This is a genomic window from Phytohalomonas tamaricis, assembly GCF_003012345.1.
In the GTDB taxonomy this organism is placed as follows: Bacteria; Pseudomonadota; Gammaproteobacteria; order Pseudomonadales; family Halomonadaceae; genus Phytohalomonas; species Phytohalomonas tamaricis.
In genome coordinates this window covers 802,393-860,063 of the sequence record NZ_PVRV01000020.1, presented here as the reverse complement: position 1 = coordinate 860,063, position 57,671 = coordinate 802,393, and the positions used below count along the sequence as shown (strand labels likewise).

Genomic DNA, 57,671 nt, shown 5'->3' with positions numbered 1-57,671 from the left:
CAGCGTCGGCGGCCAGGCTCTCGCGCTCCATCAGGCCAACGGCGCGCTCACGGGGAGTGCGGGCAATCTCGACCTGCAAATGGTGCGCGCGCGCTGCGCCTTCTACTGTGAGCTCTTTATGCTCCAGCGCCAAGGCCGGCGCGATGCTGGGAAGGCTGAAAATGACATAAGCAATCAGTTGGCGATATTTCGACACTATGCGGGTGCTCCTGTCGTTTAATAAAGACCGGGGTCAGTAAAGGACCGATAGCAACTCATCGCGGGCAATATTGCCGACGTAGTGGGCAATGTCGATCTCGGTGAGCAGAGCGGCTAGGGCCTGACGGTCGTAGCGAACGCCGATCAGGCGGCGTTCGATATCACTGATATCACCCACACCGAAAAAGTCGCCGTAAAGCTTGGCTTCGCTGATCACGCCGTGTTCGACCAGCAGGCGGGCATCGACGGTACCGGCAGCGAAACGTTTCTTTTGCTGTACGTTGAAGCGTGGCGAGCGGCCGTAGGTCCACTCCCAGTGACGATAGCGCTTTTCCAGCTCACGGATGCGCTGCCAATCGGCGGCATTGGGTGTGTAGACCGTCAGCGGCTGCTCGGCACCGATCGCCGCAAGAATACGCTGGCGGAAGGTATGGATGTCGATATCTTCATGCAGGTGCTCGCGAATGTTGGTCACCCGCGCGCGCACCGACTTGATGCCTTTCGACAGGTACTTCTCCGGATCAACATTGAGTGCACGGGCGACGTTATCGAGGTTAACGTCAAACATCAGCGTGCCGTGGGTATAGAGCCGGCCGCGGGTGACATACTGGGCGTTACCAGAGATCTTCTTGCCGTTGACGGTGATATCGTTGCGACCGTTCAGCTCGGCTTTGACGCCGAGCGCGCGCAGCGCATCGACGACGGGGCGGGTGAAGCGCGCATAATTATTGAAGCTGTCACCGTCATCGGCAGTAATCACACTGAAGCTCAGGTTGCCCTCATCATTGTAGACAGTGCCCCCGCCCGACAGTCGCCGCAGCACGTCGACGTTGTGGGCAGCGACGAAGTCGGCGTTGATCTCTTCGACAGTATTTTGATGCTTGCCGACGATCACGGTGGGGTGCATGCGATAAAGCATCAAATAGGTGTGCGCCGGGTCCATCTCGCGCAGTACATACTCCTCCATGGCGAAATTGACCGCTTGGTCGAGATTGTCGCCGTTGTCGATGTAGATCAAGGCTGTGCTCCTGTCGTTGGTCGAATAGGGCTCGGCTGGGAGAACACCTGTGCGTGATAATTCACTATATAAAATAATCTTCAACGGCAGCGATAGTTACGTTTAGGCCGTTGCTTTTAGGTAATTACTTTTATGAGCAAGGATGCGTGACATGGAACAGCAGTGGTCGGGTGCGCATGGCCGGCAGGCGGTGCGCTGGGTATTTCTGGGCAGCGGTGTGGCCACGGCGTGCTGGGCGCCGATGGTACCTTATGCGAAAACAAGGCTGGCACTGGGTGATGCCACGCTAGGATTGATTCTTCTGGCGCTGGGCGGCGGCGGCATGGTGCTGATGCCGCTGAGTGGCATGCTGGTACGACGCTGGGGCAGCCGCCCGGTAATGATGCTATCCGGCGCGACGCTATGTATCACCCTGCCGACCTTGGCGCTGGCACCATCAGCCATGACGCTGGCGTTAGCGTTGTTCGCGTTCGGTGCGCTGATTGGCATGCTTGATGTATCGATGAATGCTCAAGCCGTGGCGGTCGAGGCGCGTAGTCCCAAGCCAGTGATGTCATCATTTCATGGTTTCTTCAGTCTCGGTGGGCTGCTGGGCGCGGGACTGATGAGTGCACTGCTGTGGGTGGACGTGCCGTTGTGGTTGTGCGCCTTGATGGTCGGTTGCGGTGTGACGCTGCTGGTGCTTGGCCAGTGGCGTCGGTTGTTGCCCTCGGCAGCGGACAAGGGGCGCGGAGATGCGCACTTCGCACTGCCGCGTGGCGTTGTAATCATACTGGGCATTCTCTGTTTTATCGCCTTTCTCGCTGAAGGAGCGATCCTCGACTGGAGTGCGGTGTTTCTGCGTTTTTCGCGTGATGTCAGCGTCTCGCTGGCCGGACTTGGGTTTGCGCTATTTTCACTGACAATGACGGTTGGTCGGCTGTCGGGCGACTGGCTGACGTCGCAGCTGGGGCCGGTCAGGCTACTGCGCTGGGGTGCACTGCTTGCGGCGGCCGGCTATGTTCTGGCGCTTGCGACGCCGTGGGCGGCGCTGAGCCTGATCGGCTTCATGCTGGTAGGTCTGGGGCTGGCCAATCTCGTACCGATATTGTTCAGTGCCGCCGGAAGGCTACCCGACATGGCGCCAAGCATGGCGATTGCAGCAGTCAGTACGCTGGGTTACGCCGGACTGCTGGCTGGCCCCGCCGGTATCGGCGGTGTGGCTGAGCTGACCTCACTTGCCACGGCGCTTGCCCTGATTGCCGTGGCGCTGGTGATTGTGGCGCTCAGTGCTGCAGTCGTAAGACGTTGACGTCAGGCGCCAAGAGGGGTGATGGGCAGCGTCTCGCGCCGCTTTAACGTACGTTCGACCACGTCACAGCCGGGGCAATAGTGGCCCGCGATGGCGTCAAGTGCGCGCTTGAGCGTCAGCTCGGCAATGCGCTGATGCTGCTGGGGCAGGGAATTGATTCTGAGCGGTAGGAAGTCGAGCAGGCGATTATCACCGAAGGTGGCGATGCGCAGTGAGAGAGGCAGGCCGCCGGGCTGTTCAAGTAACACGTCGAGTACGCCTTCAAGCAGGGTATAGGACGAGGTGATCAGCGCATCCGGCAGTCCCTGTTCGGTAATGAAGGCTCGCATTAATGCAGCGCCGCTGGCGCGGTCGTAATGGCGACCGCTACGTTCGTAAATCTGTGCAGTGTGCCCCTGCATGGCACGTTGAAAGCCGGCGCGACGCGAGACGCTGATCGAAAGATCCGGCACGGCATCGAACCAGGCAATGCTGCGCGTTGCGTTGTCGAGCACTGACTGTGTCAATAATTTCCCGGCGTGTTCATTGTCGCTGATCACGCAGGCGAGACGCGACGGGTCGAGGGTGCGATCGACCGCGACCACTGGCATGCCCTCATCCATCAATCTGGTATAGAAATCCTCTTCCGGGGCGAGGCTTGAAGCTACGATCAACGCGTCACAGCGACGCGCCTTGAGCGTCAGGGCGAGCTCTTTCTCGGTGGCCGGATCATCCCCGGAGCCGGCGATCAAGAGCTGGTAGCCGGACTCGCGTGCATTATGCTCAAGTAACTTGGCCAGCAACGCATAGCTTGCGTTTTCCAGGTCGGGCAGGATAAAGCCCAGCGTGCGACTCGCCCCGCGGCGTAACGCTGCGGCATGCGTATCGACACGGTAATTATGCTGTTCGACAATCGCCATGACCCGCGCAACGGTCTCCTGCTTGATGCGATATTCCTTGGCTCTGCCATTGATTACATAGCTCGCGGTCGTCCGCGAAACACCGGCGAGTCGTGCAATTTCGGCAAGGGTCATCGGCTTTGTACCGTCAAGTGATGGACGACCAGATAGGGCATCTACGCCAAAGGTCGATAATGATTCATGTTGATTTGCTCGCTGAAACGTTTCAGCATGGCATGATCTACAATAGTGAAACGATTCAGCTATCGTCAATCCTGTAAAGGTTCAAAGTTATTATGCTCACGCTTACGCACGATGCCGTTCTGCTCGGGCAAGATGCCCGTGACTGGCGCGATGCGCTCGACCAAGCCGGGCGAGCACTCGTCGAGGCGGGTCTTGCCGATGAGGGCTACCGCTCGGCACTGTTCGATCGCGAGTCACAGTCTTCAACCTTCCTTGGCAACGGGATTGCCATTCCCCATGGCACGCCGAAAAGTCGCGAACACGTACGCGCAACAGGCGTGCGTGTGCTGCAGTTTCCGCAAGGGGTCGAGTGGCATGATGGCAATCGTGTCACGCTGATCATCACCATTGCGGCCCAGAGCGATGAGCATCTCGATATTCTGCGCCAGCTAACCCATGTGCTTGATCGCGAAGGGGTTACGGAAAAGCTGGCACGTGCAGAAAGCCCCGATGAGGTCATCGCGTTATTGTCGAAAGCGCCGGTCGAGGCGCGGCTCGATGCTGATACGATTGTCACGGGTGTACCGGCTCGAGATCGTTTTGAGCTGATAACCGCAGCCGCCGCGCGTCTACGTCATGCCGGCTGTGTGGGGCCTGACTTCATGGCCGATATTCTGGTGCAGGCACCGGTATCGCTCGGCCAGAAATTGTGGCTGGTACGCTCCTCCGTGGGCGTCAATCAGCCTGCCATGGCGCTGGCCACTGGCAACAAGCCGATCGAGGAAACCGCCGGTGTGTTCTGCCTGGCTGAAGCCGGTGATGAACATGTGCCGCTGCTTGAGCGCCTCGTGGCCCTGCTCGATGAAGGCAAGGGCGAGGAACTGGCGCGCACCAGCGCCGAGCATATTCTGGCACGGCTGTCGGGCGAGTCCGCCCATGCCGAAACCGTCAAGGTCAGGGTACGTAACGCCCACGGCCTGCATGCCCGTCCCGCTAAACAGCTTGTCCAGGTCGCTAGAAATCAGGCCGTGCCGGTCAAGGTGCGCCTAGCTGAAGGTGGCGGCGAAGCCGTATCGGCGGCAAGTTTGACCAAGGTGATTGGCCTTGGCGCACGCCGTGGTCAAATGCTGATTTTCTCTGCTGAGGGTGAGGGGGCTCGTGACGCTGTCGATGCGATGGCGGAAGCCCTGCGCGGTGGTCTGGGCGAGGCGGTGACGCCGCTGGCCGACACCAGTGAGGCGCGTCCGTCACGCAACAAGACCACACCACGCCCGCCGGTGGCTGCGCCCGCCGCCGATACCGCTCTGACCGCTGTGCCGGCATCTCCGGGCATGGCGATTGCGCCGGTATTTGTGATGCGCTTGCCCGAGTACCGCTATGAAGAGCAGGCCGAGGATGCCAGCCGTGAGCGTGAACGTCTGGATCAGGCGGTTGAAGAGGCGCACCGGCAGCTTGAAGCCCTCATCGAGTCAGCCGCGGGAGGTGAGGTGGCTGAAATCCTCTCGATGCATGAAGAGATGTTGCAGGACCCTGAGTTGCGTGAGGCGGCTTTCGAGGCGATCAGCGAGGGAAAGAGTGCCGAGGCCGGCTGGTGGCGAGCCATTGATACCTCTGCCCGCGCACAGGAAGCATTGGCCGATCGCCTGCTGGCCGAGCGCGCTGCTGACTTGCGTGACGTCGGCCGCCGCGTGCTGGGTATTCTGTGCGGCGTGGAGATGCCCGAGCCGCCGGAACATCCCTATATTCTGGTGATGGAGGACGTCGGTCCGTCAGACGTTGCGCGTCTTGATACCGCCAAAGTCAAGGGGCTGCTGACTGCCAAGGGCGGTGCGACCTCTCATAGTGCGATTCTGGCCCGGGCGCTGGGTATCCCCGCCGTGGTCGGTGCCGGTGAATCGGTACTGGCACTCAAGAGCGGCAACGAGATGATTCTTGACGGCGAGCGTGGCCGGATCGTCTCCGAGCCGACCCAGGAGCGCCGTGCCCGTACAGAGCTTGCGATCAAAGAGCGTCAGATTCTCGAACGCGAAGCCTTCAACGTGCGTAACGAGCTGGCAATAACGCAGGACGGCCATCGTGTTGAAGTATGTGCCAACCTGGGCAATACCGCTCACGCCAAGGATGCTGTGGAACGTGGCGCTGAGGGCGTAGGCCTTTTGCGTACCGAATTCATCTTCATGGCGCATCCCCAGGCCCCGGATCTCGACACGCAGGTCGAAGAGTACCGCCGGGCCTTCGACGCGCTGGGCCATGAGCGCCCCTTGGTAGCGCGTACGCTGGACGTGGGCGGTGACAAGCCGCTCGACTACTGGCCCGTGCCGCAGGAAGACAACCCGTTTCTGGGTTTGCGCGGTATCCGCCTGGCGCTGACCCGTCCTGACGTGCTTGAAACGCAGTTGCGCGCGCTGCTGATTGCTGCCGAGAACCGGCCGCTGCGGATCATGTTCCCGATGGTCAAGGACGTTGAGGAGTTCTTTGCCGCCCGGCAGATCTTCGAGCGTGTTCAGAATGAAGTAAATGCGCCCGATGTGCAGCTCGGCGTAATGATCGAAATTCCTTCCTGTGCGTTGTTGGCGCCCAGTCTGGCCAAGCATGTCGATTTCTTCTCGATCGGCACCAACGACCTGACCCAGTACACGCTGGCGATCGATCGCGGCCATTCGCAGCTTTCCGCACAGGCCGATGGCCTGCATCCCGCCGTGTTGCGACTGATTAAAATGACCGTCGAAGCCGCTCATGCCGAAGGGCGTTGGGTCGGCGTTTGCGGGGAATTGGCGTCCGATGCGCAGGCAGTGCCGGTATTGGTTGGGCTCGGTGTGGATGAACTGTCGGTGGCGGCGCGTCAGGTGCCGATGGTCAAAGCGCGGGTGCGTGGTCTTGATATGGCAAAGGCGAGGATCATCGCCGAGACGGCGCTTTCACAGGCCACTGCGGCTGATGTGCGCAACGCGCTGGAGGCGTATTAATGGGGCGTGTACTGGCGATATCGCTTAATCCGGCACTCGATCTGACCATTCGTCTCGGCGCGCTGCGCCTGGGTGAAGTCAACCGCAGCGAGAGCACCGAAATGGACGCGGCCGGCAAGGGCAACAATGTTGCCCGCGTGCTGGCCGGATTGGGGCATGAGGTAACGGTAAGCGGCTTTCTAGGTGAGGCCAATCAAGGAGCGTTCGAGCGCGCCTTTCATGATTGGGGAGTTACCGACGCCTTCGTGCGCGTGGCAGGCGAGACTCGTGTCAATGCCAAACTGGCCGAGTCCGATGGCCGAGTCACTGATGTCAACGGCCCTGGCGCGGTGATTAATGCTTCCGCCTTCGCCGTGTTCGAGCAGCGTCTGGATGAGTGTCTTGCAACGTGCGATGTGGTAGTGATCTCCGGTTCGCTGCCACCGGGCGTAACGCCTGCGCAACTCGCCGCGCTGGTCACGCGTATTCGCGATGCCGGCGTGCCGGTGTGGCTCGATACCAGCGGCGCAGCACTCAAGGCAGGGCTAGCGGCCAAGCCAGCGGCGGCCAAACCCAATGAAACCGAGCTTGCCGAATGGGCGGGTGAGGTGCTTGAAGACAATGCAGCGCTCATCACCGCAGCACGACGGCTTAATGCATCCGGTATTGATGATGTTCTGCTTTCGGTAGGGGCTGAAGGTGTAATCTGGGTAAGCGGCACCCTGCTGCTACAGGCCACGCCACCCAAGGTCGAGGTGGTCAGCACTGTCGGGGCCGGCGATACGCTGCTGGCCGCGGCGTTGCATGGCCGGATCGAAGGCTGGACGCATGAGCGTACGCTACGTTTTGCCACCGCGCTGTCCGCTGAATGCGTGCGTCATGTCGGTGTAGGTAATCCTGCTGCGCCCGACTTCGCCGAACTTGAACAGCACATCGTTTTGCACTCATTAGATTCCGGCCATTCCGGACCACAAGCAGGGGAGATGCCTGCATGAAAGTGATTATCTTCACGGCCTGCCCCAGTGGCATGGCGACGTCGTTTCTCGCTGCCCGCCGCCTCGAACATGCTGCAAAGCGGCGCGGTTGGCAGACCGAGGTGGAAATTCAAGGTGGGATCGGTAATCAACAGGCGCTAAGTGGTGAGCAGATTGCAAGCGCTGATCTTGTGGTGGTGGCGACCAGTACCGCTGTCGATTTGGCACGTTTCGAAGGTAAGCGCCTCTACCGTGACCGCCTTGAACAGGCCTTGCCTAGCCCCGACGATTTTCTGGATCGTGCCGAACGCAAGGCCGAGCTCTGGAGCGCAGAGCATAGCGCTGAACAGACCACGGTTGCGCCGGAAGCCGCTGCGGTAGCTCCCAGTGCCACAGCGGAGAAGAAAGGCCAGCAGCGCATCGTTGCAGTAACGGCGTGTCCGACCGGCGTTGCGCATACTTTCATGGCCGCCGAGGCGTTGACCGAAGCAGGCCGTGCCCTGGGTCACCAGATCAAGGTCGAAACCCAGGGGTCGGTCGGTGCGCAGAATCAGCTTGATGGTGACGATATCGAGGCGGCGGATGTGGTCATTCTGGCCTGTGATATCGAAGTCGATGATTCGCGCTTTGCTGGCAAGCGTATCTTTCGTACCTCGACCGGGGCGGCGCTGAAGAAATCGAAGCAGACCATCGGTGATGCGTTGGAAAACGCCGAGGTCGAAAGCCAGGCAGGGGCCGGTGCGGCCAAGGGCAGTGAGCGCAAGAAAAGCGTCAAGGAGAAGGGTGTCTACAAGCACCTGCTAACCGGCGTATCGTTTATGCTGCCGATGGTGGTGGCAGGCGGGCTGTGTATCGCACTGTCGTTTGTGTTCGGTATCGATGCCTTCGAACAGGAGGGCACGCTGGCTGCGGCGCTGATGCAGATCGGTGGCGGCAGCGCCTTCAAGTTGATGGTGCCCGTACTGGCGGGCTATATCGCCTATTCGATCGCCGACCGGCCGGGGATTGCGCCGGGCATGATCGGTGGCTGGATCGCCAGCACGATTGGTGCCGGTTTTATCGGCGGTATTGCCGCCGGTTTCCTGGCGGGCTATTCGGCTCAGGCAGTAATGCGCTATATCAAGCTGCCTGCCAGCGTTGAGTCGCTCAAGCCGATTTTGATTATCCCACTGCTTGCCAGCCTGTTCACTGGGCTGGTGATGATCTATGTAGTCGGCACGCCTGTGGCCGCCGCGCTGAATGGGTTGACCGATTTTCTCAATAACATGGGTTCGACCAACGCCATTCTGCTCGGGCTTCTGCTTGGTGCGATGATGTGTGTCGACCTGGGTGGGCCGATCAACAAGGCGTCCTACACGTTCGGCGTTGGGCTACTCTCGACCGAGACCTATGCGCCGATGGCAGCCATCATGGCGGCCGGTATGGTGCCGCCGATCGCGATGGGCATCGCCAGTTTCATTGCACGCTCCAAATTTGCCGAGGCCGAGAGAGAAGCTGGAAAGGCCTCGTTTGTACTTGGATTGTGCTTTATCAGTGAGGGCGCGATTCCCTTTGCTGCCAAGGACCCGCTGCGCGTCATCCCTGTCAGCATGATTGGCGGCGCGATTACCGGGGCGCTGTCGATGTTCTTCGGTATCAAGCTGATGGCTCCTCATGGTGGATTGTTCGTGCTGTTGATTCCCAACGCGGTCAACCATGCGCTGCTCTATCTGCTCGCCATTGCGGTGGGGTCGTTGGTGACAGGCGTATCCTATGCGCTGCTTAAACCGGGACAGGCTGAGGTGGCCACGGAACCGACAAGTTAGCGCTTGTTGTACTGAAAATATGATCGCCCCGCCGGGTAGCCGGTGGGGCGATTTGCGTTGTGGGTATGGCGTGGTGCGTATGAGCGCTATGGTTCAGGCCCAGGTACCCAGCGCCTGAATCCAAGTGGCGCAAAAGCCGAGGCCCAGCTCAGCTTGCCCTGAGCACGCGGATAAATCATTGGTCAGATGCCCTAGCATATCGTCATGCTAGTCGCCCTTCCTACGTTCATCAGGAGTGCTCCATGACGCGACCCAATATTCTGATTCTGATGGCCGATCAGGTGAACGGGACCCTGTTCGAGGATGGCCCTGCTGACTTTCTGCATATGCCCAACCTGAAAGCGCTGGCTGAACGCTCGGTGCGTTTTAAAAACGCCTATACGCCGAGTTACCTCTGCGCGCCGGGCCGTGCGGCCTTCATGTCCGGCCAGCTGCCTTCTCGTACCGGTGTTTACGACAACGCTGCCGAATTCCCCTCCAGCGTGCCCACTTGGGCACACCACCTGCGCCGTGCCGGCTACCAGACCTGCCTCTCCGGCAAGATGCACTTTGTCGGCCCTGATCAGCTCCACGGCTTCGAGAAGCGCCTGACTACTGATGTCTACCCACCCGACTTCGGCTGGACACCGGACTACCGCAAGCCTGGTGAGCGCATCGACTGGTGGTATCACAATCTGGGCTCGGTGACCGGCGCGGGAGTGGCCGAAATCTCCAATCAGATGGAGTACGACGACGAGGTTGCCTTTCATGCCGAGCAGAAGCTGTTCGATCTTTCGCGTGGTCACGACGAACGCCCTTGGGCCATGTGCGTAAGCTTCACCCATCCGCATGACCCCTACGTGGCACGGCGCAAGTACTGGGATATCTACAACGATTGTGAGCATCTCGAGCCGAAGTTGCCTGAGGTGCCTTTTGCCGAGCAGGACCCGCATTCCCAGCGCCTTTATGAGGCCAACGACTATACCAAGTTCGATATTCAGCCCGAGAACGTGCGCCGCGCGCGCCAGGGCTATTTCGCCAACCTTTCCTACGTGGATGACAAGGTGGGTGGCATTCTCGACGTGCTCAAACGCACCCGCATGCTCGATAACACCATCATCCTGTTCGTCTCCGACCACGGCGACATGCTGGGCGAGCGCGGGCTGTGGTTCAAGATGAGCCCGTTTGAAGGTTCCTCGCGCGTGCCGCTGATGATCAGCGCGCCGGGGCTCGAACCCAAGCGCATAGACACGCCGGTGTCGTCGATCGACGTCAACCCGACGCTTGCCGACCTGGTCGGTATCGATCTCAGTGCTATCGCGTCATGGACCGACGGCGAGTCGCTGGTGCCGCTGATGAACGGTGAAGCGCGTAATACGCCGGTGTACATGGAATACGCCGCCGAAGGGACCTATACGCCGCTGATGACAATTCGCGAGGATAAGTGGAAGTTCAACCACTGCGAGATCGATCCGCCGCAGCTTTTCGATCTGGAAAGCGACCCGGACGAACAGCACAACCTGGCCCAAAATCCTGAGTACCAGACGGTGCTGGCCGAGTTTACCCGCAAGGTGACGGAGCGCTGGGACATGGCGAAGTTTGACGCCGATGTGCGTGAAAGCCAGGCGCGACGCCTGATTGTCTATGAAGCGTTGCGCAACGGTCACTATTTCCCGTGGGACCACCAGCCGTTGCAGGTCGCCTCAGAGCGCTACATGCGCAACCACATGGATCTTAACGTACTGGAAGACGCGCAGCGCTTTCCGCGCGGTGAATAAAGTTACGTCACAAGGTCAGCCCGCACACGACGGTGTGCGGGTTTTTTGTGTCGCAAATTCAGGCAAGCGCATGGCGGAGGTGGCATAAAAAAAGCGGCCCGTAGGCCGCTTGAGGGGGGTGTCGCTTGGTATCAGGCGCGCGGTTGTTCAAAACTGTCAGGCATAGTGGTGTTGCCCGGTGCCTCGCGGCTGACGTGAAGGAATTGCAGATGACGCTCGTACTGGTCGAGGATATCCTCGATTACCTGTTCCTTGCTGTAGCCGAGCAGATCATAGCCCTGGCTGCCTTCGAGCAAGTAAACCTCCAGACGATAGTAATGCGACTGCGACTTCTGGGCGCGAATCGCAAATGACGGCGTTGCGAAACGGCGCGGCCAGATCTGATAGGTGAAGTTCTGCTCATCGCCAAGGGCGACATTCAACTCCAGATGCCCATCGCCGGGCTCACCCTCGACAACCGTAACTTGAACGCCCTGTTGGGTAAGCTCCTGACAAACTTCTTGCATCGCTGGCTTGCCGACCTGTTCCAGGAAGCGTTGCGTCTGTTTTTGTCCAGGGAAACTCATCGCACGGGAAAGGCGCTGATGCCAGCTGCGCTGCCCACGTTCTCCGCCGGTACGGCTTGAAAGGCGACCCGCCATGCTGGCGCGGTGGCTGTCTTCCTTGAAGCCTTCTACACGTAATGCCTTGTAAAGACCGATCATCATGAAAAACAGCACGATCGAGAAAGGCAGCGCGGTAATAATCATCACGCTCTGTAATACTGACAGGCCACCGGCCAGTAGCAATGCAAGCGTCAGCACTCCGATCACGGCAGACCACAGGATACGCATCCAGATAGGCGCATCGTGATTGACGTCGCTCAGGATAGAGGTGAAGTTCGAAAGTACCAGTGCACCTGAGTCACCTGAGGTAACGAAGAACACGATCGCTAGAATACTGACCACGATAGTGGTGACATAAGGCCACGGGAAGTTTTCCAGGAACAGATAGATCGCCGACGCAGGCGTATTCATCGCGCTCTGGCCAAATTCGGCGGCACCGTGCATGACCAGATCAATGGCGCTGTTACCCATGATCGACATCCATGCCATCATGAAGACCAAGGGCAGGAACAGCGTGCCGGCAACGAATTCACGGATGGTGCGGCCACGTGAGATACGGGCCAGGAACAGACCGACGAACGGGCCCCAGGCGATCCACCAGGCCCAGAAGAAAAGCGTCCAGCCATTGAGCCAATCGGTAGGTTGATCGAAGGCATAGGTATTCATCGAAAGATCGATGAAGCTGCTGAAATAGTCGCCGACATTCATGACCAACGCGTTGAGCAGGAATATTGTTTTGCCGGTGAACAGCACAAACAGCAGCAACACGACCGCCAGCAGCATGTTGAATTCCGACAGGCGGCGAATACCTTTCTCAACGCCGGTGACTGCCGAAATGGTTGCAAAAACGACGATCATTATTACCAATAGCGTCTGCGTGATCGCGCCTTCAGCAATGCCAAACATGAAGTTCAGCCCATAGTTCAGCTGAATGACGCCAATCCCCAGGCTGGTGGCGATGCCGAATACCGTGCCCAGCACGGCGGCAATATCGACGGCATGACCGATCGGGCCATGAATCTTCTTGCCGAAGATAGGGTAGAGCGCGCTGCGAATGGTCAGCGGCAAATTATGACGGTAGCTGAAGAAGGCCAGTGACATACCGATCAGTGTATAGACGCCCCAGCCGGAAAATCCCCAGTGAAGAAAGGTCAGCTCCAGCGCATGGCGAGCGGCTGCCACGGTTTCAGGTGTGCCGTCAGGCGGGGCGAGATAATGGGTGAGCGGTTCGGCAATACAGAAGAAGATAATGTCGATGCCGATGCCCGCTGAAAACAGCATGGCCGCCCAGGAAAAGATATTGAAATCCGGTGTGGAGTGGTCAGGACCGAGTTTGATCTTGCCAAAACGTGAGAGGCCGATCACAACCACGAAGACAAGATAGATGACGACTGCCAGGAAGTAATACCAGCCGAAGCTGTTTGATATCCATGCCAGTACAGTGTTGATAACAGCGCTGGACTGTTCGGTGAAAAGCATGGTCCATAACGAGAAAGCAACGATACCTATGGCTGAACCATAGAAGACGACCGGATTGAGCCGGTCCTTCTGAACAGCCTCGTTTTCTGGTGGAGTCATGTGGCGGTTTCTCTTGACGTGAAGGTAATCGAAAAGTGAAACGTTCTTACGGCACTGGAGACTCAGGTCCACACACACTCGATGCTGCAACCGGGTCGTGAATGATCCTGAAAATGGGTCTTGAAACGGGTCATCAACAGATAGTTAAGAACGTAATCGCTTTTTGTTTGATAGCTCACCGATTGATAATTTTTTATACAGCGGCCATCACAAATAAAAAGCTGCTCGGTTTTTACGTCAGTTCTAGAAACTGAAGTTATTGATTGAGCGTTCAATAAAAATACATTCTTTATGATAAAGCTTCAACTCAAAAGCTTGAGAACCGCCAGTTAAGGAGAGTTGCCGCTATGCTGAAAGAGATACATTGCTTAAGGAGAGCGCTATGCACACGACCCTGTTTGATGGTCAACTAACGGTCATGGTAGGTGACATTACCCAACTTGAGGCTGACGTTATCGTCAATGCGGCAAACAGTTCGCTGCTTGGAGGCGGTGGCGTCGATGGCGCTATTCATCGCGCCGCAGGCAGCAAGCTTTTGCAGGCCTGCCAGGCGGTGCGAGAACATGACTGGCCCGAGGGTTTACCGACCGGCGAAGTCGCCCTGACGCCCGGTTTCGATTTGCCTGCGCGCTACATCATTCATACGGTGGGGCCGGTTTATTCTGCTTCGCAGGACCGTTCAACAGAACTAGCGGCCTGTTACCGCAATGCATTGGCACTGGCGGACATCAAGAATATGCGCAGTATCGCCTTCCCGGCCATATCAACCGGAATCTATGGCTACCCTCGCGAAGCGGCGAACAGGATTATCTTAAAGGTAATGGAGGAAGAGTTGCCGAGGCGTCCAGAATTGACCGTGATCCTGTGTTTCTTCAATGAAACCGACGCTGACCTGTTTTTCGATATTGCAAAGGGGAAACGATGAACGGCGCCTGAGCGGCGCCGTTCGTTCTAGTCAATCAATCTTGTTCATTCGTCGCCGGGAAGCGGCGGCTCGTCATTGTCGTCAGGGCCATCACCCATCGGGCCATGGTCACCCATTGGCGCGTGCTTGCCCATTGGGCCATGTCCTGGCATAGGGCCATGATCGCCCATGCGGCCGGGGCCATGCGGTGCGGGACGAAAGGCATCAAGAGCTGCGAGTTGCGTCGGGGTCAGAATCTTTTCAAGTGCTTTGCGATGCTGCTCGAAAGCTGCCTTGAATTCATCGCGATGCTTGTCTTTTGCCTGCTTGTCCTGAGGCTTGGACGCGTCGCTCTGCGGACCGCGTAACTCATGTAATTGCTGGAAGAATGCCTTGTTGGCGTTATCGAGCGCCTGCTGCTTGCTCTGATCGAGATGCCAACTGGCTATCAGAGCTTTCATGCCATCGACGGGAGGACGACCCATCGGCCCGCGCAGCTCAACATGGCGCATCTTCTCGAGCACATTAAGTTGCTGAGGATCGAGGATCTTGGCCATACGCGCCTGCTGATCCTGCTTGATCTTGTCGAAGGCGGCGCGCTTATCTTCACGACTGTCGAATTTCTGCGATTTGAGCTTGTCGAGATCGTTACGCATGGACTCGCGGGCGTCGTGCAGCGCCTTTTGTTGGTCATCGCTGAGATGCCAGCTCGCGAACAATGCGCGCATCAGCTCGCCCTTGGCGCGCATTGGCTGGTGCATCCGGTCATAGGCTTCCAGGACTTTAACCTGCTCGTCGTTCAGCACCTTGGCGAGCGCCTTATGATGCTCATCAACCAGCTTTTTCATTGCCTTGTGATCAGCATCAGATGTAGCGGTCTTGCTTTCCTGCAGTTCATGCATGTTCTGATGGAACTGCTGATTGGCAGCCTTGATCTGGGCACGCTGCTGATCATTCAACGACCAGCTTGAATAGATGGCATCCAGGCTCTTCTTGGGTGCCTTGGGCGCAGCGTCCTGCCCGGCAAAAGCTGCAGGGGACAGGGCGGTGGAAATGGCGGCGATCAATAAAAGCTTTTTCATCACGATGTCTCCTTTGGGAACGCTTGCAGTATCACCGGCGTTTGTGCACGAAAGATGCACATAACAAGGAGGCATTCGTCATGTTCGCTTGCAGACGATGGGCTGGCTACTCACTGGGCTCATACTTGTATCCCACACCGTAAACGGAATGGATAATGTCGCGTTCTGGACAGGCTTCGGCGATCTTGCGGCGCAGCTTCTTGACGTGACTATCGACGGTGCGCTCGGAAACGATGCGGTGGTCACGGTACATCTGATCCATCAGCTGTTCGCGCGAAAAAATACGTCTCGGGGCCTGCATCATTACGCGTAGCAGTTGGAATTCCACCGCGGTAAGCCCCAGGTCCTTACCGTTGGCCAGCGCACGCCAGCCGTCATCATCGAGGACTAACCACTCAACATCATCTTCGGTGGGAGTGCCATTTTCGCTGGTGCTGGTGTCTTCGGGCTGCGCACGTCGCAGGACGGCTTTGACGCGTGCGACCACTTCACGTGGGCTGAATGGCTTGCAGATGTAATCATCCGCACCAATTTCTAGCCCTAGTAGTCGGTCGACTTCTTCGACGCGGGCGGTCAGCATGATGATAGGCAAGCGTGGAAAGCGTGCGCGAATTTCACGGCACAATGTCAGACCATCCTTGCCAGGCAGCATGACGTCAAGCAGCACCAGCTGTGGCTCGTGCGACTCAAGCCAGGGCATGACGCTATCGCCGTGGTCGAGGTGATGACTGCCAAATGCATGAGCGTGAAGGTAATCGGCGACAAGTTGGGCAATCTTGGATTCATCTTCAACGATCAGTATGGTCTCTGCCACTACAGGGTTCCTTTTCCTTTGCTATCTGGCCGAGTATGGATGAGCTGCCTAACAGGAGTTTCATACTCCGCACATGTCCAGGTTTTACGTCTTTTGTATCGCATTTTTCAATCCAAAGGGAAGCTGAGCGTCCAGCGCAATCCTCCCAGTGGTGACACGCTGGCCTCCATTTGCCCGCCGTGGAGGTGGACAAGTGCCTGCGCAATGGACAATCCAAGACCACTGCCGCCACGACGGCGGTTGCGTGAGGCATCGAGGCGAAAGAGCCGCTCGGTCAGGCGGGGTAGTGCATCATCAGGCACGCCGGGAGAAGAATCCTCCCAGACAATTTCTGCTCGCCGGCCAACGCGCGCAAGCGATACATGCAGCTTACCGGGCGCATCGGTGTAGGCCATTGAATTACCAAGAAGGTTATGCCATAGCTGCCGTAACCGGTGTGGCGCTCCCTGAATGGTAATTCCTGAAGCAATTTTGCTGTCAAGGGCGATGCCCTTGCCCTCGATCCAGTGACGCGATTCGCTGAGCTGGTGCGTCAGGTGAGCACTGAGATCTACGGTTTCGAATGGTGCTTCCAATGTATGCGCATCGGACTGGGCTAATAGACGCAGATCCTCGACCAGACGATTGAGCTGTTCAACTTCCTGTGACAGCGAAGCAAGATTTCCTGCATTCATTGGCCTCACGCCATCTTGCATCGCCTCTATTTCACCCCGCAAGACGGCCAAAGGCGTACGTAGCTCATGGGCAATATCGGCAACCCACTGTTGTCGTGCGCGTCGGTTCTGCTCAAGATTGAAGGCGAGAGCATTGATGTCAGCCGAAAGCTGGGACAATTCATCGCGCCCACTGGGTGACAGTCGCACCGAGTAGTCACCACCGGCCAGCGCCTGGGTGGCAAGCGCCATGGCGCGCGTTCGCCTGCCCAGCCACAGCGCCAGACCTCCTGCCAGGATAAGTGATGCGAACAGCATCGATCCGAGGATGATGGTCAGACTTCGCAATTGACGCTGAAGGAAAAGCCGGTCGAGTTTAGTGATGACACCTTCGGGCGCACGATAGCCCAATGAGCCGATCTGAATGCCATCAAGCGTGATTGGGGCGTAACGTAATTTGGCCGGTTCGAGTCGGCTGTCGATAATACGGTCGCCGTGCGCATCTATTAAGACAAACTGGCGTGGATCAGCTAGCTCGGGAGGCAGCGGAGGTGGTATTACTCCTTCCGGAGGCTCAAAGTTGCCACCGCGTGGCACTAGAGCAAAGCGCAGAAGTTGGCGCCAGGCATCAGGATCGTGACGCAGCCACTCCCAATTGCCATGGCGAGCATAGCTTTCAGCGATTGACTGAGTCAGCGTGGTAATGCGTTGCTGCTGGCTATGCCTGAGATAATCGAGAAACCCTTCATCAAGGCTGCGGGAAATCGACAGATAGATCAGGCCGCTTATGAGCGTATTGACAAGGAAAATGGCAAAAAACAGCTTGATGCTTATACGGCTGAACATGATGGTAGCTGGGCCGGCTGAAGGCGCATCGTGCGCAGGATGGAACATGACGTTATTGATGCATGATCATATGCCTCAATGATGGAACAAATATGCAAAAGCACGTCATCTTATGGCGGTGTCATCGTCTAGTCACTAATAGAACAATTATCGAGCGCTTTGATCAACGCTGCTGCTGAACCAGAGCGACATAGATGCGCACCTGTTCCCGCCCAGAAGCTTTTCCACTGTACGCCAGCAGCCTTGCGTAGCGGCGCGGTAAGACGGTGCTGCTCGGGATAAGGCGCAATGGCCTGTGGGGCCCGCTCATCCATCCAGGCATTTTTGATACCACGAGCAATGCGTCCGGAAACAGCGCGGGTCGTGCCGGTCGCCTTATGATCGCGGCAAAGGACGACTTCCATCAGCGCATCGCGCCAGGATGCGCTGGTGCCGGCTTCGTCAGCGAGCAGAAAAAGCGTGCCGAACTGGCCAGCGCTCGCTCCGGCGTGTTGGGCACGGGAAAGATCTGCCGCAGTCATCAGGCCGCCTGCGGCGATCAGCGGTGTTCTGGCTATCCTGGCGCAACAGCTTTTTATCAATGTCATCAGCGGTTGAGCGTCACCCTCCGGCGCCTGGCTACCCCGATGTCCCCCAGCTTCCTCCCCTTGTAGAACGATCGCATCAACGCCGTCCTCTTCCAATGCCAGCGCTTCGCTAAGTGATGTCGCCGTGCCGACCAGAGCAATGCCACGCGCCCGGCAGGCATTAATGTAACGAGCGTCGAGCCGACCGAAGGTGAATGAGAAGACCGCTGGATGTGCGTCGAGCATCGCCTCGAACTGGCTCTCGAAGGTTGGCAGCTCGGCAAACGCCTCCGGCATCGACACGTGGGCGGATTGATAACAGCGTTCAAGGGCAGCTCTGGCGCGTTTGATCACATCGTCATCAGCAATGGTGCTGGCGGGAACGAACAGATTGACGGCGAAGGGACAAGAGGTGAGCGCACGGATAGCGCTGCACTGTGTAGTGATGGCCTCGGCGCTCAGGTAGCCCGCGCCTAGGCTGGCGAGCGCGCCAGCGTTGGCACAAGCCGCGACCAGCTCAGGCGTAGTAATGCCCCCTGCCATGGGCGCTTGTACGATGGGACGGGGAAATTCCAGATTGGCAAAAGCGAAAGAAGACGTCATGACTAACTCCATTTCGAGGTGGAATCATTAGTCTATGACGTCTTCTTTTTCGTGCGTAAGCTGTTTACCACAGCTGTACTGATTGGAGCGTTTAAATGAACATTCCGATCAGCATGGCCATCAATACACCCACCACACCAATGATGGTTTCCATCACTGTCCAGCTTTTCAGCGTTTGCGCCTCGGTCAAACCGAAGTAGCGGTTAACCAGCCAGAAGCCCGAATCGTTGACGTGGCTTAACACGGTGGCACCGGAGGCGATCGAGATCACGAGCAGGCCGAGAATCGGGCCGTCAAGATTCAGTGCCGTGATTACCGGCGCCATCAGACCTGCTGCGGTAATCATCGCAACCGTGGCCGAACCCTGAATGATGCGCACGCCTGTGGCTATAAGGAAGGCGAGCAGGATCGGCGGCAGCGCGCTGTCAGCCATCATTTCACCGATGACTGCGCCCACGCCGGAGTCGATCAGCATCTGCTTGAATACACCACCGGCGCCGGTGACGAGGATGATGATGCCAGCAGGTTCAAGGGATTTGGTGGCCACGCTCATGACCTGCTCACGTGTCAAGCCGCGCTTGGTACCGAGCAGGGTAAAGGCCAGTAGTGTCGTGATCAGCAGGGCAACGATCGGATTGCCAAGGAAACCGAGAATCTGATAGATGGCATTGTCATCTTCAAGCAGCACGCCGCTGACGGTATTAAGCAGAATCAGGATCAGCGGCAGCAGGATGATGCTGGCAATCAGCTTGAAGCTGGGCAAGTCATCGTAATTCTTGGGTTCCTTCGCCGCCGTATCTTCCATGTAATCAGGGACAGTGGCGTGAATGCGCTTGGAAATGTAACTGCCGAATACGGGGCCGGCCAAAATCATCGCCGGCAGGCCGCACAGCACGCCGAACAGAATGACGTAGCCAAGATCAGCGTTGATCAGATTGGCAACCGCGATAGGGCCCGGTGTCGGCGGTATGAACGAATGGGTAACCGCAAGGCCTGCGAGAAGCGGGATGCCATAGTAGAGCAGGGAGCGGCCGGTACGGCGGCCAAGCGCATAGATCAGCGGGGCGAGGATGATGAAGCCGACATCAAGGAAAACCGGGATAGCGATCATGAAACCAGCAATCGCCATCGACCATTGCGCCCGGCCTTCACCGAACTTGTCGATCAGCGTGTTGGCAAGGCGATCAACGCCACCGGAGACCTCGAGCATTTTCCCGAACATCGCGCCAAGGCCAACCACGGTCGCGACAAAGCCGAGCGTACCGCCCATGCCGCTCTGGACACTATCAACGATATCGGTCAGCGGCATACCGGTGGCTACACCTACCAGAATACTGACCAGCAGCAAGGCGACAAAGGCATGCAGGCGTAAGCGCATGACCAAAAACAGCAGCAAGACGATGCCACCCAACGCGGCGGCGATGAGCAAAGTGGCGTGAGACATGACGAATCCCGTCGTTTTCGTGGCTGAGAAAACCCTCGATCAAGTGCTGCGAAATGATCGCTGGATCAACGTCATGACACAGGACTTGGACAAAGGTCGTAGTTGTCTGTGCAGGCCCTTCCGGGTCTGTCAGAATGCGATGTTATCGGTAACATGAAGATGGGAACAAGGGGCTTTAGACTATGGTAGAGCGTAAGGTAGTGGGGCAACATGGGGCGCCACTGAACTCGGCACGCCGGATTCTGGTCATGGGCGTGTCGGGGTGCGGTAAGTCGACCATTGGCGAGGCGGTAGCAGAACGCATCGGCTGTGCCTACATCGATGGCGACCATTATCATCCGCAGGCTAATATCGACAAGATGTCACGCGGCGAACCCTTGAATGATGACGATCGAGCGGGCTGGCTGGAAAAATTAAGCGAGCTTTTTCAGACGCACCGCGAAAATGATGACACCGTTATCATCGGTTGTTCAGGGCTCAAGCGTTCGTATCGCGATCTTTTACGCAAGGGCGATCCGGAGCTGGTCATTTTATTTCTTGATGGTAGCTACGATCTCATCCTTGAACGGATGCAGGCGCGTCATCATTTCTTCTCGCCGCAAATGTTGAAAAGCCAGTTTGCAACGCTTGAGCGGCCAGGAAGTGACGAAGCAGAGCGGATCGATATCGATGCCGAGTGCGACGTTGTGGTCGATGCCTGCGTAGCGGCTGTTGTACACCGTGACCAGCAGCTAAGTGCTCATCGCTGATCTTTGCGGCTGGCAGATGGTAGCTAAGCGCCGCTCAGCTGCTTCCACGTATGGCGATCTCGTAGCCGGTATCGATACGTGTCTCTTCAGGCGTTTCATCGAGTAAGCGCAGCTTCAGCAGACGTGCCGCCTCAAGGCCGATGCGTCTGCGTGGTGTGACCACGGTAGACAGGGTGGGGAAGGTAGCGTCAGTGATATCGAGGCCATTGTATCCGGCCAGTGCGAGCTGCTCGGGCACGCGGATACCGCGCCGCTGACACTCGAATAGCGCGCCGGCCGCGAGATCATCATTGCAGAAGAAGATAGCGTCGAGTTCGGGCCAGCGCGCCATCAAATCCGCGAGAATATCAGCGCCGAGACGGTAGCTTGAAGGGCGTGTTGTGGTGAGACAGGCGCTATCGTCCATTCTGGCCTCGATCATGGCGCGCCGCCAGCCCGCCAGGCGATTCTGAGCGCGATGGTCCATGCGTGCCCCGCCAAACCCGATCCGTTGGTACCCTGCCTTGATCAGGGCGTGAGTCATGTCGAATCCGGCCTGTTCATGACTGAACCCGACGGCCATGTCGATAGGCTTGGCGGGCAGCTCCATGATTTCCACTACGGGAAGCTGACTGCGTATCAGCAGTTCGCGGGCGCGGTCGGTATGGCGTGAGCCGGAGATGATAAAGCCATCGACGCCATACGATAAGTACGTACTGATCAGGCGCTCTTCCTCGAACGCCGAATAGCTCGAATGCCCGAGCAGAACCTGATAGCCGGTATCGTCAAACACGTCAGCAACGCCGCGCAGCACTTCGGAGAACACCAGGTTGGATAGCGATGGCACGAGTAGCGCAATGGAGTGGCTTCGGGCACTGGCCAGGGCGCCTGCCTGACGATTGGGAATGTAGCCGAGCCGTTCGATCGCTTGCTCGACCCGCTCCTTAAGCTCCGGTGATACGCGATGGGGTTCGCGTAACACGCGTGACACGGTGATCTTGCTGATCCCGACGTACTTGGCAACATCTTGCAGAGTGACACGTCCTGATGAACGACGGGCGCGTCGGACCATAATCTATCCCCAGTTTTTCATGATAGCGGTAACAAACTCACGCCAGTTTATCATGGTCGGGTTCTGCGCTGCGCTTGGACAAAAGGCTCGTCTCCGGACCTGCATTCATTCCCTGTGGGCAGGGAATGAACACAGAACCGGAGCGAGGATCAGGGCGAGAAGATCAGAGGAACATGGCGATCAGCAGGCACATCAATAGCCCGACGATACCGATGATGGTTTCCATTACGGTCCAGCTTTTCAATGTCTGTGCTTCGGTCAGTCCAAAATAGCGGCTGACCAGCCAGAAGCCGGAATCATTGACATGACTTAATGCCGTGGCACCGGAGGCAATGGCAATGACCATCAAGGCCAGGATCGGGCCTTCCAGCCCCATTGTCTCAACCAGAGGCGCCATCAACCCGGCGGCGGTGATCATTGCCACAGTCAGCGAGCCTTGAATGACACGCACGCCAAGTGCAATCAAGAAGGCGAGTACCAGGGGTGGAAGTGCGCTGCTGGCCATCATGTCACCCATGACATCGCCAACACCTGAATCGATCAGGGTCTGCTTGAAGGCGCCACCGGCACCGGTGACGAGGATGATCAGGCCGACCGGTTCGAGCGATTTTGTAGCTACCTTCATCACATCGTCACGCGACAGGCCGCGTTTAGTGCCCAGCGCCGCGAACGAAAGCAGCGTGGCGATCAGCAGTGCGACAATCGGGTCACCGACGAAAGACAGCACCTGAGCAACAAGGTTGCCTTCATCTAAGACCATACCGCTGGCGGTATTAAGCAGAATCAGCACCAACGGCAGTATCAGAATCGAAAAGATCATCTTGAAACTGGGCAGGTCAGCATAGTCGTCACGTACGGCAGGCAGCTCGATATAGTCGGGAATACCGGTCTGAATGCGCTTGGAAATGAAACTGCCGAATATCGGCCCGGCAACGATCATGGCTGGAATACCGGCTATGGCGCCAAACAAAATTACAGAGCCGATGTTGGCGCCGAGCAGGTCGGCTACGGCAATGGGGCCGGGCGTAGGCGGAATGAAACCATGCGTGACGCCAAGCCCCGCCACCAGTGGAATGCCATAGAACAGCAGCGGCTTGCCGGTACGCCGTGTCAGGGCATAGATAAGTGGCACGAGGATGACGAAAGCAACATCGAGAAAGACCGGGATGGCAATCAGGAAACCGGCGATACTGAGCGCCCATTGGGCACGGCCCTCGCCGAAGGTGCGCATCAGCGTGCTGGCCAGCCGGTCAACGCCACCTGATACTTCCAGCATGGCACCGAACATTGCCCCGAGGCCCACCACCGTGGCAACGAATCCGAGCGTGCCGCCCATGCCGGCCTGAATCGTATCGACGATATCGCCAAGCGGCATGCCGGTGATCAGGCCAACGACGATACTGACCAGCAGGAGGGCGACAAAGGCGTGCATACGCCAGCGAATGACGAGCATCAGTAGAACGACAATGCTGAGCGCGGCGCTGACGAGCAACCACGTATCATGTGACATGAGCTTTCTCCTGTGAACTGGCGATCAAGAATTTGTTATTAAAATTCCGGGGTCTCAGGGCGTTAACGAGGCGGATCAGGCCGGATAACCGATGCGCGTCGCGGAAAAAAGCGCCCTTCGCAAAGAGCGCTCATGTGGGTGTATCGATAATGCGGTTTAACCTGGAAGGTGGCGGCTCAGGTCACAGCGCATCGCGGCTGTTTTCGCCATCGATCAGTCGCATCAGACCGAAAGGATTGGCGTTCTTGAGCGGCTCGGGCAGGAAGGCGTCCGGGTAGTTCTGGTAGCACACCGGGCGCAGATAACGCTCAATCGCCAGCGTACCGACCGAGGTGCCGCGCGAATCACTGGTGGCAGGGTAGGGGCCACCGTGAACCATGGCGTCGCAGACTTCCACCCCGGTGGGGTAGCCGTTAAGCAGGACGCGACCGGCGCGCTCTTCAAGAATGGGCAACAGGCCCTGGTGGGTCGTGAGATCGCTCTCTTCCGCAATCAGCGTGGCGGTAAGTTGACCGTTGAGCGAACGTGCTGCCTGCTGTAATTCCTCAGGCGAGTCGACTTCAGTCACTACGGTGCATGGACCAAAAACCTCTTCAAACAGAGGGGACTGATGCTCGAACAGCACGTGCTTTTCGGCCTTGAACAATCGCGCAGCGCCTTGATACTGGCCTTCCGACTCGCCAGTCGCCAATTCTTCGACGCCGTCGAGCGCGTTGAGGCGTTCGACACCACGCTTGTAATTTTCCACCAGGCCGGGGTTGAGCATGACCTGACCCGGCTTGGCCTTTAACTCGTCACCGAGCTTGGCCGTAAAGCGGCTCATCGCCTCGCTCTTGAGGCCGATAATAATGCCTGGATTGGTACAGAACTGGCCGCAGCCGAGGACCACGGAACTGGCCATGTCGACAGCGATTTGTTCACCGCGCTGCTCCAGTGCCTGAGGCAAGACCAGCATCGGGTTGACGCTCGACATCTCGGCAAAGACCGGGATGGGCTCATCACGCTGGCTGGCCAATTCGAACAGGGCCCTGCCGCCTTTCTGTGAGCCGGTAAACCCGACAGCTTTTATCGCTGGTTCCTGCACCAGCTGGGCACCGACGCGGTCACCGTAGACCATGCTGAACACGCCCTTGGGCATGCCGCATTTTTCTACCGCGCGGGTAATGGCATTAGCGACATGCTCGGAGGTCACCATATGACCCGGATGCGCCTTGACTACGACCGGACAGCCGGCAGCCAGTGCCGAAGCGGTGTCGCCACCGCCGACCGAGAACGCAAACGGAAAGTTGCTGGCGCCGAATACGGCGACGGGGCCGAGCGCGACCTTGTACTGGCGAATATCCGGCTTGGGTGGGGTGCGGTCGGCATCGGCACGATCGATGCGCACGCCGAGGTAATCGCCACGACGCAGTACCTTGGCGAACAGGCGCATCTGGTTGCTGGTTCTTGTGCGTTCACCGTTCAGGCGACCTTCGGGCAGGCCCGTCTCGCGAATAACCTCCTTGATAACGTCTTCGCCCAATGTATCGATCTCATCGGCAATCGTCTCAAGGAATGTGGCGCGTACTTCTGGTGAGGTGGTGCGGTAGGCAGCGAAGGCCTCGGCGGCGCTTTCTGCCGCGGTGGTGATTTCTTCCGGCGTTGCTTCGATGAATTTCAGATCAATGACCTGGCCGTCGGCTGCCCCGATGCTCTGTAGCGTCGTGCTGCCCTTGGCGCTGCGTACGCCGGCAATAAAGTTTTGTCCTGTGATCTCGCTCATGTGATCCTCCATGGGATGAGTAATTGTGGCGGTACAAGTAATAACCGTAAGAGACGCCTGATGGCGTTACGAGTGGCGCTCCTGCAGATAGTGATAGAGGGCGCGCGTGCCAAATGTCCAAGGCGCAATGGCATCGCTGCGGTCTACACGATTGATTAACGCGCCAAGACGAGGCGTGGCGATGGTGACGCGGTCGCCAACATGGTGGGTAAAGCCTTGGCCCTGGTCGTCACGGTCATCGATAGGGGAGAACATCGTGCCCAGAAAAAGCATGAAGCCGTCGGGATACTGGTGATGCTCCCCAAAGGTCTGGCCGACAAGGTCGAGCGGGTCACGACTGATTTCCCGCATGTCGCTCGCCCCCTCAAGCAGGAAGCCGTCGTCTTCACCCTCGATGCTCAGGCGCACCTGTGCCTGGCGCATGTCATCAAGCGTGAAATGTTCATCGAACAGACGAATGAAGGGGCCTATAGCGCACGAGCCGTTATTGTCCTTGGCTTTGCCCAGCAGTAACGCGCTGCGTCCTTCGATGTCACGCAAATTGACGTCATTACCGAGTGTGGCACCGCGTACATGCCCGTCGGAACCTACGGCCAGGACAATTTCAGGTTCGGGATTGTTCCACTGCGAGGCGGGATGCAGACCGACATCGGCGCCGAAACCGACCGAGGCCATCGGCTGTGTCTTGGTGAATACTTCGGCGTCCGGCCCGATGCCAACTTCCATGTATTGTGACCAGCCGCCGCGTTTGGTCAGGGCATGCTTGAGCGCGTCAGCTTCCGCTGAGCCGGGCTTGATCCTGGAAAGGTCGGTGCCGATCACCTCCTGCAGTGAGACGCGTATTTCACGTGCTTTGGCAGCGCTGCCACCGGCCTGCTCCTCGATCACCCGTTCGAGCAGGCTGACGGCAAAGGTAACGCCGCAGGCCTTGATCGCCTGCAGGTCGCAAGGTGCGAGCAGGTGTTCGCTATCCGAGGAGGTATCGAGTGAGCGTGTCAGCCATGTCGATACGTCACCCACCATTTCGCCTGAGGCAGAACGCGCTATCTCGACGGCATCGTGACGGTCGAGCAGGTCGGCCATGGTGCTTACGTGAGCCGTAATGTCATAAAGCTTGCCGTCACGTACGGCGACGATGCAGGGGCCACCAGTCGGAGCGCCGCGCCACACGCGGCCGACCAGTATGGCGCGGTCGGCGTCTTCAGGCAGGCAGGTTGTGATATCGATTGAACGCATTATGGGGAGTCCTCTCCTAAAGATGTCCGCCTGTGCCATGGGCATCGGCATCGTAGTACCGATAGTGCGTAATATTGTTCGGATATTGAGTATGCTGCGCTAAATGTCTTACTTATTTATTATATGTACAACATATACATTGGTGGCATAAGCAGGCATATCGATTGCTGCGCAAAAAGGGATGCGGAACGAGTAGCAGAAGAAGGACAGAGAAAGCTGAAAAAAAGCCCTACCGCTTCAGCGGTGCTGAGAGGCGGTAGGGCTGAAAACCATAAAAAGATTACTGAATAAACGTTACTCTTCGATGAACGGCTCCACATCAAGGCGTCGGCCGAGCATGAACGCATCGGCAACATGTTGAAGTGGACGAACGTCCACGTCGCTGCTCTGTGCCTTGATCAGTGTGGCAAAGTGAGCATAAAGGCCTGGGTACTCGGCCTCGTCCTGTGTCAGCTCGACGTGACCATCAATCGCCATCACGCTGCCTCCCTTTGACAGGGTGAGTCGTCCTTCATCGGTATCGATGTGGATGTCCCATGTCTGCGGGCCGGTCTGGCGCCAATCGAACTCGGCACGAATAGGGGTCTGGGATGCATCGATAAAAGACAGATTGGCCGCAATCGGCGCGGCGCGGTTCTGCGGAAAAGAAAGCTCGGCCTCGGTGAGAAAGAACGGCTGTGGCAGGATCGCGGTAATGATGGATAGCGCATTAATGCCTGGATCGAACACGCCGAGCCCACCGGGCTGCCATATCCATTCCTGGCCGGGATGCCAGGTGCGTACATCTTCTTTCCACTGCACGTTGACGGCGCGAACTGCCTTGTCGGCGAGCCAGCGTCGTGCCGGTTCGACTGCGGGGGCATGGCGAGAATGCCATGTGGCAAACAGTGTGCGCCCGGCGCGTTCAGCCTGTGCCGCAAGGTCGTCAACTTCACTCAGTGTAGCGCCAGGCGGTTTCTCAAGCATGACGTGCTTGCCCTGAGCAAGCGCACTGCGCGCTTGGCCATGGCGCACCTGTGGCGGCGTACACAGGGACACCGCATCAAGCTCGGGCATTGACTCGAGCATTTCATCGAGTGTCTTGAAGTTGGCTACATTCTCGAGTGAGGCGTTGCGGCTGGCAACGGCAACCAGTTCATAATCATCGTTGGCCCGTAATGCGGGAAGGTGTTGGTCGCGGGCAATCTTGCCAAAGCCGACGATACCGATCCTGATCTTGCTCATGTCTTATTTCCTTTTGTGGTCGATCTTGCCAGGACGGTTCATAGCATACGCGATGTATCACCATAACGAGGCTCTCTGAGCCCGGGCGTATCGACACGCATCGAAAACAGCGATCCTGACAGCGGCGCAAGGGTAAGGGAATATTCATCCATCCCCTGCCTGGCGCTCGTGACGTAGAGCGTGCGCAGATCCTTATCACCGAAGGCGATCATGGTCGGGTTGGGGACTGGCAGGGGATAGTGGGCCGCGAGCCGGCCCTCGGGAGTGAAACGAGCCACCGCACCGCCGGCGTAGAGTGCGCACCAGTAATATCCTTCGCTATCGACGGCGCCACCATCGGGAAAGCCTGCAATATCAACATCACTGATATCAAGCCACTGCTCGGCAGGGCCGAGCTCGCCACTTGTGATGTCCAAAGCATGCCGTTCAATGATGCGCCGGGGGGAGTCGGCATGATAGAGATAATGGCCATCGGGGCTGAAAGCGAGCCCGTTGGAGATGGTGATCTCATGTTTGATTACAGCGAGCTGGCCTGACTGATACCGATAAAGCGCAGCCGTGGGGCTCGTTTCGGCCTCGTCCAGCGTCCCTATCCAGAGACGTCCAGCCGGGTCGCAGCGACCATCATTGAAGCGGTTGGTCGAGGCGTCTTCGGGGTTGCTGGCCAGGCAGTCAAGCTTGCGGCCTTTCTGATCCAGGCGCCAGATCCCCGAGCGCAGCCCGGCGACAAAACCACCTTCTTCATGCAGTGCAATGCAGCCTATCGCCTCATCCAGCGTGACAATACTGTGAGCGTTACGTGCGCTATCAAGACGGTGAAGCTGGGCGGCATGAATATCGACCCAATAAAGCACTTGATGTTCTGCGTCCCAGACCGGGCACTCACCAAGTGTCATTTGCAGCGGAAGATGCACCTTGAACATGGCTGGCGTCTCTGACTATAGCGTCACGTGTTATTAAGATGAGCGAAGGCGTAGTGCGCGCTGACAAGAACGTTGTTAGTGGTTATGGCGCGCTTCGCCGCGATTCTCAATGATGCGAATGTATTGTGTGGCGGGCTCCATGCAGGCGCCTTGACCATGCTGACCGACGGTGCGGCGATGCATTTCCTCCCACGGGCTCTGGTTGATCAGACTGGGTGGCGTCCAAGCCGCGCGGCGACGTTCGAACTCGGCATCGTCAATCAGCACATCGACGCGATACTCGTTGAGGTCGATGCGCACCCGGTCGCCATTGTTGAGCAGGGCTAAATTGCCGCCGACCGCAGCTTCAGGCGAGACATTGAGAATCGATGGGCTGGCCGAGGTGCCGCTCTGGCGGCCATCGCCCAGGGTTGGCAGGACATTGATGCCTTTCTTGAGCAGCGCCGCTGGAGGAAGCATGTTGACCACCTCGGCGCCGCCGGGGTAGCCGACCGGCCCGCAGTTGCGGATCACCAGCAAAGAGTGTTCATCGACGCCAAGCTCAGGGTCGTCGATACGCTCGTGATAGTCTTCCGGCCCCTCAAAGACGACAGCATTACATTCGAAGACGTTGGGATGTTCCGGATCCTCAAGGAAGCGGTGACGAAATTCGGGGTCGATCACGCTGATCTTCATCACCGCGCTATCGAACAGGTTGCCTTTCAATACCACGTAGCCGGCGGCTTCACGCAGCGGCTCAGTGTAGCGCCGGATCACCTCACGGTCGGGTTCGGGCCCGCTGGCCAAGTCCTCGGCCAGCGTATGGCCAGTAACGGTGCGCACCTCGCCGTGGATCACGCCGGCATCAAGCAGCTCCTTCATCACCGCCGGTACGCCACCGGCGCGGTGGAAGGCTTCGCCCAGGTAGCGGCCCGCCGGCTGGCAGTCGACCAGCATTGGAATATCCTTGCCGAGTTGGTGCCAGTCGTCGAGATCATGTTCGACCCCCATATGGCGGGCGATGGCGATCATATGAATCGGACAGTTCGATGACCCTCCCAGCGCGGCCGCAGCCACCACTGCGTTCTTGAAAGCTTCATGCGTCATGATGTCGGAAGGGCGTAGGTTCTCATGCACCATATCCACGATGCGCTTGCCGGTGGCGTAGGACATCCAGCCGCGTTCGCGGTATGGCGCAGGGATCGCTGCACAGCCGGGCAACGACATGCCAAGCGCCTCGGCCAGTGAGTTCATCGACAGCGCTGTACCCATCGTATTGCAGTGACCGATCGAGGGCGATGAAGAGGCGACCATCTGCATGAACTGGGAGTAATCAATCTGCCCGGCGGCATGCTGCTTACGCGCTTCCCAGATCACCGTGCCCGAGCCCGATAGCTTGCCTTGCCACCAGCCATCCAGCATCGGCCCACCGGAGAGCACAATCGAGGGGATGTTGACCGTGGCCGCAGCCATCAGGCAGGCAGGCGTTGTCTTGTCGCAGCCGGTCAGCAATACCACGCCATCGAGCGGATAGCCGTGCAGTATCTCGACCAGTCCCATGTAGGCAAGGTTGCGATCGAGGGCGGCGGTGGGGCGGCGGCCTTGTTCGGCCAGCGGATGAACGGGGAATTCCAGCGGAAGCCCCCCAGCATCACGAATGCCCGCCTTGACGCGCTGCGCCAGCTCAATGTGATGGCGGTTGCAGGGCACCAGATCGCTGCCGGTCTGGGCAATGCCGATAATCGGTTTGCCTGACTGCAGTTCTTCCAGCGTGATGCCGCTGTTCATGTAGCGCTCCACGTACATCGCCGTCATGCCCGGATTATCCGGATTATCGAACCAGTTGCGCGAACGCAGGCGCGGTTGGCTATTGGGGCGGTCCGTCATGGTTATGTCCTCGCTCAATACGAGTGCAGAGCGCTAAATGCTCCACAGTGCTGAATGAGGCCAATGTTATACATAGTGCTTTAATGTTCAACATATGCTTTGGTGGCATGAACGTTCAGCGCCGCGCCGTGGCGCCTGCCATGAAAACGGTGTGAAGGCCGTCAGCATCAGCGGGATTGAGGAAAGATCACTCTAGGATGAGGTAGTAGTCGTTCGGCACACGATACGATGCCAAGGCGGGCTTAATAAGATGGTTCGACAAACTGCGCCTGGATCAGCCCGGCATGTGGATCAAGGCCGAGTGCCAGCGCCGTGCCTTCAAGTACAGCCTGGGCGGCATGAAACGCCTTCTGAGGCTGGCGCATGCGGATGGCTTCCATCAGGGTGCGATGACGTTCAAGGCTCTGCTCCGGGTCGGTTGCGGTAATGTTGGACTCGGCAATCAGCAAATGAATCGAGGGGCGCAGTACATGGGAAAGCTGGGCCCAGACAATATTGTGTGTGGCCTTGAAGATCGCGACGTGGAACGCGACGTCGAAATCGGTATGAATGTGACGCTCTTCAGATGACTCCGAGTGGCGGAGATTCTGCCCCATGCCGTGAAACGCTTCTTCTATGGCGACAAGGTCGTGTGCAGTGGCCTTGCTTGCTGCCGTCATGGCGACAAAGGGCTCGACGGTCAGTCGAAATGCGAGCACCTCGCGCTGAATTTCCTGATTCGGTGCGGCAAAGCGTGTCATCCACTCGGTGACCACCGGGTCGAGGATATTCCATTCCGAGTATTCACGTACCTTTGAGCCGTAACCTGAGATGCGCTCAATAATGCCGCCATCGACCAGCTGGCTGAGATGACGCCGTACCACGCTGCGGCTAAGTGAAAAACGCTCGCAGATTTCGAGTTCCTTGGGAATGAAGTCACCGGGCTGATACAGACCGGAGAAGATATCCTTGATCAGGATCTCGGCAACGTTGGCCTTCTTGTCATCTGAGCGAGCATTCATAGGTACTGTTTTTCTCTGGCAAGCCTTTGGCAAATGGCGAACACCCGGTGTTGACGAGGTGTTATCGGCGAGAGTGGGTAGTCTAGCACGAGTCAAAAACCCGCTTTAGCCCATCGATAGCATCAGCAACATCAAGGGCGGCGATAGTAATGACAACAAAAAACCGCTGGCCAGTGCCATCGGTACGCAGGTAATGCCTCCGGCGCGCTGAATGACGGGGAGAGTAACGTCCATGGCCGTGGCGCCGCAGTAACCTACGGCAACGCCCGGCATGCGGCGGATCACTATCGGGATCAACAGCACGGCAAAAAGTTCGCGGGCCAGATCATTGATAAAGGCTACGGAACCGAGCAACGGGCCGAGTTGGTCGCCGATCACGATGCCTGAAAGCGAGTACCAGCCGAAACCGGAGGCCAGTGCCATAGCGTCGGTAATACGCCAACCGAATAGCGGAGCGACACTCACTCCAGCCAGCAATGAACTCAATGCGACAACGACCGCAATGCTCAAGCCACTGCGATTGAGCAGTACCTGACGAAGCGACATGCCGGAAAGCCTTAGCTGAATGCCAATCAGGCCAAGTAACACATAGAGTGCAATTTCGACGCCCTTGGCTGCATAGGTAGTCAGTGTCGGCAGGAACAGGCCCAATGCGAGACCGCACGCCACGATCGCTGCCAAACGAATCGAGCCCGCCAACGCCTTGATAGTATCGCTGGCCGAAGCTGGTGGGAGGGGCGCTCGTTCCGCCCCGCGGTGTACATTCAAGCGCCAGGCCAAGAGCCACAGGGCGATCAGATTGAACAGGGCAAGCGCACAGAACAGAGCGCCAGCTTGTGCGCCAATGCGCATGAACTGCCCCGCTAAATCATCAATGCCTGCCAGATCAAGCCCCATCAGAAAGACGATGATATACACCGCCGCGTTAACGCTATGGTCGATGGCAGTACGCAGTGGCGTAAGGCGTGCACTCGCGGCGTAGCCAACGATTAATGGCAGTAGTAACAGCAATAGATCCAGCAGCATCGGGATGTAACCCCTGACCCATGGAAAGGGGCGTAAGCTTACGTGAGCTATCGAAGCGGCAAAAGCCCGATACGCTACCCGGCAGTAAATGCTGCCATTTCCATATGGCTATCAAGTTCGCCGTTTTTGAAGTAGTTGACCTTGATCAAGAGCCCCGGATAACGCGGCGATACATAGAAGTGAAAACAGCGCTTAGGCTTCTTCTCGTCCCAGAGTTCGACATGAAGAGTTTGCCATTGCCCCGCAGGCACCGTGATCTGCTCCCGGCCTCGAATGCGATAGCGCATGGTATGCGGCTTTTTCTTGTGGTCGAGATAGCGAAGTTCGCAGGGAGGATTGGCTGTGCCTGTGCACGAAACGGTATCAATGGTACGTCCCAGCGCAACCAGTGCCGTCTGGCGGTCAGGCAGGGCAGCCATGGCGTTAGCGTCCAGATGGTAATCATCACCGAAACCGAACAGACGGTAGCGGCTGTAGTAATCGATGGGCTGCAAGTGTTCATCCCTGACGCGAAAGCGACCATACTCGCGCCCGGTTGCGATCTTGATCGAGGCGAACATGGTGCTTTTCCACACGCCATCCTGCACTTCCAGAGTATGTTCCACCACAGCCTGGGGCCAGTCGCCAGCCTTGAGGTGATAGCTCGCCTGGAAGGGAACAAGATCGTTGGCCCAGGCGCTACTGCTCAGTAACAAAGCTATCAGTGAGATGGTCAGACGACGCATGGCGTTCACTCCTTGAAACGAATCCTGAAAATAGATGAAGCAGTGTTTCCTGTGGCATCGGGTGCCGCTGAAAGTGCCTCGGAAGATAGAGCTCGCCTGCTACGCTGTAATGACTCGCTTTAGCGGTTTAAGTAGCGTTATAAGTGCAATCATGGCGGCCTATTCACGTCACGGCCCTTTACAAGGAGTATGGTTATGGCTCGTATCTTGTTACTCGCCGGTGATTTCGTCGAGGATTATGAAGTCATGGTGCCTTTCCAGGCCCTGCAGGCCATGGGACACACGGTAGATGCGGTATGCCCGGACAAGAGTGAAGGAGAGACCATCAAAACCGCGATCCACGATTTTGATGGTGCGCAGACCTATTCGGAAAAACCCGGCCATCTGTTCGTACTCAACGCCACCTTCGATGAGATTGATGTTGACGACTACGATGCGCTGGTGGTGCCCGGTGGCCGCGCACCGGAGTATCTGCGCTTGAACAAGGAAGTGCTGAAGATCGTGCGGCACTTCTTCGAGGGCAACAAGCCGATGGGGGTGATCTGTCACGGTGTGCAAATTCTGGCGGCGGCAGTCTCACTGAAAGGACGGCGTATTTCTGCCTATCCTGCCTGTGCCCCGGAAGTGCGCCTCGCTGGCGGCGAGTTCGTCGAACTTGAAGTTGATGCAGCGATTACCTGCGGCAAGCTGGCTACCGCGCCGGCCTGGCCTGCCCATCCCGAATGGCTGCGTCAATTCGCAGCGCTGCTCGATTGAGCGAATAGTGTTAACTCTTCCCGTGCTACCCAAAGGCTATTAGCTGTCGATAAAACGCCACCTCCGGGTGGCGTTTTATCATCTATCCGGTACCCCTTTACGTTTATAGCCAGCCTTTGTACTTGAAGTACAGATACGGCGAGATGCCCGAGAGTACCATCAGGCCAAGCGCAAAGGGATAGCCGAATGACCAGTTCAGCTCGGGCATGATATCGAAGTTCATGCCATAGATGCTGGCGATCATGGTGGGCGGCAGGAACACCACGGCGGCGATCGAGAAGGTCTTGATAATCTGGTTCTGCTCGATATTGATAAACCCCTGGGTGGAGTCCATCAGGAAGTTGATCTTGTCGAACAAAAAGGCAGTGTGTGACATCAGGGTGTCAACATCACGCATCACTTCACGAGCAACTTCCTGCAGCTCGCCGCGATCGCGCAGATTACGCTGCAAAAAGGCAACCGAGCGCTGAGTGTCCGTCAGGCACAGGCGAATCTTGCCTGTACTGTCTTCCAGTTTGGCGAGCTGATCGATGGCATCTTCAAGATCAGCATCGTTGTCCTCCAATACGAGGTGACTGACGTTTTCCAGATGGCGGTGCATGTCTTCGACGCTGTCCGCGAGGTTTTCGACTTTCTGATCGAAAATGGTCAGCATCAGTTCCTGCACCGAGCTTGCTTCTATCTGCCCGCGGCGTGCGCGCATGCGCAGCAAGCGAAAGTCTGCCAAGTCACCTTCACGGAAGGTGATCAGTCGTCCGGGTTGAAGGATAAAGGCTACGGTTGTCGTACCGTGCCGGCCTTCACTTTGCGTCAGAAAAAGCGAGTGGACATGAATGCCATCGGCATCGACAAAATAGCGCGCCGATGATTCGATCTCCTCGACATCATGTGTCGCCGGCAACTCATCGGCCAGAAAGCTGTTGAGCGCTTCTCGCTCATCTTCGGTGGGCTCGTGGGCATCGATCCAGGCCGCTTTGGTCAGGCGTGTATTAAGCGAGGTGTCAGTCTCGGAGACTTCCTGAATGGCGTTGCGAGCAAGATTGAAGGTCCGAATCATGACGATATTTCCTTGATCAGTAGCAGGGCACTGGCACGGCTGACAAGTGGGCCGGTACCTCTTTTAATTGAGACATCGGCCGAGTTCTGTTAGGGACTCGTAGTCTCTTGTTCATGAGAAATGATGTCCTGCAGTAGGCCAACCCCATCCATTGCGCTGGCAAACATGCCGGTATGTAGGCTTACGTCATCATACTGGTGTGACAGGCATGGCATAAAACTACATTTTTTCTCATCGACTCAACGTTATCCTAGGCTAAAAGCGCAGGAGAGGCATTTTCGCCGCGAGCAGCGGTAGGGTCGGCCGGTCACCGGGTCAGAAGTGAAACGGGCGAAGATGATCCCTCCCCCGTGATCAACGTGGATATATGCCGGTTTAATAGCCCGCTTCAACCTGCACGGCCTCGATAGCGTCTCCACGCTCAAGGCGCAGGATGTTGCCAGCGATTTGATCGGCGGCCTGCTCGACAGGGGTTGGCGCGGCAATATGCGGAGTAATGCGAATTCTCGGATGCGTCCACAATGGGCTGTCCTGTGGCAGCGGCTCCTCAGGAAAAACGTCGAGCAGAGCACCACGCAGTTGGCCGCTCTCGATTGCTGTCAGCAGAGCGTCAATATCCAGCGTGCTGCCACGCCCTGGATTGATCAACGCTGCACCGCGCGGCAGCCGGTCAAGTTTCTGCGCATCGAGCAGGCCTTGGGTGGCGGAGGTACCCGGCAGCAGGTTGATCAGGATGCGGGCATGGCTTAGTACGTCATCGAGCCCATCATCTCCATGATGACATCTGACATTGTCGAGGACTTTCGGCGAGCGGCTCCAGCCATGAACGGGATAGCCCTGAGCCGCCAGATGGCCTGCAACATGACGGCCAATCGCACCGAGACCCAGTACACCAACGGGCCAGGCGCTTTTGGCTTCGAGTAGTTGCTCCTGCCATGAAGAGTGCTGTTCTTGTGCCAGATAGGTATCGAAGTTGCGGTGGAAGTGCAGTACGCCGTAATGAACGTAATCGGCCATGGTATCGGCCATGCCGGCGTCACGCAGCTTGAGAATGGGCACGCCGCGTGGCAGCGCAGGATTGGCAAGCAGAGCGTCGACGCCCGCCCCCAGATTCAGTATCGCCTTGAGGCGGTGATCCTGAGCATTGAAAAGCGAGGCGGGCGGCTTCCAGACCACCAGATAATCGGCCGGCTGTTCGCCGTCATCATCACTTGTCAGCAGCGTCGCATTGGGCAGGCGTGTTTTAAGCGCCTCACGCCAATGGTGGTTGTCAGGTCCATGAATCAAAACGCGCATTGCTCCCTCCGCCTGGTGTTGTTTGCCTCACTCTATACCAAGCGTCAGGGCGGAGCATCCGTGAATCTGACGCTATGTGGCCGCGAGCTAGGCGGGCTCTGGTAGCGAGAGCAGCAGGCGTTGCTCCGGTGGCTCGGCAAGGGGTGGGCAATTTTCAAGCTCTCGGGCCAGCGCTTTGAAATCGAGGATTGCCAAGCTGCGCCGCCGTGACGTCGCGCCTACCAGATAGAGATGCTTGGCGCGCTTGAAAAGACTATCACCATCCTGATTAAGCGGATTCCAGCGCATGGGCGGGTTATCCCACGAGGTTTCGATAAACTCCATGGCATCAATGCTTTCGACAATGAAGCCGAACGTGGCCTGACAACTTTGCACCAATAGCACTTTATGGTTTGAAGTGAAACTGCGTGCTGGATGATCCTGCAGCATGCCTAGGTCAATAAGCGAGACAATGCGGCCACGATGGTCGGTCATGCCGACCAGCATATCGCCCGATTCTCCAATGCGGATGAAATCGGTCGGCATGGAAATGATCTCGACAATGTCATCGAGCGCCGCATAGAGCTTGCTGCACGAATGAAAGACAAGATAGGCGCGACGCTTGTAAGACTTGCATACCAGCGCTTTTGATGTCGCTGGTGTCATGTGTTGCGCTGACTCTGCATTGTGCGCCTTGGTCAGCGAGCGTACTTCTTCTCTGTTTAGCAGCGCGTCATGATCAAGCAGCAAATATTCCTTCTGGGAGGTGTCATTGAGAATGCCGTGGAACATTTCGGGCCGCTTTAGGCCGACGCCCGACATGGGCATGGTATTGCCCTCATGACGTTGAATAATGCCAATCACACCATCGATTAACAGACCAATACGGCTGTGAGGTGATTCCAGCAGAAGCAGCTGCGTTTTGCCGTCGGCCTTTTCATCACCGTGTCGGCTCAGGCCGAGCAGAGCGCGTAGATTCAGGGCAGGCACCATCGAGCCACGGTACGTAAAGAAGCCGTAATACAACTGGTTGCTAAGCGGCGCAGCTTCGATAGTCGGTTGCTCTACGATATGCAGTACGCTGGCGGCTGGAAAGCAGCAATATAAGCCATCGCAACTAAACAGCAGGTAATGCTTCAGTTGGCCGCGCATGGCGCTTTTCGGCAGATGGGTGGCGTGCTTCTGTTTGCCAATTTTTTCCGACGGGTAGGCGACAAGAACGTCAGGCCGGCTGAAGAGCGCCGGTACATTGAGTATATAGACGGGACGTTCATTTTCGTCGCTCAGAAACATGCCGCGCAGTAAGGAATGGTGGGGCGCCGAGTTGGCGCCCAGCCGTTCTACTTTGCATTCATCGACACTGAGCACATGAGAAATCTCATCGACGGCCAGGCCGATGCGTCCACCGTCTCGAACGACAATCGCGATGCGCTTGGGCGCAGCGACCGGCTCGTGATGACTAAGCGACAGTAATCGGTGTAAATCGATCACAGGGACAATAGCGCCACGCAGCGAAAAATTGCCAAGCATGCCTTCCGGTGCAAGGGGCTGAGGCGTCAGCGTCGCGGGAAAATCAACGACTTCACGCAGCGATGCAATCGGCAGGGCAACTTCGATGCCGCCCAGTTGCAGCACACCATAGGTTTGCTTGCTACTCATGACACGCTCATGACCTGGGTAGCGCTAGCACCGTGCGACTTGGAGGATGACCCAAGCCCGCTCATGTCGGTAACTTCAGTCAAATCATGAATCAGGTCGCTGACGTGTGCGGCAGTGGTCAGCTGTTCCTGGCTGGTGGTGTCAATCTCACTGATGGCGCTGCTAGTACGTTCGACTCCGCTAACAATACGTTCAAAGGCATCATTTGCCTTGTGAGAAATATCATTACCCACACCAATGCGTTTGATCGACTCATTGAGCAGCTTGTTGATCTCACGCGTGGCCAGAGACGATTTCTCGGCCAGCTTGCGTACTTCATCCGCGACAACAGAGAATCCCAGCCCGTGTTCGCCAGCGCGTGCTGCTTCAATGGCAGCATTGAACGCCAACAGGTTGGTCTGGCTGGCTATTTCGCCGATCACCTTGACGATATCGTCAATATCTTCGGCAGACTTCTGGATGGCCTCCATCGCTTCGATGGACTTTATCAGCGCCTTGGAGCCTTGCTTGGCTTCGTTTTGAGTATCACGTGCCAGGCTATTAGCCGTAGATGAACTATCAGCAATGGCATTGATCGACGCGACCAGGCTGGTGATCGAGTCTGTCATTGAGGAAGTCTTTGCCTGAATGTTGCGTTCAAGCGCGACCTGCGCGGTGATATCAGTGGCGAATTTGACGACCTTGTAGGGCTTTCCGCTGGCATCAAAAATAGGGTTATAGGTCGCCTGAATCCATACTTCACGACCATGCTTGCCGACGCGCAGGAATCTGTCATTGAACAGTTCTCCACGTCCCAGCTTCAGCCAGAAATCACGATACTCACTGGACACAATGTACTCAGGCGTACAGAACATGCGGTGGTGCTGGTCTTTGATCTCGTTACGGGCGTAGCCCATGGTGTCGAGGAAATTCTGGTTGGCATCTAGAATGTTGCCTTGCAGATCGAACTCGACCACGGCCTGAGCGCGGCTGATGGCGTTGACCTTGCCTTCATATTCCGCATTCTTGGCTTTGGCGGCCGTAATGTCGGTGGCGAACTTGACGATCTTGTAGGGTTTACCTTCGGCGCAGAGGATCGGGTTATAGGTCGCTTGAATCCAGACTTCACGCCCATCCTTACCCAGACGCATGTACTCGCCGCTGTCGAACTCACCGCTTGAAAGCTTGTTCCAGAACGCTTTATAAGCGTCGCTATAAATATGGCTTTCCTCGCAGAACATGCGGTGATGCTGACCCTGAACCTCTTCCAATGTGTAACCGAGTACGTCCAGGAAGTTCTGATTGGCTGTCAGCACATGACCTTGTAGATCGAATTCCACTACGGCTTGAGCGCGACTGATGGCATTGATTCTGCTGAGGTAATCCGCGCTCTTGAGTTTGGCCGCAGTAATGTCGGTGGCAAACTTGACGATCTTGTGAGGCTTGCCGTTGGCATCGTTTACCGGGTTATAACTCGCCTGAATCCATACCTCACGTCCGTTTTTGCCAATGCGCTTGTATTCGCCACTGTCAGGCTCGCCGTTGCCGAGCTTTTTCCAGAAACCTGCATAGGCATCGCTGTAGGCGTAGCTTTCCTCACAGAACATCCGATGATGCCTACCCTGAATTTCTTCTAAGGTATAACCGAGCGCGTCCAGAAAGTTCTGGTTAGCTGTCAGCACATGACCGTGCAGGTCAAATTCGATGATGGCCTGGATACGGTTGATAGCTTCCCAGAGAGACGTAAGGTTCTCATGGTGTTGCGTTACTGTGTTATTGCTCATGGTCGCTCTCTGAGATAGTGGATCGAGGCTAACGCTGACAGAGCGTTGTGTTATCGATCAGACGCTTTGTTGAACACGAAGAGGGCCGGGCGCCGATAGCGGGCAATCTGTGATGCTTTTCAGCGAGCATGCCGGGTCAGTCTCTCGTTTGCTGCGTTGCGAGTTATCGACCGAGTTTCATTTGCCTTAAGCAAAATTCAGACTACAAAGGGGGTGCGTTGTGCATAGCAGTAGTCATGACAGACAGACCGCGTCACATCTGGAAATAGACGAGGGCGTTGAGATATGAGTGGGGATTGAAACCACCACGATGAGGCAGTGATAAAGCTTTTGACGTAGCTGCCGGGGCGAGTGCAGACTCAAAGCAGAAAATGAAAAAATATTGACCTGAATCACGCCGCTACACAATCCGGGCACGCAAGGCCTACTGTCGGATTTTCGCCAGGCGGGCTTTGCTGGTACTGCAATAAGAAGCCGAGCGAACGCTGATGACGACATCCCCCTTGCCTTTATCCCGCGAGGCTATTCCCCGGGAATCTTTTACCCGCGAGGAGTACGCCCAGCGACTTTCTCGCGTGCGTGCCGCCATGGCGCGTGCCGGCGTCGATGTACTGATCATTTATGATCCTTCGAACATGGCCTGGCTGACGGGCTATGATGGCTGGTCGTTCTATGTGCATCAGTGCGTTCTGGTGAGCTTCGACTGCGATCCGGTCTGGTTCGGTCGTGACATGGATGGCAACGGCGCGCTGCGCACCTGCTACATGGATCCCGAGAAGTGCGTGACCTATTATCCGGACTACTATGTGCAGAATCCGGACATGCATCCGATGGATTATCTGGCCCAGTCAATTTTGCCTGAGCGCGGCTGGGATCGCTGCATCATCGGCGTGGAGATGGATAACTACTATTTCTCCGCCAAGGCCTATATGCGCCTGCAGGCCAACCTGCCACATGCCACGTTTCAGGACACTACTGCGCTGGTCAACTGGTGCCGAGCGATCAAGTCACCGCAGGAAATTGCGTACATGCGTGTGGCGGCGCGTATTGTCGAGCGTATGCACGGCACCATTCTCGACATGATCGAGCCGGGGTTACCCAAGAATCGTTTGGTGGCTGAAATATACAAAACGAGTATCGAGGGTGCCGACGGCTACGGCGGCGATTATCCGGCCATCGTGCCGATGCTGCCGACCGGAGCGGATGCCGCCGCACCGCATCTCACCTGGGATGAGACGCCGTTCCGTAAAGGGGAAGGCACTTTCTTCGAGATCGCCGGATGCTACAAGCGTTATCACGCACCACTGTCACGCACTATCTTTCTTGGCCGTCCGACACGCGATTTCATTCGCGGCGAAGCGGCCCTGCTCGAAGGGATTGAAAACGGCCTAGCCGTAGCCAAGCCCGGTAACCACTGCAGTGATGTCGCCATGGCGCTGGGTGCGGCAATGAGCAAGTACGGCTTCGACCGCGGCGGTGCGCGCTGCGGCTACTCGATCGGGCTTAGCTATCCGCCCGACTGGGGCGAGCGCACCATGAGCCTGCGCCCCAGCGACGATACTGTACTCAAGGCAGGCATGACGTTCCATTTCATGCCCGGTATGTGGATGGATAACTGGGGGCTTGAGATCACCGAATCGATTTTGATCACCGAGGATGGGGCTGAACCGCTGTGTCATTTTCCACGTCAGCTGTTCGTCAAATAATCCAATACAACGTTTATTTACAGGAGAGCGTATGCGTCCAAGTCCCATTTCTGCCACCGTCGATTTCGAGGCCAACGGCGTCCAGCACGGCTTCCTGAAACTGCCAGTGTCCCATGACGAGTCGGCCTGGGGGGCGGTGATGATTCCAATCACTGTGATCAAAAACGGCGATGGCCCCACGGCGCTGCTGACCGGCGGTAACCATGGTGATGAATATGAAGGCATCACGGCGCTGCTCAAACTGGCCAATACCCTTCGAGCCGAAGACGTTCTAGGGCGGGTGATTATCGTGCCGATGATGAACCAGCCCGCGGCACAAGCCGGACGGCGCACCTCGCCGATGGATAAGGGCAATCTCAATCGCAGCTTTCCGGGCGATCCGGACGGCGGGCCAACCAAACAGATCGCTGATTACTTCACGCGTTATCTGGTGCCGATGTGTGACTACGCACTCGATTTGCACTCCGGCGGGCGAACCCTCGATATTCTGCCGTTTGCTGCTGCTCACCGCCTTGATGATCGTGAGCTGGAACGTAAAAGCCTTGCCGGGGCGATGGCGTTTGGCGCCTCGACCGCGATCATGATGTATGAACTCGATGCGGCGGCACTCTATGACACCGTGGTCGAGAACCAGGGCAAGGTACTGGTAACGACCGAGCTGGGCGGCGGCGGCACTTCTACTCCGGCAAGCATCGAAATCACTGAGCGCGGCGTACGTAACTTCCTGATCTTCACCGGCATCACTCAGGGCGAGCTGCAGCGGCCACCGCGTCAAACCTATGTCGAAATGCCTGATGCTTCCTGCTATGTACAAAGCGAGCACAGTGGTCTTCTGGAAATGACGTGTGCGCTGGGTGGTCTGGTCAGGAAGGGCGAAGTGGTGGCGCGTATTTACGACATTACCCGCACCGGTGCCGCACCGGTTGAATATCGGGCTGAGCGCGATGGACTGGTGCTGGCGCGCCGCTTCCCGGCCCGTGTCGAGATGGGGGATACCATCATCGTGCTTGGTGAAATCGTTGAGACTCTGGAGCGCTAGGAATGGAAACGTCATCCATGATGCCAACGCTGCATCATGTCGGCGATCTGGCTGTCGAGGTCGCCGCGCCGCTGGCGATCGGCGAGACGCCACAGGGACTACGGCGCATGGTGCCGATTATTGGTGGCCAGGTCAGCGGCCCCAGGCTCTCGGGGCGGGTGTTGCCAGGCGGCGGTGACTATCAGTTGCTGCGCAGCGACGGCACCATGCTGCTGGAGGCGCGCTATCTCATCGAGCTCGACGACGGTGCGCTGGTCCATGTCGACAATCGCGCTATCCGGCGTGGTTCGGCCGAGGCAATGGCGCGCATTGCTGCCGATCTGCCGGTCGATCCCGCCGAGATATACTGCCGCTCGTCCCCCGTGTTTGAGACCGGTGCGCCGCAGTGGCGCTGGCTGGTCGACTCGATCTTCGTCGCCCGCATCGTCCGGCAGCCGGAGCGGGTCATGATCAGCGTCTTCGAAGTGCAGTGAGGTGCCGTGAAACTCGATCGTTATGACTTCAAGATCCTCGAGATTCTTGTCCGCGATGGTCGCATCACCAAATCAAAGCTGGCCGAGGCGATCAACTTGTCCGTCAGCCCATGCTGGGAGCGGGTCAAGCGACTTGAGAAAGCAGGCATTATCGAGGGATACAGTGCGCGTATCAGCGATAAGGTGCAGGTCCATCGTACCCCGGTATGGATGCAGATCGAGCTGAAGCAGCACAGCATGGAAGCCTTTTCACGCTTCGAGCAAATGATGCTGGCGACGCCTGAAGTCACCGAATGCGTGGCGGTGGGCGGTGGGGTCGATTATCTAGTCAAGGTCGAAGCGGCCAACATCGATCAGTATCAACGCCTGATCGATGACTGGCTGATCTCCGAGCTGGGTATAGAGCGTTACTTCAGCTACATCGTGACCAAAACGGTCAAATGCCAGGCGCCGCCGCTGCGCCTGGAAAGCGACTGAACGGCGACGCCTGATGCCGCGTCCAGCCAGTCTTTAATGCTAGGACTTAAGGCTGCGTACCCTGGTAAGGCATTCCCGTTGCCGCGGAGGCAAAGGTATTTTGCAGGCTTGGTGTGCAGCCTAGATACGCCGAACGCTTAAGCCAAGTCGGGTCAGGGTAGTAGGCAAACAGGTATTGATCGTGCTTGATGCTGTCGATTAACGGTTTGGCGACTTGGCGGCGCACCGCTGGGCAGCCCAGGCTGCGACCGAGCCGGCCGGCTGAATTGATAAACTTCTTGCTGACATAATCCGCACCGTGAATCACGATGGCACGGCTGAACGCATGGTCGTTAACGCCGGGCTCAAGCCCCTCCAGTCGTAGCGAATAGCCGTTCTTGCCCTGGTAGGGGGCAAGGGTGCGGAACAGTCCAAGACTGGACTTGTGACTGTTCGTCACGTTGGAGAAATAGCGTGCCTGCTCGCCACCCGTGCCGCGTCCATGCGCGACCAGTTCCTTGAACAGCAAACGCTGTTTGGCTAGATCGAAAACCCACAGGCGTGGTTGGCTAGACGGGCGAGAATAATCGATGACCGCTAGGCGTTCGGCGAGAGGCTGACCGCGTTGCTCGGCACATGACATGGCGTCAGCGGCCAATTTTAATACTTGGGGATTAGCGGTCGGGGCCAGGGTGATCAATGCGTCGGCCATGCTTTGGGAGGCAGCGACAGCGGAAGTTGGTAGCACGGCGCAGCTTAACAGAGCATAAACGGTAAACTTGTAAACGCGTGACAATAGTGAATCTGACGTCTGGCAAAAGCGTGACGGTGGGGTGGGCATCATTCAAAACCTGCAGGACGTAGCATGGATAAAAAGCACGGGCTGTATCATAGGCTATTATGACAGCGGAACGAATGGCTACGATTTGAGGAGAAAGGGTGTGCAGGTGCAGCAAATCACGAGATTAATGGCCGTATTGCTATGTAGCCTGCTGATAGTAGGGGGTGCACACGCTCAAGCGGAGATGGCAGATCAGGAGGTGAGCGCCCAGCTTCGGCAACTCGTTCATCCGTCTGTGAGTAATGACAAGGCCAAGGGTGATCTTGATCGCAACGTAGCAGCATTCTACAGCACGCGGGAGTTTCGTCCCGCCTGGAATAATGCCGCGACGGTTGCTGCCTTTGGTGCGGCGCTACAGACGCTGCAGAACGATGGCCTGAATCCCGATGATTACGGTGCCGGAACGTTAGCCGATACTTATCGTCACTTATATGGCGCCGATCTTTACCGTCACGTTGCGAGTGTTAAGCCGGATAACGCTAATAATGTTGCGCAACAGCGCGCCCGTTTCGATCTTGCCACGACTCGCGCCTATCTGATGGTGCTTAAGCATCTCAACCGTGGCAAGGTCGACCCGCAAACCGTCGATACGGATTCGAGCATCGAGTCCAAACCGTTCGACCTTGATATAGGCGCTGTGTCTCAAGCAGTTGATACGCAGACGTTTGATACGGTCTTCGATCTGGCGCGGCCTTCTTATCCCATATATAAGCGCCTGCGCGCTGGATTGGCCCGTTATCGCGACATCGAACACAACGGCGGTTGGCCTACCTTGCCGTCACGCGATGAAGCGCTCAGGCCCGGCGAGCGCAGCCCGGATGTACTGATTCTACGCCAGCGTCTGGCTGCCACTGGCGCTCCGGTGGGTGATGCTGCAGATCCACAGGCGTATGATGAAACGCTCGTCGCGGCGGTACGCAGCTTCCAGCGCAACCAGTACTTGATGGACGATGGCGTGGTGGGCAAAAACACCCGCGCAGCGCTTAATGTCAGCGTAAAAGACCGGATCGATCAGATTCGCGTCAATCTTGAGCGTGCCCGCTGGCTATTGCATGGTTTGCCCGAGTCTTATGTGCTGGTCGATATTGCCGGCTTTCAGCTCACCTACTATCAGCCGGACGGAAGTATCTGGCGTTCAAAGGTCGTCGTAGGCAAGCCTTATCGCAAGACGCCCTCATTGCGCTCGCAGATTACCTATCTGACCTTCAATCCCACCTGGACCATACCGCCCACCGTGCTGCAGAAGGATATCCTGCCAAAAGTAAGGCAAGACCCCGGTTATCTCCGCAGCAAGCGTATCCATGTATTGAACATGCAGGGTGAAGAGATCGACCCGGCCAGCGTCGACTGGCAGCATCCTTCCGGCATTATGCTGCGTCAGGAGCCCGGTCCCAATAATGCGCTGGGGCGCGTCATAGTCCGCTTTCCCAACGAGTATATGGTTTATCTGCATGATACGCCGGCCCAGTCCCTGTTCTCCCGTGAGCAGCGAGCATTCAGCTCCGGCTGTATCCGCGTCGATAACGTCCGTGAATTCGTGCGGTTACTGCTGAACAACTCCAAACAGTGGAGTGACAGTGATATCGACCGCACGATTGCCGAGGGTGAAACTCAGAATGTCACCCTGAACACGCCGGTGCCGGTGATCGTTCACTACTGGACCGTTAATGTCGCTGAGAATGGCGAGTTGACCTTCAAGCCGGATATTTACCATCGTGACGATGTGCTTGAGCATGCGCTGGATCGTGCAGTTACCCTATAGGAGTGATGCTCTGGGTAACCAAAGACGAGCGCCGGGGCGGGTAGGACATGTCAGGTGCGCTGAGGGTGCGTTTAATTAAAACGGATGCGCTTAAATTGAGCGCATCACGCTAACCTGTTATCCTGACATCCCATCCTGGCCCTACTTTCTCCGCGGGCCTTTTGATCATGATTCTGACAGGTTTTCCATGACGCGATATATCTTCGTGACGGGCGGTGTTGTGTCTTCTCTCGGGAAGGGCATAGCAGCTGCCTCTCTGGCTGCCATTCTGGAAGCGCGTGGCCTCAAGGTCACGATTCTCAAGCTCGATCCCTACATTAATGTTGATCCGGGAACGATGAGCCCATTCCAGCACGGCGAGGTGTTCGTCACGGAAGATGGAGCGGAAACCGATCTCGATCTGGGCCACTATGAGCGCTTCATCCGCTTCAAGATGACCCAGAGCAACAACTTCACCACCGGGCGCGTCTACGAGCATGTCCTGCGCAAGGAGCGCCGGGGCGATTATCTCGGCGGCACGGTGCAGGTCATTCCGCATATTACCGACGAGATCAAGCGCCGCGTCATCGAAGGTGGTGATGGCTATGACGTCGCATTGGTCGAGATTGGCGGTACCGTTGGTGATATCGAATCGCTGCCGTTTCTCGAGTCGATTCGTCAGCTGCGTGCCGAACTCGGCAGTAGCCAAGCGCTCTTCATGCACCTGACGCTGGTGCCCTATATCAAGACGGCGGGCGAAACCAAGACCAAACCGACCCAGCACAGTGTCAAGGAACTGCGTTCGATCGGTATCCAGCCCGACATCCTGCTGTGCCGCAGCGAAGTCGAGCTGGAAGAGAGCGAGCGGCGCAAGATATCACTGTTCACCAATGTCGAGGAGCGCGCGGTTATTCCGCTGCAGGATGCCGATACCATCTACCGCATTCCGCTGATGCTGCATGACTACGGTCTCGACGAAATCGTCTGTGACAAACTGCGCATCGAGGCGCCGCCCGCTGATCTGAGCGAGTGGGTACATGTCCTCGACGCCAAGCTCAATCCGCTCAAGACGATCAACATCGCCATGGTCGGTAAGTACATGGAACTGCTGGATGCCTACAAGTCGCTCAACGAGGCGCTGATGCACGCCGGCATTCAGACCCGCGTCAAGGTCAACATCGACTACATCGACTCCGAAGAGATCGAGCGTGACGGCGTTGAGCGTCTCGAAGGCAAGGATGCGATTCTGGTCCCCGGCGGCTTTGGCTCGCGCGGTGTCGAAGGGAAGATCGCTACGGCCCGTTACGCCCGTGAGCACAAGATCCCTTACCTCGGCATTTGCCTCGGCATGCAAGTGGCGGTAATCGAGTTTGCCCGCCATATCGTCGGCTGGAAGGATGCGACATCGACTGAGTTTACTTTCGATACAAAGCATCCGGTGGTGGGTCTGATCACCGAGTGGATCACGCCGGAAGGGCGGATTGAGCAGCGCACCGAATCATCCGACATGGGCGGCACAATGCGTCTCGGCGGGCAGTCTTGCGTGTTAGCAGCGGGGAGTAAAGCACGCGAGATTTATGGTGCCGATACCATTATCGAGCGCCACCGTCACCGCTATGAAATCAACAATCAGTTTGTTGAAGAGCTTGAGTCGGCTGGCCTGATCTTCTCGGGCAAGAGCGTTGACCAATCCCTGGTAGAAATGATCGAACTTCCCGACCATCCTTGGTACGTGGCGTGTCAGTTCCACCCGGAATTCACCTCGACGCCGCGTGACGGGCATCCGCTCTTTACCGGGTTCGTCAATGCGGCATTGGCTCACAAGGCGGAAAAGTCCCGCCAGCTGCAAGGGCGAGAACAGAATGTCTGAAACTGAAAAAGTCATCGAATTTGCCGGCCTGAGGGCCGGCAATTCATTGCCACTGACCCTGTTTGGCGGCATGAACGTGTTGGAGTCGCGCGATCTGGCGCTTGAGGTTGCCAATACCTACGTCGAAACGACACGGGCGCTGGGCATGCCTTATGTGTTCAAGGCCAGTTTTGACAAGGCCAATCGCAGCTCGATCCACTCCTATCGTGGCCCAGGTCTTGAGAAGGGCTTGGAAATTCTCGCCGAGATCAAGAGCCGCTTTGATGTACCGGTATTGAGCGACGTGCACGAGCCGTGGCAGGCTGAGGCAGTCGCTGAGGTGTGTGATGTGATTCAGCTGCCGGCCTTTCTGGCGCGTCAGACCGATTTGGTCGTGGCGATGGCCAAGACCGGTGCGGTGGTCAATATCAAGAAGCCACAGTTTCTCGCGCCGCATGAAATGCGCCACATCCTGACCAAGTTTCAGGAGGCCGGTAATGACCGTTTGATGCTGTGCGAGCGCGGCTCCAGTTTCGGTTATAACAACCTCGTCGTCGACATGCTCGGCTTTGGCGATATGAAGGATACCGGCTTCCCGGTGATCTTCGATGTCACCCATTCTCTGCAGCGACCAGGAGGGCGTGCCGACAGCGCCGGTGGGCGCCGTCAGCAGGTGGTCGAGCTTGCTCGCGCAGGCGTTGCCGTTGGGCTGGCAGGCCTGTTTCTTGAGGCTCATCCCGACCCTGATAATGCCAAGTGTGACGGGCCGAGTGCGCTGCCGCTCGACAAGTTGCCGGCATTTCTTGAGCAAATCAAAATGCTCGATAGTGTTGTCAAAAATTTCGACAAGATTGAGATAAGCTAGACCCTGGCTGAGAGAGCCCTTGTCGGTTTCGTGCGATGCATCGCTGAATGTCGTACGAAGCCTGATGTGCTATTCATTCGCTATCCGTCAAAAGGAAGCTTCAATAATGGCTGAAATCGTCGATATTCGTGCACTGGAAGTACTCGATTCCCGTGGTAACCCGACTGTGTATGCGGAAGTTGTGCTGAAGGACGGCGCGCGCGGTAATGCATGTGCGCCTTCTGGTGCGTCTACCGGTTCACGCGAAGCGCTGGAACTGCGTGACGGGGACAAGTCGCGCTATCTGGGCAAGGGTGTGTTGAAAGCAGTCGAAGCAGTCAACGGGCCGATTCGTGACAAGCTGGTAGGTATGGATGCTGCCGATCAGAAAGCACTTGATCGCGCGATGATCGATCTCGACGGTACCGACAACAAGGCCAACCTGGGGGCCAATGCCATTCTTGCCGTCTCACTCGCTGCCGCCAAGGCTGTCGCCAGTGAGAAGGGCATACCGCTTTACGCCCATATCGCTGAGCTTTATGGGCAGCCTGGCCAGTACAGCATGCCGTTGCCGATGATGAATATCATGAACGGCGGCGAGCACGCTGACAATAACGTTGATATTCAGGAGTTCATGGTTCAGCCGGTCGGTGCTTCCAACTTTTCTGAAGCGCTGCGCATGGGCGCGGAAATCTTCCACGCGCTAAAGAAAGTGCTTTCCGCTCGTGGCCTGGCGACATCCGTTGGCGATGAGGGTGGTTTTGCGCCTGATCTTGAATCCAACGCCGATGCACTTGCTGCGATCAAGCAGGCAGTCAGTGACGCTGGCTATGAGTTGGGCAAGGACGTGACTCTGGCGCTCGATTGCGCCGCGTCAGAATTCTACAAGGATGGCCAGTACACGCTATCCGGTGAGAATAAGACCTTCACCAGCGAGACCTTCGGTGACTACCTGGCGGAACTGGCCAATGAGTATCCCATTGTCTCGATCGAGGATGGTCTTGATGAATCTGATTGGGATGGCTGGAAGACGCTGACTGACAAGCTTGGTGACAAGATTCAGCTGGTCGGTGATGACTTGTTCGTGACCAATACGCGGATCTTCAAGGAAGGCATCGATAAAGGCATTGCCAACTCGATTCTGATCAAGTTCAACCAGATCGGCTCGCTGACGGAAACGCTTGAAGCCATCAAAATGGCGCAGGACGCGGGTTATACGGCAGTCATTTCTCACCGTTCAGGCGAGACTGAAGACACCACTATCGCTGATCTGGCGGTCGGTACCTGTGCCGGTCAGATCAAGACGGGGTCCCTGTCACGTAGCGACCGCGTCGCTAAATATAATCGCTTGCTGATCATTGAAGATGAGTTGAAAGGCAAGGCGCCATACCGTGGGCGTAGCGAAATCAAAGGCCAGTGAACATACTGGCGTAGCGTGCCATTGAGCACGCTACTGTCATTAGATTATTTGCTCCGGCTGCCCTTGGGTAGCCGGTTTTTTATGTGTGAAATATCTATTTACTGGGCATATAAAGCGCTTACTTGCGCTTCTTAATTCAACTTCTACGATAAATATTGGCTAAAGACTTTCGATAACCTAGGTAATTCATGGCTTATATATCTTGAAGATAAGATTATTTAATAGATGAGGCACATCCATTCAATAATTGAATGATTAATTCAGCTATATACCTGCAGTTTCGGCGCGCTTGGTACGTTATGGATGACGTTTCCAGCAGGGAAGTGGCCGTAGGAGTGTTGAGCAGAAGGAACTGTTCTAGGAGTGCTGGAAGCAACGGCGGCCTGCGGGCCGCCATTTTTATGCTCGGCTGTCATCCTTCGAAGACAGTGCGGCCATGCTGGCATCGTGGAAGTGGAGAGTGGGGCGATGAAACCTGGTCTTCTCTCCTAATCTGCAAAATATCAGGAGCACTATGGAACCAGAGAAAGCATCAGCGCTCTAGATACTGAAGTTTCCCTTCGACACCGTCCCATTTCTGGGCATCTTCCGGCGGGTCCTTCTGTTCGTTGATGTTGGGCCAGATGTCGGCCAACTCAGCGTTCAGCTCAATGAACTCTTCCTGCCCTTGTGGCACTTCATCTTCTGAATAGATCGCTTCTGCTGGGCATTCCGGCTCACAAAGGGCGCAGTCGATACATTCATCCGGATGAATAACGAGAAAATTCGGCCCTTCATAGAAGCAATCGACGGGACAAACTTCTACGCAGTCGGTGTATTTGCAGCGAATGCAGTTATCGGTGACGACGAACGTCATGGTTAAAGTCTCCCTGAGGCCACGGTAGCCGCCGCGCTGTTGACTGGCTCAGGATGCGCGGGGATTTTTGAAAAAGTCCGGTATTCTAGAAGCAGACCCTGCCGCCGACAAGGCGCTGTCAGCGCAGGGTTGGGGATCTCCTAGAGCTTTTCTCGCCATTGATAGATCATTTTCAACGCTTCGCGCGGTGTAAGCCCATCGATATCCAGAGACTCCAGGGCTTCGACAACCGGATGTGTTGGCGAGGCGAAGAGGTCGGTTTGATGGGGAGAGGATGTCGCCCCCTCTGTGCTACGACCGCTGTGATGAGCGCTATCATGATGGCGGTTGACTTCCTGATGCTCAAGCTCAGCAAGCTTGTCGCGGGCACGGTTGATGACGTGCTTCGGTACGCCGGCCAGTTGCGCGACCTGTAGGCCATAGCTCTGGCTGGCCGGGCCGGGTTCGACGCGGTGCATAAAGACGATGCCATCGTTATGCTCGGCCGCCGTGAGGTGTACGTTAGCTACGCTGTCAGCCTGTTCGGGCAGCGCCGTCATCTCGAAATAGTGTGTCGCAAACAGTGTGAAGGCCCGTATCCTGGCGAGATACTCGGCGCTGGCCCAAGCCAGAGAGAGCCCGTCGAAGGTGCTGGTGCCGCGACCGATCTCATCCATCAGCACCAGACTTTCCGCCGTGGCATTGTGAAGAATATTCGCCGTTTCGGTCATCTCGACCATGAAGGTCGAGCGTCCACCGGCCAGATCATCTGACGAGCCGATGCGGGTAAAGATGCGATCGATCGGGCCGATCTCGGCGCGTTCTGCCGGGACGAAGCTGCCGGTGTGGGCAAGCAGCGCAATCAGGGCGTTCTGGCGCATGAAGGTTGATTTGCCGCCCATGTTGGGGCCGGTAATCACCAGCATGCGGGTCTGGTCATTGAGTTGCAGATCATTGGGTACGAAGGGGGCGTCGAGCACGTGCTCGACCACCGGATGGCGACCGTTGACGATGGTGATGCCCGGCGCCTCATGTAACTCAGGACGCACAAAATCGAGGCTGATGGCACGCTCGGCGAAAGTACTCAGCACATCGAGGCTCGCCAGCGCCCGTGCGCTGCCCTGTAATGCTTCGAGTTCAGCGTTGAGATCATCCAGCAGGCTTTCATAGAGCAGCTTTTCACGGGCCAAGGCGCGTGCCTTGGCAGAAAGCGCCTTGTCTTCGAATTCCTTGAGTTCAGGGATAATAAAACGCTCGGCATTTTTCAGCGTCTGGCGACGAATGTAGTCGGCGGGCACTTCTCTAGCTTGAGCGCGCGATATCTCGATGTAGTACCCGTGCACGCGGTTGTAACCCACCTTGAGGCCCGCAAGGCCGGTGCGTTCACGTTCTCGCGTTTCGATCTTGAGCAGATAGTCACCGGCATGCTCGTGCAGCCCACGCAATTCATCGAGCTCGTCGTCAAACCCTGCGGCGATGACGCCACCATCGCGAATAACCACGGGAGGATTGTCGATCAGGGCACGAGTGAGGGTATCGGCCAGCGCCGGGTAGGGGACAATATGACGCTTCAGGTTATCGAGTATCGAGCCTGTTTCGAAGGTGGTGAGAGCTTCGGCCAGTTCGGGTAGCGCATTCAGACCATCACGCATCCGGGCCAGGTCACGCGGACGGGCGCTACGCAGGGCAATACGGGCGAGAATACGCTCAAGATCACCGATCTGCTTGAGGGCATCATTTAGCGGGCTGTAGCGTTCATGTTCGCATAACAGTGTGACGGCACCTTGGCGGGCGATAATCTGTTCACGATCACGCAGGGGACGATTTAACCAGCGGCGTAGCAGGCGCGAACCCATCGCCGTCGCGGTGGTATCAAGTACGCTGGCTAGCGTATTGTCATTGCCACCGCTCATGCTGATATCGATTTCAAGATTGCGTCGGCTGGCGGCGTCAATGACGACCGCTTCATCACGCGTTTCGATGCCCAGCGCGGTAATGTGTGGCAGGGCGGTACGCTGGGTATCTCGGGCGTAGCCAATCAGGGCGCCGGCTGCGGCGATGGCACGCACCAGGTGTGTACAGCCAAAACCGTTAAGATCCTGGACCTGAAACTGATTGCATAGCAGGCGTTCGGCCGTATCAAAGTCGAAGTGCCAGTCACTCTGGCGGCGCAGGCCAGGACGGTTCTCCAGCATTGCAGGTAGCACCAGGTTTTCGCCAACCAGCAGCTCCGCTGGATTGAGGCGGTGCAGCTCGGCCAGCATGTCGGCTTCGCTCTCGACTTCGAGAATATTGAAGCGTCCGCTGGAAAGCTCGAGCCAGGCGATACCCCATACATCTTGTTGGGGATAAAGAGCGGCGAGCAGGTTGTCGCGCTGTTCGTCGAGAAGCGCTTCATCATAGAGCGTTCCCGGCGTAATGATCCGCACGACCTTGCGTTCAACTGGGCCCTTTGTAGCGCCGGGATCACCTATCTGTTCGCAGATAGCGACCGACTCGCCCAGCTTTACCAGCCGGGCAAGATAGCCTTCGGCGCTGTGGTAGGGAACGCCGGCCATCGGGATCGGCGCGCCACCAGACTGGCCGCGTTTGGTCAGGGTAATGTCGAGCAGTTGAGCGGCGCGCTTGGCGTCATCATAAAAAAGTTCGTAGAAGTCACCCATCCGGTAGAAGAGCAGCACATCAGGATGTTCGTGCTTGATCTTCAGGTACTGAGCCATCATGGGCGTATGTTGAGTCGTCGGCTGTGGTGTCACGAGTGAAACGGTTTCCGTCGAGTATTTCGATGAAGAGAGTCAGTAGGCAAACGGGGCAGATGCCGTGAGCCAGTAATAATACAAGGTTACCACGAGCGCACAGTGACGAGCAGGGAATGACGGAGCTAAACGATCCTCAGATGGGCATCTGAATTGTTCGTCTGCGCTATGATGTGCAAGAAGAAAAATTTGTAATCCGGTGAAATTATCCGAAAGTAAAAAGCGGATTTCACTACTGTATAAAATAGGATTAAAAAAACGAGCCCTGTTGAAGGGGGGCATACAAACTTTAGTGCTTGGCTATAACGTTATGGACATTGGCATGAATGACGCTCAAAAGTATGCCAGACAATTAGCTGAACGGCTTGGGGCTGAGTGCAGTGCCTCAGGACTTAGCGTAACGACGGCTGAATCGTGTACCGGTGGCGGCGTGGCAGCTGAAATTACCGCTGTAGCGGGCAGTTCAGGTTACTTTGAAACGGGCTATGTGACGTATTCCAACGCGGCCAAGCAACGCTTGCTTGGTGTCAACGAGGCAACTTTGAACGCGCATGGCGCCGTTAGTGAAGCCGTAGTACGTGAGATGGTCATGGGGGCCTGCCGCGACAGTAGCGCCAATTTAGGCGTTTCAATCAGCGGCATCGCTGGGCCGGGAGGGGGTACTGTTGATAAGCCTGTGGGCACGGTTTGGTTTGCCTGGCAGCGGGACGGGGCGGTACGCGCCAAACGGCATACCTTCTCCGGCGATCGTGATCAAGTGCGGATCAGCGCTGTAATCACGGCGCTGGAAGGGTTGCTGGCTGATCTGAATGTACAGGTGCAAAAGGGATAGGAACGCACCGGTTATTCAGTTATAATACTGTACATACGTACAGGACTTAATTTCTTCCTATTCGACGGGAGGCCTCACATGGCTCAAGACGATAATCGTTCCAAGGCGCTCAACGCGGCGCTGTCGCAAATCGAACGTCAGTTCGGCAAGGGCGCTGTTATGCGTCTGGGCGATACACCTCGTGTGGCGCTCCCTTCGGTATCTACCGGTTCGCTGGGATTGGATATCGCCCTCGGCATCGGTGGCTTGCCTTACGGACGTATCGTTGAAATCTACGGGCCGGAATCTTCCGGTAAGACGACAATCACGCTGTCGACCATTGCCCAGGCGCAAAAGCAGGGCAAGACGTGCGCCTTCGTTGATGCCGAGCATGCCCTGGACCCCAGCTATGCGGAGAAGCTCGGAGTCAATCTCGACGATCTGCTGGTTTCTCAGCCGGATACGGGCGAGCAGGCACTTGAAATCTGCGACATGCTGGTACGTTCCGGTGGCGTCGACGTCATTGTCGTTGACTCCGTGGCGGCCTTGACGCCGCGTGCCGAGATCGAAGGTGACATGGGTGACTCCCATGTGGGCTTGCAGGCCCGTTTGATGTCCCAGGCGCTGCGTAAGCTGACCGGCCACATCAAAAATGCCAACTGCATGGTGATGTTCGTCAACCAGATTCGTATGAAGATTGGCGTGATGTTCGGCAACCCCGAAACCACGACGGGCGGTAACGCGCTGAAATTCTATTCTTCTGTTCGTCTCGATATTCGTCGTACTGGTTCCGTCAAGCAGGGCGATGAGGTTACCGGTAACGAAACACGGGTCAAGGTCGTCAAGAACAAGGTGGCCCCGCCGTTCCGTCAGGCCGAGTTCCAGATTCTCTATGGCAAAGGCATCTACCATGCCGGTGAAGTTGTTGACTTAGGGGTGCAGTGTAGCCTGGTCGACAAGGCTGGTGCATGGTACAGCTATAAAGGCAACAAGATAGGCCAAGGCAAGGCCAATGCGGCTCAGTACCTTGAGGAAAATCCTTCCATCATGCAGGAGATCGAAGATCAGATCCGCGCCCAGCTACTTAACGTGCCCAAGGCGCAGGACGAAGTAGCTGAAGCTGAAACGGCTGATGCCGAACTCGATGGCGATCAAGACGATCTGCTTTAAACGATCAAATAAGGGGCTCTTTATGAGCCCCTAGTAATATGGGTACTCATGTCAGCAGAAGAGCGCAACCCACGTGATGATGCTATTCGTCTGCTTGCTCGGCGTGAATATGCGCGGGCTGAGCTGAATGAACGGCTTGCCAAGCGTGGTCATGAGCCGGATATTATCGCTTTGACTCTTGATGCGCTTGTCGCTGAAGGGTTGCAGTCCGATGAACGTTTTGTCGAGCACTTTGTGCGCAGCCGGGTCAATCGTCTGCAAGGACCGCGTAAGATTCATGCTGAGTTGAGAGGCCGTGGCCTTGATGATGCTCTTGTGCGTGAAGGACTCGGTGCGGCGGATGCTGATTGGTTTGAGCTCGCCGCCCAGGCGCTTTCACGTCGTTTTGATAGTCCCGCTGATCATCCCCGTGAGCGAGCCAAACAGGCCCGATTTCTTGCCTCGCGTGGTTTCGATGGTGAACATGCCCGCTATGCCATGTCCTCGGCCTGGTCCTCCCCCCAAGACCTCTAATTATCTCTTTACAATGCAGATACGTTGGTCTCCCTCTTTAGTCGCTGCGTGAAGACGTTATACTAGTTCATCTCGCAACGGCTCGGGGCTGTGTTCACATCTTCAGCATCCGTGGCCTTGAGACTCTCTGATCAGTCCCTTTCTTGCCTGCTGCATCGCAACGCGGCCCTCGATGGTGTCCTTCAGAGATTGCTTCGTACACCGCCCACGGGATCATTGTGATCACTATGAAAAGCATGAAAAGTGCAGATATACGCCAAGCATTTCTAGAGTTCTTTGAGCAGGAGGGGCATACCCAGGTCCCTTCCAGTTCGCTTGTGCCAGACAACGACCCCACATTACTGTTCACCAATGCAGGCATGGTGCCGTTCAAGGATGTCTTTCTCGGTAGGGAAAAGCGTTCCTATGTGCGTGCAACTTCCTCTCAGCGCTGTGTGCGTGCAGGTGGAAAACACAATGACCTTGATAATGTCGGCTACACCGCGCGTCATCACACCTTCTTTGAGATGCTGGGCAACTTCAGTTTTGGTGATTATTTCAAGCGTGAAGCGATCACATTTGCCTGGAAGTTCCTGACCGAAACACTGGCGCTGCCGAAGGAGAAGCTCTGGGTCACTGTCCATATCAGTGACGATGAGGCAGCCGAGATATGGACCAATGAGGTCGGCGTTGATCCGGCGCGCATGTCTCGTCTTGATGAAGACAACTTCTGGCAGATGGGTGATACCGGCCCGTGTGGACCGAGTTCGGAAATCTTCTACGATCACGGCCCTGATGTCTTCGGTGGTCCTCCGGGCAGCCCTGACGAGGACGGCGACCGCTACATCGAGATATGGAATCTCGTCTTCATGCAGTTCAATCGCGATGCTCAGGGTGAGCTGCATCCGCTGCCCAAGCCTTCGATCGATACGGGCATGGGGCTTGAGCGTATGGCGGCAGTCGTTCAAGGCGTGCATTCGAATTATGAAATCGATCTGTTCCAGAACCTGCTGAAAGCTGCGGCTGAGTTGACCGGACAGCGTGATATCGAGCAGCCATCACTGCGTGTCATCGCCGATCATATCCGCTCGTGCGCCTTCCTGATTACCGATGGTGTGCTGCCCTCCAATGAAGGGCGAGGTTATGTGCTGCGCCGTATCGTGCGCCGTGCCGTGCGTCACGGTCATAAATTGGGCGCGCGCGAACCTTTCTTTCACAAGCTGGTTGCTGCGCTTGATGCCGAGATGGGTGAGGCTTATCCCGAGTTGAGATCGCGCGCTAATCAAATTTCCAAGGTGCTGCTCAAGGAAGAGGAGCAGTTTGCGCGCACTCTCGATAATGGCATGCGTCTTCTTGAAGAGGCGCTAAGTGCGCTTGAGGGTAATACCCTTGATGGCGCGACAGTATTCAAACTCTACGATACGTATGGCTTCCCCTTCGATCTGACCGCTGATATTGCTCGTGAGCGAGGGCTCAATCTCGATGAGGTCGGTTTCCAGCGTGAGCTTGAA

Annotated in this window: 46 protein-coding genes (2 of these 46 only partly in view); 20 read left to right on the top strand and 26 right to left on the bottom strand. The window is 57.0% G+C overall.

Annotation, left to right across the window (positions count from 1 at the left end; genetic code table 11):
- Both C3Z11_RS09355 and C3Z11_RS09350 read right to left on the bottom strand, forming a co-directional pair.
- Nucleotides 1-196, bottom strand: the start of a protein-coding gene (locus C3Z11_RS09355) for a DUF192 domain-containing protein (protein ID WP_262927317.1). Its footprint begins 284 nt before the window's first position; the window shows 196 of its 480 coding nt (coding positions 1-196); its start codon is at nucleotides 194-196; the stop codon falls past the left edge of the window.
- 36 nt (nucleotides 197-232) lie between these two features.
- Nucleotides 233-1,216 carry a lipoate--protein ligase gene (locus C3Z11_RS09350; RefSeq protein ID WP_106477636.1) on the bottom strand — a complete coding sequence of 328 codons (984 nt, stop codon included), beginning with the start codon at nucleotides 1,214-1,216 and terminating at the stop codon, nucleotides 233-235.
- A 151-nt stretch (nucleotides 1,217-1,367) separates the two neighbouring features.
- On the opposite strand from C3Z11_RS09350, the gene C3Z11_RS09345 reads away from it, so the two are divergent.
- Entirely contained in the window at nucleotides 1,368-2,507 is a 1,140-nt protein-coding gene (locus tag C3Z11_RS09345; protein WP_106477635.1) for an MFS transporter, read from the top strand.
- Nucleotides 2,508-2,509: 2 nt separating this feature from the next.
- On the opposite strand, the gene cra is transcribed toward C3Z11_RS09345, so the two are convergent.
- Nucleotides 2,510-3,520 carry a catabolite repressor/activator gene (cra, locus tag C3Z11_RS09340; RefSeq protein ID WP_106477634.1) on the bottom strand — a complete coding sequence of 337 codons (1,011 nt, stop codon included), beginning with the start codon at nucleotides 3,518-3,520 and terminating at the stop codon, nucleotides 2,510-2,512.
- Between the two features lie 161 nt (nucleotides 3,521-3,681).
- On the opposite strand from cra, the gene ptsP reads away from it, so the two are divergent.
- The 4 genes from ptsP to betC all read left to right on the top strand — a co-directional run bounded on the left by ptsP (nucleotide 3,682) and on the right by betC (nucleotide 11,049).
- Nucleotides 3,682-6,534 carry a phosphoenolpyruvate--protein phosphotransferase gene (gene ptsP, locus C3Z11_RS09335; protein ID WP_106477633.1) on the top strand — a complete coding sequence of 951 codons (2,853 nt, stop codon included), beginning with the start codon at nucleotides 3,682-3,684 and terminating at the stop codon, nucleotides 6,532-6,534.
- Nucleotides 6,534-7,508 (top strand): 1-phosphofructokinase, encoded by a 975-nt coding sequence (gene pfkB, locus C3Z11_RS09330; RefSeq protein WP_106477632.1) that lies wholly within the window; start codon nucleotides 6,534-6,536, stop codon nucleotides 7,506-7,508. The genes ptsP and pfkB overlap by 1 nt, the downstream gene beginning before the upstream one ends.
- Nucleotides 7,505-9,292: a PTS fructose-like transporter subunit IIB gene (locus tag C3Z11_RS09325; protein WP_106477631.1), complete on the top strand. Its 1,788-nt coding sequence runs from the start codon at nucleotides 7,505-7,507 to the stop codon at nucleotides 9,290-9,292. Before pfkB ends, C3Z11_RS09325 begins: the two co-directional genes overlap by 4 nt.
- A 242-nt stretch (nucleotides 9,293-9,534) precedes the next feature.
- Complete coding sequence (betC, locus tag C3Z11_RS09320; RefSeq protein ID WP_106477630.1) at nucleotides 9,535-11,049, top strand: choline-sulfatase; 1,515 nt, start codon at nucleotides 9,535-9,537, stop codon at nucleotides 11,047-11,049.
- 131 nt (nucleotides 11,050-11,180) lie between these two features.
- On the opposite strand, the gene betT is transcribed toward betC, so the two are convergent.
- Nucleotides 11,181-13,232 carry a choline BCCT transporter BetT gene (gene betT, locus C3Z11_RS09315; protein ID WP_106477629.1) on the bottom strand — a complete coding sequence of 684 codons (2,052 nt, stop codon included), beginning with the start codon at nucleotides 13,230-13,232 and terminating at the stop codon, nucleotides 11,181-11,183.
- 382 nt (nucleotides 13,233-13,614) lie between these two features.
- Between betT and C3Z11_RS09310 the strand changes: the two genes are divergently transcribed.
- Nucleotides 13,615-14,157, top strand: a complete 543-nt coding sequence (locus C3Z11_RS09310; protein WP_106477628.1) for an O-acetyl-ADP-ribose deacetylase — start codon at nucleotides 13,615-13,617, stop codon at nucleotides 14,155-14,157.
- 44 nt (nucleotides 14,158-14,201) lie between these two features.
- Here the strand turns inward: C3Z11_RS09310 and C3Z11_RS09305 are convergent, their stop codons facing one another.
- The 5 genes from C3Z11_RS09305 to C3Z11_RS09285 all read right to left on the bottom strand — a co-directional run bounded on the left by C3Z11_RS09305 (nucleotide 14,202) and on the right by C3Z11_RS09285 (nucleotide 20,144).
- On the bottom strand, nucleotides 14,202-15,218 hold the full coding sequence (locus C3Z11_RS09305; RefSeq protein ID WP_106477627.1) for a hypothetical protein: 1,017 nt from the start codon (nucleotides 15,216-15,218) through the stop codon (nucleotides 14,202-14,204).
- Between the two features lie 106 nt (nucleotides 15,219-15,324).
- Nucleotides 15,325-16,032, bottom strand: a complete 708-nt coding sequence (locus C3Z11_RS09300) for a response regulator (protein WP_106477626.1) — start codon at nucleotides 16,030-16,032, stop codon at nucleotides 15,325-15,327.
- A gap of 107 nt (nucleotides 16,033-16,139) precedes the next feature.
- The gene (locus tag C3Z11_RS09295) at nucleotides 16,140-17,531 is read right to left on the bottom strand and encodes an ATP-binding protein (RefSeq protein WP_106477789.1); all 1,392 of its coding nucleotides are present in this window, start codon (nucleotides 17,529-17,531) and stop codon (nucleotides 16,140-16,142) included.
- A gap of 128 nt (nucleotides 17,532-17,659) precedes the next feature.
- Nucleotides 17,660-18,700, bottom strand: coding sequence for an NAD(P)H-dependent flavin oxidoreductase (locus C3Z11_RS09290; RefSeq protein WP_262927316.1), 1,041 nt, complete (start codon nucleotides 18,698-18,700; stop codon nucleotides 17,660-17,662).
- 91 nt (nucleotides 18,701-18,791) lie between these two features.
- Nucleotides 18,792-20,144, bottom strand: a complete 1,353-nt coding sequence (locus tag C3Z11_RS09285) for a GntP family permease (protein WP_106477625.1) — start codon at nucleotides 20,142-20,144, stop codon at nucleotides 18,792-18,794.
- 182 nt (nucleotides 20,145-20,326) lie between these two features.
- Here C3Z11_RS09285 and C3Z11_RS09280 point away from each other — a divergent pair, with 182 nt between their 5' ends.
- Nucleotides 20,327-20,893, top strand: a complete 567-nt coding sequence (locus tag C3Z11_RS09280; protein WP_106477624.1) for a gluconokinase — start codon at nucleotides 20,327-20,329, stop codon at nucleotides 20,891-20,893.
- 34 nt (nucleotides 20,894-20,927) lie between these two features.
- Here C3Z11_RS09280 and C3Z11_RS09275 read toward each other — a convergent pair whose 3' ends face one another.
- From C3Z11_RS09275 to C3Z11_RS09230, 10 genes are all read right to left on the bottom strand, one after another.
- Nucleotides 20,928-21,944 (bottom strand): HTH-type transcriptional regulator GntR, encoded by a 1,017-nt coding sequence (locus tag C3Z11_RS09275; protein ID WP_106477623.1) that lies wholly within the window; start codon nucleotides 21,942-21,944, stop codon nucleotides 20,928-20,930.
- A 163-nt stretch (nucleotides 21,945-22,107) separates the two neighbouring features.
- Nucleotides 22,108-23,454 (bottom strand): GntP family permease, encoded by a 1,347-nt coding sequence (locus C3Z11_RS09270; RefSeq protein WP_106477622.1) that lies wholly within the window; start codon nucleotides 23,452-23,454, stop codon nucleotides 22,108-22,110.
- A 181-nt stretch (nucleotides 23,455-23,635) separates the two neighbouring features.
- A complete protein-coding gene (locus C3Z11_RS09265) occupies nucleotides 23,636-25,216 on the bottom strand; it encodes an aldehyde dehydrogenase (NADP(+)) (protein ID WP_106477621.1) in 1,581 nt (526 codons plus the stop codon).
- 66 nt (nucleotides 25,217-25,282) lie between these two features.
- Nucleotides 25,283-26,452 carry a fumarylacetoacetate hydrolase family protein gene (locus C3Z11_RS09260; RefSeq protein ID WP_106477620.1) on the bottom strand — a complete coding sequence of 390 codons (1,170 nt, stop codon included), beginning with the start codon at nucleotides 26,450-26,452 and terminating at the stop codon, nucleotides 25,283-25,285.
- 294 nt (nucleotides 26,453-26,746) lie between these two features.
- The gene (locus C3Z11_RS09255; protein ID WP_106477619.1) at nucleotides 26,747-27,676 is read right to left on the bottom strand and encodes a Gfo/Idh/MocA family protein; all 930 of its coding nucleotides are present in this window, start codon (nucleotides 27,674-27,676) and stop codon (nucleotides 26,747-26,749) included.
- Between the two features lie 38 nt (nucleotides 27,677-27,714).
- Nucleotides 27,715-28,599 carry an SMP-30/gluconolactonase/LRE family protein gene (locus tag C3Z11_RS09250; protein ID WP_106477618.1) on the bottom strand — a complete coding sequence of 295 codons (885 nt, stop codon included), beginning with the start codon at nucleotides 28,597-28,599 and terminating at the stop codon, nucleotides 27,715-27,717.
- A 75-nt stretch (nucleotides 28,600-28,674) separates the two neighbouring features.
- Entirely contained in the window at nucleotides 28,675-30,465 is a 1,791-nt protein-coding gene (locus C3Z11_RS09245; RefSeq protein ID WP_106477617.1) for an IlvD/Edd family dehydratase, read from the bottom strand.
- 242 nt (nucleotides 30,466-30,707) lie between these two features.
- Complete coding sequence (locus tag C3Z11_RS09240; protein ID WP_106477616.1) at nucleotides 30,708-31,466, bottom strand: FadR/GntR family transcriptional regulator; 759 nt, start codon at nucleotides 31,464-31,466, stop codon at nucleotides 30,708-30,710.
- A gap of 105 nt (nucleotides 31,467-31,571) precedes the next feature.
- A complete protein-coding gene (locus tag C3Z11_RS09235; protein WP_106477615.1) occupies nucleotides 31,572-32,492 on the bottom strand; it encodes a lysine exporter LysO family protein in 921 nt (306 codons plus the stop codon).
- Nucleotides 32,493-32,566: 74 nt separating this feature from the next.
- Nucleotides 32,567-33,217: a DUF3108 domain-containing protein gene (locus C3Z11_RS09230; RefSeq protein WP_106477614.1), complete on the bottom strand. Its 651-nt coding sequence runs from the start codon at nucleotides 33,215-33,217 to the stop codon at nucleotides 32,567-32,569.
- A 189-nt stretch (nucleotides 33,218-33,406) separates the two neighbouring features.
- Between C3Z11_RS09230 and C3Z11_RS09225 the strand changes: the two genes are divergently transcribed.
- Nucleotides 33,407-33,973 (top strand): DJ-1/PfpI family protein, encoded by a 567-nt coding sequence (locus C3Z11_RS09225; protein WP_262927315.1) that lies wholly within the window; start codon nucleotides 33,407-33,409, stop codon nucleotides 33,971-33,973.
- A gap of 103 nt (nucleotides 33,974-34,076) precedes the next feature.
- Here the strand turns inward: C3Z11_RS09225 and corA are convergent, their stop codons facing one another.
- From corA to C3Z11_RS17180, 4 genes are all read right to left on the bottom strand, one after another.
- Complete coding sequence (gene corA, locus C3Z11_RS09220; RefSeq protein ID WP_106477612.1) at nucleotides 34,077-35,030, bottom strand: magnesium/cobalt transporter CorA; 954 nt, start codon at nucleotides 35,028-35,030, stop codon at nucleotides 34,077-34,079.
- A gap of 375 nt (nucleotides 35,031-35,405) precedes the next feature.
- Nucleotides 35,406-36,326, bottom strand: coding sequence for a 2-hydroxyacid dehydrogenase (locus tag C3Z11_RS09215; protein ID WP_106477611.1), 921 nt, complete (start codon nucleotides 36,324-36,326; stop codon nucleotides 35,406-35,408).
- A gap of 87 nt (nucleotides 36,327-36,413) precedes the next feature.
- Nucleotides 36,414-37,964 (bottom strand): chemotaxis protein CheW, encoded by a 1,551-nt coding sequence (locus tag C3Z11_RS09210; RefSeq protein WP_106477610.1) that lies wholly within the window; start codon nucleotides 37,962-37,964, stop codon nucleotides 36,414-36,416.
- A complete protein-coding gene (locus tag C3Z11_RS17180) occupies nucleotides 37,961-39,727 on the bottom strand; it encodes a methyl-accepting chemotaxis protein (protein WP_106477609.1) in 1,767 nt (588 codons plus the stop codon). The genes C3Z11_RS09210 and C3Z11_RS17180 overlap by 4 nt, the downstream gene beginning before the upstream one ends.
- Nucleotides 39,728-40,215: 488 nt before the next feature.
- Here C3Z11_RS17180 and doeA point away from each other — a divergent pair, with 488 nt between their 5' ends.
- From doeA to C3Z11_RS09185, 4 genes are read left to right on the top strand one after another with little or no spacing between them, the layout of a single operon-like run.
- Entirely contained in the window at nucleotides 40,216-41,433 is a 1,218-nt protein-coding gene (gene doeA, locus C3Z11_RS09200; protein WP_106477608.1) for an ectoine hydrolase DoeA, read from the top strand.
- 31 nt (nucleotides 41,434-41,464) lie between these two features.
- Nucleotides 41,465-42,472, top strand: a complete 1,008-nt coding sequence (gene doeB, locus C3Z11_RS09195; RefSeq protein ID WP_106477607.1) for a N(2)-acetyl-L-2,4-diaminobutanoate deacetylase DoeB — start codon at nucleotides 41,465-41,467, stop codon at nucleotides 42,470-42,472.
- Nucleotides 42,473-42,474: 2 nt separating this feature from the next.
- Nucleotides 42,475-42,945 (top strand): DUF3237 domain-containing protein, encoded by a 471-nt coding sequence (locus tag C3Z11_RS09190; protein WP_106477606.1) that lies wholly within the window; start codon nucleotides 42,475-42,477, stop codon nucleotides 42,943-42,945.
- 6 nt (nucleotides 42,946-42,951) lie between these two features.
- A complete protein-coding gene (locus tag C3Z11_RS09185; RefSeq protein WP_106477605.1) occupies nucleotides 42,952-43,422 on the top strand; it encodes an Lrp/AsnC family transcriptional regulator in 471 nt (156 codons plus the stop codon).
- A gap of 46 nt (nucleotides 43,423-43,468) precedes the next feature.
- Here C3Z11_RS09185 and C3Z11_RS09180 read toward each other — a convergent pair whose 3' ends face one another.
- Entirely contained in the window at nucleotides 43,469-44,242 is a 774-nt protein-coding gene (locus tag C3Z11_RS09180) for a murein L,D-transpeptidase catalytic domain family protein (protein ID WP_106477604.1), read from the bottom strand.
- Nucleotides 44,243-44,342: 100 nt separating this feature from the next.
- Here C3Z11_RS09180 and C3Z11_RS09175 point away from each other — a divergent pair, with 100 nt between their 5' ends.
- From C3Z11_RS09175 to eno, 4 genes are all read left to right on the top strand, one after another.
- Nucleotides 44,343-46,004: a L,D-transpeptidase family protein gene (locus C3Z11_RS09175; RefSeq protein ID WP_158700978.1), complete on the top strand. Its 1,662-nt coding sequence runs from the start codon at nucleotides 44,343-44,345 to the stop codon at nucleotides 46,002-46,004.
- A gap of 187 nt (nucleotides 46,005-46,191) precedes the next feature.
- Nucleotides 46,192-47,853 (top strand): CTP synthase, encoded by a 1,662-nt coding sequence (locus C3Z11_RS09170; RefSeq protein WP_106477602.1) that lies wholly within the window; start codon nucleotides 46,192-46,194, stop codon nucleotides 47,851-47,853.
- The gene (gene kdsA / locus C3Z11_RS09165) at nucleotides 47,846-48,697 is read left to right on the top strand and encodes a 3-deoxy-8-phosphooctulonate synthase (protein WP_106477601.1); all 852 of its coding nucleotides are present in this window, start codon (nucleotides 47,846-47,848) and stop codon (nucleotides 48,695-48,697) included. The genes C3Z11_RS09170 and kdsA overlap by 8 nt, the downstream gene beginning before the upstream one ends.
- A gap of 106 nt (nucleotides 48,698-48,803) precedes the next feature.
- A complete protein-coding gene (gene eno / locus C3Z11_RS09160; protein WP_106477600.1) occupies nucleotides 48,804-50,096 on the top strand; it encodes a phosphopyruvate hydratase in 1,293 nt (430 codons plus the stop codon).
- Between the two features lie 532 nt (nucleotides 50,097-50,628).
- Here the strand turns inward: eno and fdxA are convergent.
- Nucleotides 50,629-50,952, bottom strand: coding sequence for a ferredoxin FdxA (fdxA, locus tag C3Z11_RS09155; RefSeq protein WP_106477599.1), 324 nt, complete (start codon nucleotides 50,950-50,952; stop codon nucleotides 50,629-50,631).
- A gap of 140 nt (nucleotides 50,953-51,092) precedes the next feature.
- Entirely contained in the window at nucleotides 51,093-53,654 is a 2,562-nt protein-coding gene (gene mutS / locus C3Z11_RS09150) for a DNA mismatch repair protein MutS (RefSeq protein ID WP_106477598.1), read from the bottom strand.
- A 355-nt stretch (nucleotides 53,655-54,009) separates the two neighbouring features.
- Here mutS and C3Z11_RS09145 point away from each other — a divergent pair, with 355 nt between their 5' ends.
- The 4 genes from C3Z11_RS09145 to alaS form a co-directional block, all read left to right on the top strand.
- Nucleotides 54,010-54,519 carry a CinA family protein gene (locus C3Z11_RS09145; RefSeq protein WP_262927314.1) on the top strand — a complete coding sequence of 170 codons (510 nt, stop codon included), beginning with the start codon at nucleotides 54,010-54,012 and terminating at the stop codon, nucleotides 54,517-54,519.
- A gap of 78 nt (nucleotides 54,520-54,597) precedes the next feature.
- Nucleotides 54,598-55,668 carry a recombinase RecA gene (gene recA / locus C3Z11_RS09140; RefSeq protein WP_106477596.1) on the top strand — a complete coding sequence of 357 codons (1,071 nt, stop codon included), beginning with the start codon at nucleotides 54,598-54,600 and terminating at the stop codon, nucleotides 55,666-55,668.
- A 48-nt stretch (nucleotides 55,669-55,716) separates the two neighbouring features.
- Entirely contained in the window at nucleotides 55,717-56,181 is a 465-nt protein-coding gene (locus tag C3Z11_RS09135; protein WP_106477595.1) for a regulatory protein RecX, read from the top strand.
- A 236-nt stretch (nucleotides 56,182-56,417) separates the two neighbouring features.
- Nucleotides 56,418-57,671, top strand: partial view of an alanine--tRNA ligase gene (gene alaS / locus C3Z11_RS09130; protein ID WP_106477594.1) — the start only. It continues 1,350 nt past the right edge of the window; 1,254 of the gene's 2,604 nt are visible here — the first part of the coding sequence; its start codon is at nucleotides 56,418-56,420; its stop codon lies beyond the right edge, outside the window.

What these genes read in the sequence shown, in the direction of transcription:
- C3Z11_RS09345 (WP_106477635.1), top strand. Translation starts at nt 1,368, where the DNA reads ATGGAACAGCAGTGGTCGGGTGCGCATGGCCGGCAGGCGGTGCGCTGG.
- cra (WP_106477634.1), bottom strand. Translation starts at nt 3,520, where the DNA reads ATGACCCTTGCCGAAATTGCACGACTCGCCGGTGTTTCGCGGACGACC.
- ptsP (WP_106477633.1), top strand. Translation starts at nt 3,682, where the DNA reads ATGCTCACGCTTACGCACGATGCCGTTCTGCTCGGGCAAGATGCCCGT.
- pfkB (WP_106477632.1), top strand. Translation starts at nt 6,534, where the DNA reads ATGGGGCGTGTACTGGCGATATCGCTTAATCCGGCACTCGATCTGACC.
- C3Z11_RS09325 (WP_106477631.1), top strand. Translation starts at nt 7,505, where the DNA reads ATGAAAGTGATTATCTTCACGGCCTGCCCCAGTGGCATGGCGACGTCG.
- betC (WP_106477630.1), top strand. Translation starts at nt 9,535, where the DNA reads ATGACGCGACCCAATATTCTGATTCTGATGGCCGATCAGGTGAACGGG.
- betT (WP_106477629.1), bottom strand. Translation starts at nt 13,232, where the DNA reads ATGACTCCACCAGAAAACGAGGCTGTTCAGAAGGACCGGCTCAATCCG.
- C3Z11_RS09310 (WP_106477628.1), top strand. Translation starts at nt 13,615, where the DNA reads ATGCACACGACCCTGTTTGATGGTCAACTAACGGTCATGGTAGGTGAC.
- C3Z11_RS09305 (WP_106477627.1), bottom strand. Translation starts at nt 15,218, where the DNA reads ATGAAAAAGCTTTTATTGATCGCCGCCATTTCCACCGCCCTGTCCCCT.
- C3Z11_RS09295 (WP_106477789.1), bottom strand. Translation starts at nt 17,531, where the DNA reads ATGTTCAGCCGTATAAGCATCAAGCTGTTTTTTGCCATTTTCCTTGTC.
- C3Z11_RS09290 (WP_262927316.1), bottom strand. Translation starts at nt 18,700, where the DNA reads ATGACGTCTTCTTTCGCTTTTGCCAATCTGGAATTTCCCCGTCCCATC.
- C3Z11_RS09285 (WP_106477625.1), bottom strand. Translation starts at nt 20,144, where the DNA reads ATGTCTCACGCCACTTTGCTCATCGCCGCCGCGTTGGGTGGCATCGTC.
- C3Z11_RS09280 (WP_106477624.1), top strand. Translation starts at nt 20,327, where the DNA reads ATGGTAGAGCGTAAGGTAGTGGGGCAACATGGGGCGCCACTGAACTCG.
- C3Z11_RS09275 (WP_106477623.1), bottom strand. Translation starts at nt 21,944, where the DNA reads ATGGTCCGACGCGCCCGTCGTTCATCAGGACGTGTCACTCTGCAAGAT.
- C3Z11_RS09270 (WP_106477622.1), bottom strand. Translation starts at nt 23,454, where the DNA reads ATGTCACATGATACGTGGTTGCTCGTCAGCGCCGCGCTCAGCATTGTC.
- C3Z11_RS09265 (WP_106477621.1), bottom strand. Translation starts at nt 25,216, where the DNA reads ATGAGCGAGATCACAGGACAAAACTTTATTGCCGGCGTACGCAGCGCC.
- C3Z11_RS09260 (WP_106477620.1), bottom strand. Translation starts at nt 26,452, where the DNA reads ATGCGTTCAATCGATATCACAACCTGCCTGCCTGAAGACGCCGACCGC.
- C3Z11_RS09255 (WP_106477619.1), bottom strand. Translation starts at nt 27,676, where the DNA reads ATGAGCAAGATCAGGATCGGTATCGTCGGCTTTGGCAAGATTGCCCGC.
- C3Z11_RS09250 (WP_106477618.1), bottom strand. Translation starts at nt 28,599, where the DNA reads ATGTTCAAGGTGCATCTTCCGCTGCAAATGACACTTGGTGAGTGCCCG.
- C3Z11_RS09245 (WP_106477617.1), bottom strand. Translation starts at nt 30,465, where the DNA reads ATGACGGACCGCCCCAATAGCCAACCGCGCCTGCGTTCGCGCAACTGG.
- C3Z11_RS09240 (WP_106477616.1), bottom strand. Translation starts at nt 31,466, where the DNA reads ATGAATGCTCGCTCAGATGACAAGAAGGCCAACGTTGCCGAGATCCTG.
- C3Z11_RS09235 (WP_106477615.1), bottom strand. Translation starts at nt 32,492, where the DNA reads ATGCTGCTGGATCTATTGCTGTTACTACTGCCATTAATCGTTGGCTAC.
- C3Z11_RS09230 (WP_106477614.1), bottom strand. Translation starts at nt 33,217, where the DNA reads ATGCGTCGTCTGACCATCTCACTGATAGCTTTGTTACTGAGCAGTAGC.
- C3Z11_RS09225 (WP_262927315.1), top strand. Translation starts at nt 33,407, where the DNA reads ATGGTTATGGCTCGTATCTTGTTACTCGCCGGTGATTTCGTCGAGGAT.
- corA (WP_106477612.1), bottom strand. Translation starts at nt 35,030, where the DNA reads ATGATTCGGACCTTCAATCTTGCTCGCAACGCCATTCAGGAAGTCTCC.
- C3Z11_RS09215 (WP_106477611.1), bottom strand. Translation starts at nt 36,326, where the DNA reads ATGCGCGTTTTGATTCATGGACCTGACAACCACCATTGGCGTGAGGCG.
- C3Z11_RS09210 (WP_106477610.1), bottom strand. Translation starts at nt 37,964, where the DNA reads ATGAGTAGCAAGCAAACCTATGGTGTGCTGCAACTGGGCGGCATCGAA.
- C3Z11_RS17180 (WP_106477609.1), bottom strand. Translation starts at nt 39,727, where the DNA reads ATGAGCAATAACACAGTAACGCAACACCATGAGAACCTTACGTCTCTC.
- doeA (WP_106477608.1), top strand. Translation starts at nt 40,216, where the DNA reads ATGACGACATCCCCCTTGCCTTTATCCCGCGAGGCTATTCCCCGGGAA.
- doeB (WP_106477607.1), top strand. Translation starts at nt 41,465, where the DNA reads ATGCGTCCAAGTCCCATTTCTGCCACCGTCGATTTCGAGGCCAACGGC.
- C3Z11_RS09190 (WP_106477606.1), top strand. Translation starts at nt 42,475, where the DNA reads ATGGAAACGTCATCCATGATGCCAACGCTGCATCATGTCGGCGATCTG.
- C3Z11_RS09180 (WP_106477604.1), bottom strand. Translation starts at nt 44,242, where the DNA reads ATGCCCACCCCACCGTCACGCTTTTGCCAGACGTCAGATTCACTATTG.
- C3Z11_RS09170 (WP_106477602.1), top strand. Translation starts at nt 46,192, where the DNA reads ATGACGCGATATATCTTCGTGACGGGCGGTGTTGTGTCTTCTCTCGGG.
- kdsA (WP_106477601.1), top strand. Translation starts at nt 47,846, where the DNA reads ATGTCTGAAACTGAAAAAGTCATCGAATTTGCCGGCCTGAGGGCCGGC.
- eno (WP_106477600.1), top strand. Translation starts at nt 48,804, where the DNA reads ATGGCTGAAATCGTCGATATTCGTGCACTGGAAGTACTCGATTCCCGT.
- fdxA (WP_106477599.1), bottom strand. Translation starts at nt 50,952, where the DNA reads ATGACGTTCGTCGTCACCGATAACTGCATTCGCTGCAAATACACCGAC.
- mutS (WP_106477598.1), bottom strand. Translation starts at nt 53,654, where the DNA reads ATGATGGCTCAGTACCTGAAGATCAAGCACGAACATCCTGATGTGCTG.
- C3Z11_RS09145 (WP_262927314.1), top strand. Translation starts at nt 54,010, where the DNA reads ATGAATGACGCTCAAAAGTATGCCAGACAATTAGCTGAACGGCTTGGG.
- recA (WP_106477596.1), top strand. Translation starts at nt 54,598, where the DNA reads ATGGCTCAAGACGATAATCGTTCCAAGGCGCTCAACGCGGCGCTGTCG.
- C3Z11_RS09135 (WP_106477595.1), top strand. Translation starts at nt 55,717, where the DNA reads ATGTCAGCAGAAGAGCGCAACCCACGTGATGATGCTATTCGTCTGCTT.